The organism is uncultured Maricaulis sp. (assembly GCF_947259345.1).
GTDB lineage: Bacteria > Pseudomonadota > Alphaproteobacteria > Caulobacterales > Maricaulaceae > Maricaulis.
The window spans coordinates 1-55776 of the sequence record NZ_CAMYLS010000015.1 but is presented as its reverse complement, the minus strand read 5'-3'; the positions used below and the strand labels follow the sequence as shown (position 1 = coordinate 55776).

General features: G+C 63.1%; 55 protein-coding genes and 1 riboswitch (1 of these 56 only partly in view). Of the genes, 27 read left to right on the top strand and 28 right to left on the bottom strand.

Annotated elements, in window-relative coordinates; genetic code table 11:
• On the top strand, positions 1 to 344 hold the 3' portion of the coding sequence (locus Q0X62_RS07610; RefSeq protein ID WP_297733570.1) for a F0F1 ATP synthase subunit B'. 226 nt of this gene lie to the left of the window's left edge; only the last 344 of its 570 coding nucleotides appear in the window; its start codon lies beyond the left edge, outside the window; its stop codon occupies positions 342 to 344.
• A 3-nt stretch (positions 345 to 347) separates the two neighbouring features.
• On the top strand, positions 348 to 896 hold the full coding sequence (locus Q0X62_RS07605) for a F0F1 ATP synthase subunit B (RefSeq protein ID WP_297733568.1): 549 nt from the start codon (positions 348 to 350) through the stop codon (positions 894 to 896).
• A gap of 90 nt (positions 897 to 986) precedes the next feature.
• Here Q0X62_RS07605 and Q0X62_RS07600 read toward each other — a convergent pair whose 3' ends face one another.
• Positions 987 to 1493, bottom strand: coding sequence for a DNA starvation/stationary phase protection protein (locus Q0X62_RS07600; RefSeq protein WP_297733565.1), 507 nt, complete (start codon positions 1491 to 1493; stop codon positions 987 to 989).
• A gap of 213 nt (positions 1494 to 1706) precedes the next feature.
• On the opposite strand from Q0X62_RS07600, the gene gdhA reads away from it, so the two are divergent.
• Positions 1707 to 3053 carry an NADP-specific glutamate dehydrogenase gene (gene gdhA / locus Q0X62_RS07595; protein WP_297733562.1) on the top strand — a complete coding sequence of 449 codons (1347 nt, stop codon included), beginning with the start codon at positions 1707 to 1709 and terminating at the stop codon, positions 3051 to 3053.
• 19 nt (positions 3054 to 3072) lie between these two features.
• Here gdhA and Q0X62_RS07590 read toward each other — a convergent pair whose 3' ends face one another.
• From Q0X62_RS07590 to gcvT, 5 genes are all read right to left on the bottom strand, one after another.
• The gene (locus Q0X62_RS07590) at positions 3073 to 3378 is read right to left on the bottom strand and encodes a hypothetical protein (protein ID WP_297733559.1); all 306 of its coding nucleotides are present in this window, start codon (positions 3376 to 3378) and stop codon (positions 3073 to 3075) included.
• Between the two features lie 328 nt (positions 3379 to 3706).
• Positions 3707 to 5296: an aminomethyl-transferring glycine dehydrogenase subunit GcvPB gene (gcvPB, locus tag Q0X62_RS07585; protein ID WP_366946120.1), complete on the bottom strand. Its 1590-nt coding sequence runs from the start codon at positions 5294 to 5296 to the stop codon at positions 3707 to 3709.
• A 1-nt stretch (position 5297) separates the two neighbouring features.
• Positions 5298 to 6641, bottom strand: a complete 1344-nt coding sequence (gcvPA, locus tag Q0X62_RS07580; protein WP_297733553.1) for an aminomethyl-transferring glycine dehydrogenase subunit GcvPA — start codon at positions 6639 to 6641, stop codon at positions 5298 to 5300.
• Between the two features lie 13 nt (positions 6642 to 6654).
• The gene (gcvH, locus tag Q0X62_RS07575) at positions 6655 to 7020 is read right to left on the bottom strand and encodes a glycine cleavage system protein GcvH (protein ID WP_297733550.1); all 366 of its coding nucleotides are present in this window, start codon (positions 7018 to 7020) and stop codon (positions 6655 to 6657) included.
• 36 nt (positions 7021 to 7056) lie between these two features.
• Positions 7057 to 8154 carry a glycine cleavage system aminomethyltransferase GcvT gene (gene gcvT / locus Q0X62_RS07570; RefSeq protein ID WP_297733547.1) on the bottom strand — a complete coding sequence of 366 codons (1098 nt, stop codon included), beginning with the start codon at positions 8152 to 8154 and terminating at the stop codon, positions 7057 to 7059.
• Positions 8155 to 8334: 180 nt separating this feature from the next.
• A riboswitch (glycine riboswitch) is annotated at positions 8335 to 8424 on the bottom strand.
• 256 nt (positions 8425 to 8680) lie between these two features.
• Here gcvT and Q0X62_RS07565 point away from each other — a divergent pair.
• On the top strand, positions 8681 to 10195 hold the full coding sequence (locus Q0X62_RS07565) for a serine hydrolase domain-containing protein (protein ID WP_297733544.1): 1515 nt from the start codon (positions 8681 to 8683) through the stop codon (positions 10193 to 10195).
• Between the two features lie 114 nt (positions 10196 to 10309).
• Here Q0X62_RS07565 and Q0X62_RS07560 read toward each other — a convergent pair whose 3' ends face one another.
• Positions 10310 to 10696, bottom strand: a complete 387-nt coding sequence (locus Q0X62_RS07560) for a hypothetical protein (protein ID WP_297733541.1) — start codon at positions 10694 to 10696, stop codon at positions 10310 to 10312.
• Between the two features lie 265 nt (positions 10697 to 10961).
• Here Q0X62_RS07560 and Q0X62_RS07555 point away from each other — a divergent pair, with 265 nt between their 5' ends.
• A complete protein-coding gene (locus Q0X62_RS07555; RefSeq protein ID WP_297733538.1) occupies positions 10962 to 11342 on the top strand; it encodes a DUF559 domain-containing protein in 381 nt (126 codons plus the stop codon).
• 70 nt (positions 11343 to 11412) lie between these two features.
• On the opposite strand, the gene argS is transcribed toward Q0X62_RS07555, so the two are convergent.
• Positions 11413 to 13179 (bottom strand): arginine--tRNA ligase, encoded by a 1767-nt coding sequence (argS, locus tag Q0X62_RS07550; protein ID WP_297733535.1) that lies wholly within the window; start codon positions 13177 to 13179, stop codon positions 11413 to 11415.
• 4 nt (positions 13180 to 13183) lie between these two features.
• A complete protein-coding gene (locus tag Q0X62_RS07545) occupies positions 13184 to 13762 on the bottom strand; it encodes a hypothetical protein (RefSeq protein WP_297733532.1) in 579 nt (192 codons plus the stop codon).
• A gap of 119 nt (positions 13763 to 13881) precedes the next feature.
• Between Q0X62_RS07545 and ispH the strand changes: the two genes are divergently transcribed.
• From ispH to rnhA, 3 genes are read left to right on the top strand one after another with little or no spacing between them, the layout of a single operon-like run.
• A complete protein-coding gene (gene ispH, locus Q0X62_RS07540) occupies positions 13882 to 14832 on the top strand; it encodes a 4-hydroxy-3-methylbut-2-enyl diphosphate reductase (RefSeq protein ID WP_297733527.1) in 951 nt (316 codons plus the stop codon).
• Between the two features lie 9 nt (positions 14833 to 14841).
• On the top strand, positions 14842 to 15261 hold the full coding sequence (locus Q0X62_RS07535) for a DUF1801 domain-containing protein (protein ID WP_297733524.1): 420 nt from the start codon (positions 14842 to 14844) through the stop codon (positions 15259 to 15261).
• Positions 15258 to 15701, top strand: coding sequence for a ribonuclease HI (gene rnhA, locus Q0X62_RS07530; protein ID WP_297733521.1), 444 nt, complete (start codon positions 15258 to 15260; stop codon positions 15699 to 15701). Before Q0X62_RS07535 ends, rnhA begins: the two co-directional genes overlap by 4 nt.
• A gap of 113 nt (positions 15702 to 15814) precedes the next feature.
• On the opposite strand, the gene Q0X62_RS07525 is transcribed toward rnhA, so the two are convergent.
• From Q0X62_RS07525 to Q0X62_RS07510, 4 genes are all read right to left on the bottom strand, one after another.
• On the bottom strand, positions 15815 to 16162 hold the full coding sequence (locus Q0X62_RS07525) for an energy transducer TonB (RefSeq protein WP_297733518.1): 348 nt from the start codon (positions 16160 to 16162) through the stop codon (positions 15815 to 15817).
• Between the two features lie 136 nt (positions 16163 to 16298).
• Positions 16299 to 16763: an NfeD family protein gene (locus Q0X62_RS07520; RefSeq protein WP_297733515.1), complete on the bottom strand. Its 465-nt coding sequence runs from the start codon at positions 16761 to 16763 to the stop codon at positions 16299 to 16301.
• 25 nt (positions 16764 to 16788) lie between these two features.
• The gene (locus Q0X62_RS07515) at positions 16789 to 17727 is read right to left on the bottom strand and encodes an SPFH domain-containing protein (protein WP_297733512.1); all 939 of its coding nucleotides are present in this window, start codon (positions 17725 to 17727) and stop codon (positions 16789 to 16791) included.
• Between the two features lie 47 nt (positions 17728 to 17774).
• Entirely contained in the window at positions 17775 to 18272 is a 498-nt protein-coding gene (locus Q0X62_RS07510) for a peroxiredoxin (RefSeq protein ID WP_297733509.1), read from the bottom strand.
• Positions 18273 to 18370: 98 nt separating this feature from the next.
• Between Q0X62_RS07510 and Q0X62_RS07505 the strand changes: the two genes are divergently transcribed.
• Both Q0X62_RS07505 and Q0X62_RS07500 read left to right on the top strand, forming a co-directional pair.
• Positions 18371 to 18958: a YqgE/AlgH family protein gene (locus tag Q0X62_RS07505; protein ID WP_366946125.1), complete on the top strand. Its 588-nt coding sequence runs from the start codon at positions 18371 to 18373 to the stop codon at positions 18956 to 18958.
• Positions 18959 to 18980: 22 nt separating this feature from the next.
• On the top strand, positions 18981 to 19403 hold the full coding sequence (locus Q0X62_RS07500) for a PaaI family thioesterase (RefSeq protein ID WP_297733503.1): 423 nt from the start codon (positions 18981 to 18983) through the stop codon (positions 19401 to 19403).
• Here Q0X62_RS07500 and Q0X62_RS07495 read toward each other — a convergent pair.
• The 10 genes from Q0X62_RS07495 to coxB all read right to left on the bottom strand — a co-directional run bounded on the left by Q0X62_RS07495 (position 19384) and on the right by coxB (position 27480).
• Positions 19384 to 20520, bottom strand: coding sequence for an EAL domain-containing protein (locus tag Q0X62_RS07495; RefSeq protein WP_297733501.1), 1137 nt, complete (start codon positions 20518 to 20520; stop codon positions 19384 to 19386). The genes Q0X62_RS07500 and Q0X62_RS07495 overlap by 20 nt on opposite strands.
• Positions 20517 to 21095, bottom strand: coding sequence for a GNAT family protein (locus Q0X62_RS07490; protein ID WP_297733498.1), 579 nt, complete (start codon positions 21093 to 21095; stop codon positions 20517 to 20519). The genes Q0X62_RS07495 and Q0X62_RS07490 overlap by 4 nt, the downstream gene beginning before the upstream one ends.
• A gap of 26 nt (positions 21096 to 21121) precedes the next feature.
• On the bottom strand, positions 21122 to 21835 hold the full coding sequence (locus tag Q0X62_RS07485; protein ID WP_297733496.1) for an SURF1 family protein: 714 nt from the start codon (positions 21833 to 21835) through the stop codon (positions 21122 to 21124).
• Between the two features lie 44 nt (positions 21836 to 21879).
• Entirely contained in the window at positions 21880 to 22173 is a 294-nt protein-coding gene (locus Q0X62_RS07480; protein WP_297733493.1) for a DUF983 domain-containing protein, read from the bottom strand.
• 74 nt (positions 22174 to 22247) lie between these two features.
• On the bottom strand, positions 22248 to 23102 hold the full coding sequence (locus Q0X62_RS07475; RefSeq protein ID WP_297733490.1) for a cytochrome c oxidase subunit 3: 855 nt from the start codon (positions 23100 to 23102) through the stop codon (positions 22248 to 22250).
• 70 nt (positions 23103 to 23172) lie between these two features.
• Positions 23173 to 23730 (bottom strand): cytochrome c oxidase assembly protein, encoded by a 558-nt coding sequence (locus tag Q0X62_RS07470; RefSeq protein WP_366946124.1) that lies wholly within the window; start codon positions 23728 to 23730, stop codon positions 23173 to 23175.
• A 5-nt stretch (positions 23731 to 23735) separates the two neighbouring features.
• Complete coding sequence (locus Q0X62_RS07465) at positions 23736 to 23981, bottom strand: hypothetical protein (RefSeq protein ID WP_297733485.1); 246 nt, start codon at positions 23979 to 23981, stop codon at positions 23736 to 23738.
• Positions 23981 to 24970 carry a heme o synthase gene (locus Q0X62_RS07460; RefSeq protein ID WP_366946119.1) on the bottom strand — a complete coding sequence of 330 codons (990 nt, stop codon included), beginning with the start codon at positions 24968 to 24970 and terminating at the stop codon, positions 23981 to 23983. Before Q0X62_RS07460 ends, Q0X62_RS07465 begins: the two co-directional genes overlap by 1 nt.
• Positions 24971 to 24979: 9 nt before the next feature.
• Positions 24980 to 26614, bottom strand: coding sequence for a cytochrome c oxidase subunit I (ctaD, locus tag Q0X62_RS07455; protein WP_297733482.1), 1635 nt, complete (start codon positions 26612 to 26614; stop codon positions 24980 to 24982).
• A gap of 14 nt (positions 26615 to 26628) precedes the next feature.
• Positions 26629 to 27480 (bottom strand): cytochrome c oxidase subunit II, encoded by an 852-nt coding sequence (gene coxB, locus Q0X62_RS07450; RefSeq protein WP_297733480.1) that lies wholly within the window; start codon positions 27478 to 27480, stop codon positions 26629 to 26631.
• A 287-nt stretch (positions 27481 to 27767) separates the two neighbouring features.
• Between coxB and Q0X62_RS07445 the strand changes: the two genes are divergently transcribed.
• The 5 genes from Q0X62_RS07445 to Q0X62_RS07425 all read left to right on the top strand — a co-directional run bounded on the left by Q0X62_RS07445 (position 27768) and on the right by Q0X62_RS07425 (position 35530).
• A complete protein-coding gene (locus Q0X62_RS07445) occupies positions 27768 to 28283 on the top strand; it encodes a hypothetical protein (RefSeq protein ID WP_297733478.1) in 516 nt (171 codons plus the stop codon).
• A 113-nt stretch (positions 28284 to 28396) separates the two neighbouring features.
• A complete protein-coding gene (gene tldD, locus Q0X62_RS07440; protein WP_297733476.1) occupies positions 28397 to 29812 on the top strand; it encodes a metalloprotease TldD in 1416 nt (471 codons plus the stop codon).
• A 133-nt stretch (positions 29813 to 29945) separates the two neighbouring features.
• Positions 29946 to 31985, top strand: coding sequence for a TonB-dependent siderophore receptor (locus Q0X62_RS07435; RefSeq protein ID WP_297733474.1), 2040 nt, complete (start codon positions 29946 to 29948; stop codon positions 31983 to 31985).
• A 270-nt stretch (positions 31986 to 32255) separates the two neighbouring features.
• A complete protein-coding gene (locus Q0X62_RS07430) occupies positions 32256 to 34358 on the top strand; it encodes a TonB-dependent siderophore receptor (RefSeq protein ID WP_297733472.1) in 2103 nt (700 codons plus the stop codon).
• Between the two features lie 212 nt (positions 34359 to 34570).
• Positions 34571 to 35530 carry an aspartyl protease family protein gene (locus Q0X62_RS07425; RefSeq protein ID WP_297733469.1) on the top strand — a complete coding sequence of 320 codons (960 nt, stop codon included), beginning with the start codon at positions 34571 to 34573 and terminating at the stop codon, positions 35528 to 35530.
• A 79-nt stretch (positions 35531 to 35609) separates the two neighbouring features.
• On the opposite strand, the gene Q0X62_RS07420 is transcribed toward Q0X62_RS07425, so the two are convergent.
• Positions 35610 to 37325, bottom strand: coding sequence for a peptide MFS transporter (locus Q0X62_RS07420; RefSeq protein ID WP_366946123.1), 1716 nt, complete (start codon positions 37323 to 37325; stop codon positions 35610 to 35612).
• Positions 37326 to 37588: 263 nt separating this feature from the next.
• Positions 37589 to 38962, bottom strand: coding sequence for a glutamate--cysteine ligase (locus Q0X62_RS07415; RefSeq protein WP_297733463.1), 1374 nt, complete (start codon positions 38960 to 38962; stop codon positions 37589 to 37591).
• A 181-nt stretch (positions 38963 to 39143) separates the two neighbouring features.
• On the opposite strand from Q0X62_RS07415, the gene Q0X62_RS07410 reads away from it, so the two are divergent.
• Positions 39144 to 39635 carry a MarR family winged helix-turn-helix transcriptional regulator gene (locus Q0X62_RS07410; protein WP_297733460.1) on the top strand — a complete coding sequence of 164 codons (492 nt, stop codon included), beginning with the start codon at positions 39144 to 39146 and terminating at the stop codon, positions 39633 to 39635.
• Positions 39632 to 41305, top strand: a complete 1674-nt coding sequence (locus tag Q0X62_RS07405) for a serine hydrolase (RefSeq protein WP_297733457.1) — start codon at positions 39632 to 39634, stop codon at positions 41303 to 41305. The genes Q0X62_RS07410 and Q0X62_RS07405 overlap by 4 nt, the downstream gene beginning before the upstream one ends.
• 7 nt (positions 41306 to 41312) lie before the next feature.
• Here the strand turns inward: Q0X62_RS07405 and Q0X62_RS07400 are convergent, their stop codons facing one another.
• Positions 41313 to 42080 carry a 16S rRNA (uracil(1498)-N(3))-methyltransferase gene (locus Q0X62_RS07400; RefSeq protein ID WP_297733454.1) on the bottom strand — a complete coding sequence of 256 codons (768 nt, stop codon included), beginning with the start codon at positions 42078 to 42080 and terminating at the stop codon, positions 41313 to 41315.
• 99 nt (positions 42081 to 42179) lie between these two features.
• Between Q0X62_RS07400 and ubiA the strand changes: the two genes are divergently transcribed.
• The 5 genes from ubiA to Q0X62_RS07375 all read left to right on the top strand — a co-directional run bounded on the left by ubiA (position 42180) and on the right by Q0X62_RS07375 (position 48967).
• Complete coding sequence (gene ubiA / locus Q0X62_RS07395) at positions 42180 to 43106, top strand: 4-hydroxybenzoate octaprenyltransferase (protein ID WP_297733452.1); 927 nt, start codon at positions 42180 to 42182, stop codon at positions 43104 to 43106.
• Between the two features lie 83 nt (positions 43107 to 43189).
• Positions 43190 to 44596, top strand: a complete 1407-nt coding sequence (locus tag Q0X62_RS07390; RefSeq protein ID WP_297733449.1) for a pitrilysin family protein — start codon at positions 43190 to 43192, stop codon at positions 44594 to 44596.
• Complete coding sequence (locus Q0X62_RS07385; RefSeq protein WP_297733447.1) at positions 44596 to 46011, top strand: pitrilysin family protein; 1416 nt, start codon at positions 44596 to 44598, stop codon at positions 46009 to 46011. Before Q0X62_RS07390 ends, Q0X62_RS07385 begins: the two co-directional genes overlap by 1 nt.
• A gap of 89 nt (positions 46012 to 46100) precedes the next feature.
• On the top strand, positions 46101 to 47531 hold the full coding sequence (locus Q0X62_RS07380; protein ID WP_297733444.1) for a pitrilysin family protein: 1431 nt from the start codon (positions 46101 to 46103) through the stop codon (positions 47529 to 47531).
• Between the two features lie 26 nt (positions 47532 to 47557).
• The gene (locus Q0X62_RS07375; RefSeq protein ID WP_297733442.1) at positions 47558 to 48967 is read left to right on the top strand and encodes a pitrilysin family protein; all 1410 of its coding nucleotides are present in this window, start codon (positions 47558 to 47560) and stop codon (positions 48965 to 48967) included.
• 61 nt (positions 48968 to 49028) lie between these two features.
• Here the strand turns inward: Q0X62_RS07375 and Q0X62_RS07370 are convergent, their stop codons facing one another.
• Complete coding sequence (locus Q0X62_RS07370) at positions 49029 to 49397, bottom strand: VOC family protein (RefSeq protein WP_297733439.1); 369 nt, start codon at positions 49395 to 49397, stop codon at positions 49029 to 49031.
• Positions 49398 to 49471: 74 nt separating this feature from the next.
• Between Q0X62_RS07370 and Q0X62_RS07365 the strand changes: the two genes are divergently transcribed.
• The 4 genes from Q0X62_RS07365 to Q0X62_RS07350 all read left to right on the top strand — a co-directional run bounded on the left by Q0X62_RS07365 (position 49472) and on the right by Q0X62_RS07350 (position 52945).
• A complete protein-coding gene (locus Q0X62_RS07365) occupies positions 49472 to 50131 on the top strand; it encodes a methyltransferase (protein WP_297733436.1) in 660 nt (219 codons plus the stop codon).
• A 37-nt stretch (positions 50132 to 50168) separates the two neighbouring features.
• A complete protein-coding gene (locus Q0X62_RS07360) occupies positions 50169 to 50600 on the top strand; it encodes a MarR family transcriptional regulator (RefSeq protein ID WP_297733434.1) in 432 nt (143 codons plus the stop codon).
• Between the two features lie 107 nt (positions 50601 to 50707).
• The gene (locus Q0X62_RS07355; protein ID WP_297733431.1) at positions 50708 to 51484 is read left to right on the top strand and encodes an enoyl-CoA hydratase-related protein; all 777 of its coding nucleotides are present in this window, start codon (positions 50708 to 50710) and stop codon (positions 51482 to 51484) included.
• A 39-nt stretch (positions 51485 to 51523) separates the two neighbouring features.
• Positions 51524 to 52945 carry a serine hydrolase gene (locus Q0X62_RS07350; protein WP_297733428.1) on the top strand — a complete coding sequence of 474 codons (1422 nt, stop codon included), beginning with the start codon at positions 51524 to 51526 and terminating at the stop codon, positions 52943 to 52945.
• Between the two features lie 17 nt (positions 52946 to 52962).
• Here Q0X62_RS07350 and Q0X62_RS07345 read toward each other — a convergent pair whose 3' ends face one another.
• Positions 52963 to 53400, bottom strand: coding sequence for a BLUF domain-containing protein (locus Q0X62_RS07345; protein WP_297733425.1), 438 nt, complete (start codon positions 53398 to 53400; stop codon positions 52963 to 52965).
• 204 nt (positions 53401 to 53604) lie between these two features.
• Here Q0X62_RS07345 and Q0X62_RS07340 point away from each other — a divergent pair, with 204 nt between their 5' ends.
• Positions 53605 to 55113: a UbiD family decarboxylase gene (locus Q0X62_RS07340; RefSeq protein ID WP_297733422.1), complete on the top strand. Its 1509-nt coding sequence runs from the start codon at positions 53605 to 53607 to the stop codon at positions 55111 to 55113.
• The last annotated feature ends 663 nt before the right edge of the window (positions 55114 to 55776 follow it).

Below are 55776 nucleotides of genomic sequence, written 5' to 3'. Positions count from 1 at the left end.
ACGCTGCTGCCCAGGCCAAGGCTGATGCCGAGGCGGCCGGCGAAGCGTATGAGAAGTCGCTCGCTGAAGCCCGCGCCAAGGCGCACGGCATCGCGGCCGATACGCGCAAGGCGCTGGACGCCGAGATCGCCAAGGAAACCGCTGGCGTGGAAGCCGAACTGGCGACCAAGCAGGAGCATGCCGAAGCGGCCATACGCAAGGCCAAGGACAAGGCCTTCGCCGAGGTCCGCGGCATTGCCACCACCGCGACCTCCGCGGCTGTCGCAGCCCTGGCCGGCGTCGAAATCTCCGAGGCTGATGCCGGCAAGACCGTCGACGGCCTGCTCAAGGCGAAGGAGGCCTAGTCCATGATGATCCGTGCAGAAGAAACCGGACACGGCGAAGGTGGTGTGATGGAGTGGCTGGCCGCCCAACCGGGTGACCCGTCCTTCTACGCTTTCCTGGCGCTGCTCGTCTTTTTCGCCCTGCTCCTGCGCATGGGTGTTCACAGGACGATCGCCAAGACCCTGGATGACCGGGCTGATGCCATCTCCTCGGAGCTGGAAGATGCCAAGCGCCTGCGCGAGGAAGCCGCGGAAATGCTGGCCTCCTATCAGCGCAAGCAGCGCGAGGCGGAAGCCGAAGCCGAAGCCATCATCACCCAGGCCAAGTCCGAGGCGAAATCGCTGAAGGCCGAAGCCCGCAAGGAAATGACGGAGCGTCTGGAACGCCGCACCGCCATGGCCGAGCAGCGCATCGCCCAGGCTGAGGCCCAGGCTGCTGCGGAGGTCAAAGCGGCCGCTGCCGAACTCGCAGCCCAGGCGGCCGAGGAAATCCTCAAGACCCAGCTGAAGAAAACCGACCTCAACAAGATCGTCGATGCTGACATCAAGAGTGTTGGCAGCCAGCTGAACTAGGCCTTTCGGTCGAAGCAAATGCGAAAAGGCCCGCGGTATGCGCCGCGGGCCTTTTTATTGCCGGTGACTTGAGCCGCGTAACGTCCCGGATCAACCATCAACGGCGATCGCGTTGAGCATCCAGGCCGCTTCTTCGTGAACGCCAATGCGAGCGGTCAGCAAATCAGCCGAATAGACGTCCTGCGCCTGGTCAGCGCGCGCAACAACTTCGCGCATCTGATCGGCTACGGCGAGGTGGTCCCGCGCCAATTGCTTGACCATTTCGCCGGTATTGGGAAAGTCATTCACGTCTTCGACGACACTCTGATCGATATACCCCTCCAGCCCCATCGGCGCCGCCGCACCCAGAGCACGAATGCGTTCTGCGAGATCGTCAACCGCGGCAGCGAGGTCCTGATACTGATCATCAGTGAGCTTGTGTACGCTGTAGAAAAGCGGGCCCGTGACATTCCAATGGAAGCCATGGGTCTTGTGATAAAGGACGTAGGTGCTGCTGAGGGCCTTGGCGATTCCCTTGGCAACCGCTGTCCGGTCCTCCGCGCTGACACTGCTGGACACGGGGATCGTCTCGGAACGCGCTTTCAATGCGCTGGACATGAAAACCTCCTTGAGTGCTGCGATAATCCCCAAATAGTAATCACCTCACGAATTTCAACAGCGGGTACCGAACGTTTTTACAAGACAAGCAAAGATCCGAAACATGCCCATTACCTTTGCTGCCGACTTTTGATCGCCTTATTGGAAAAAATTTTGTAGTCCGATCGCAGCACTCTCATTGTCGACAGAATATTTGTGATTAGTTCTATCGGCATGACAAAGAACACACCTATCGACCTGAACTCTTTTCTCGAGGCCGCCGAAAGGGGCCATCACGAGGACGGCGAGTATCTGCAAGCATTGCGGGAGATCGCTGTCGACGTCTGGCCGGTCATCGAACAATCACCGCGCTATCGAGACTGGCGGGTCATCGAGCGGCTGATGGCGCCGGATCGCATCATCAGCTTCAAGGTGAACTGGACCCGGGATGACGGCTCGATCGCGCTCAATCGCGGTTGGCGCGTGCAGCACAGCGATGTGCTTGGCCCCTACAAGGGCGGCCTGCGTTTCCATGGTGATGTCCATGAGTCCGAGCTCAAATTCCTGGCACTGGAACAGACATTCAAGAACGCGCTGACACCGCTCACGCTCGGCGGCGCCAAAGGCGGTGCCGATTTTGATCCGCGTGGCTGCAGCGAGCAGGAAATCATGCGTTTCTGCCAGGCTTTCATGACGCGCCTGGCTCCGCATATCGGTGCCCGCACCGACATACCCGCGGGCGACATCAATGTTGGCACGCGGGAGATCGGCTATCTGTTCGGCCAGTATCGACGCATGAGCAATGCCTTTGAAGGCGCATTGACCGGCAAGGGAACGGGCTGGGGTGGATCGCCGGTGCGCGAAGCGGCCACCGGCCATGGCCTTGTCCATTTTGCGGCGCTCGCAGCCAGGGCCGTCGGCAAGGAGATGGAGGGTCACAGCGTGATTGTCTCGGGAAGTGGCAATGTCGCCAGCCATGCCGCCGAATGCCTGATTGCCCAGGGCGCCAAAGTCAAAACACTGTCCGGTCGCGCCGGTACGCTGATCTGGAAGGACGGTGCAGACCACGCGGCCATACTAAGCCTTCGCGAAGCCCGCGCGGCGGGCGAGCGTGATCTGTCGAGGCTCGCAGGCGAGGTTGGCGCCAGCTGGCATGACGGCTTGTCGGCCTTCGAGGTCGATGGCGATATCGCCATGCCCTGCGCAACCCAGAACGAGCTCGACGAGGCCGACGCCCGCCGATTGGCGGAGACGGGTTGCTGGATGGTGGCGGAGGGCTCCAACATGGCTTCCACCGCCCAGGCCCAGAAATTCCTGCGCGAGGCCGAGGGTCTGGTCTATGCACCGTCCAAGGCCGCCAATGCCGGCGGCGTCGCGGTCTCTGGGTTCGAAATGGCGCGCAATGCCCGCTTCTCCGCGCTCAACCCGTCCGCGCTTGACGACGAATTGCGCAATGTCATGAGCCATATCTTCGAGCAATGCTGCGAGGCGGCACCGCGCGAGGGCGACTATGCGGCCGGTGCCAATATTGCCGCTTTCCACCGGCTGGCAGAGGCGATGATCGCTCAGGGCGTGGGCTAGTTGTACCGCGCCGGCCCGACTATTCGGCCGGATCCGTATCCTTTTCGCCGAAGGCCCAGCGCACGCGCTTCCAGAGCCAGGGCACTTTGCGCAGCAGGTCGGTGATCTTGCTGTGCAGCGTCTTGGACGCGCCGGCCACAAGGACCAGGCCAAAGAGGCCGACAAAGGCGCCGATCGGTACGAGTGGAAAAGGTGTCAGGATGGCAATCGGGACCGAGAGCACCATCAGGACAAGGCCGATGGCGATACAAAAGCCACGGATGATCAGCACGACAAAGGCGCCGATCGGGTGGCTCTTGGCCCAACCATTCAGGCTCTCATTCATCGCTGCAACCATCTCCAACCCCGTTCGTCGGGGCGCATCTCCGATATGGGACGCGCGGACGAACAGACAACCATAAACGCGTAAACATCACCCCAATGCGAGACAAAAGCGCCGAAATTCGGGCGGCCGCTGTCACTCGCCTTCGGCATGTTGTATCTGCGCACCGGTTTCACGAACCGGCATTGCAGGAAAGGGGGTTCCGCACACCCGGTTCGCTGCTGCACTGCCGCAGGCGGGCCACGACCGTGAAAGTGGGAATAATTTATCCGGCGATCTAGCCGCCTGTCATCCGGGATCACCGCCGCGGCGATCCCGGATCAAGGCAGGCCTATTCTGCGGCTTCGACCGTATCGGTCGGCGCAGTCCAGCGCAGGACCGGCTGGCGCGCAGCCCGCGTCTCGTCCAGGCGCTTGGTCGGCGCGTGCACCGGGGCCGCCAGGAAGCGGTCGGTGTCACCCTCCTTGGCCGCGGTGGCGAGCGCTTCAAGCACGTCAATGAAGCGGTCGAGGCCACTCATCGATTCGGTCTCGGTCGGCTCGATCAGCATGGCGCCATGGACGACCAGCGGGAAATACATGGTCATCGGGTGATAACCCTCATCGATCATCGCCTTGGCGAAATCGAGCGTGGTCACCCCTGTGTCCTTTAGGAAGCGGTCGTCAAACAGCGCCTCGTGCATGCAAGTGCCTTCGAAGGCGGCCGTCATGACATGGCTGAGGCGGGCCTGGATGTAATTGGCGTTGAGCACCGCATCCTCGGCGACCTGTTTCAGCCCATCCGAGCCATGGCTCATCATGTAGGTGAGCGCGCGGGTGAACATGCCCATCTGGCCATGGAAGGCCGCCATGCGACCAAAGGGATCGCCCTCAGCATCGTCCATGTGCTCGACCAGCTCCCAGCCGCCCTTGCCGTTCTCGACGACATAGGGGACCGGCGCATAGGGCGCGAGCGCCTCGGAGAGCACAGTCGGGCCGGAACCCGGGCCACCGCCGCCATGCGGGGTGGAGAAGGTCTTGTGCAGATTGATATGCATCGCATCAACGCCAAGATCGCCCGGGCGGACCCGGCCGACAATGGCGTTGAAATTGGCGCCGTCGCAGTAGAAATAGCCGCCTGCTTCGTGGATCAGGTCGGCAATTTCCCGAATATCCCGCTCGAACAGGCCGCAGGTATTGGGATTGGTCAGCATGATGCCGGCGACATCATCACCGAGCTTGGCCTTGAAGGCCTCCATGTCGACACGGCCGGTCTTGTCGGCCGGGATCTCGTCCACGGTGAAGCCGCACTGGACCGCGGTGGCCGGATTGGTGCCATGGGCGCTTTCGGGCACCAGGACACGGCGGCGATTGCTTTCGCCATCCGCGTCCAGACGGGCGCGGATCGCCATCATGCCGCAGAATTCACCATGGGCACCGGCTTTCGGCGACAGGGCGACGGCGGGCATGTTGGTCAGCGTCATCAGCCAATGCGAGAGCTCACCCATCAGCTGATAGGCGCCTTGCACGGTCGAGGCCGGCTGCAGCGGGTGCACATCGGCGAAGCCGGGCATACGCGCGACTTTCTCATTGAGACGCGGATTATGCTTCATCGTGCACGAGCCGAGCGGGTAGAGGCCCAGATCGATGGCGTAATTCTTCCGGCTGAGGCGCACATAATGACGCATCGTCTCCGGCTCGGCGAGGCCGGGCAGGCCGATCTCGCCCTTGCGCTCCTGGCCGCCCAGGCGGGTCTTGAGACCCTTGGGTTCTGGCAGGTCGACACCGCAGCGATCCATGGCGCCGCGCTCGAAGATGAGCGCCTCGGCCTGGTCGAGACCGCGGCTGCCGGAGATGGTGTCGGCATAGCCACCGGTTGCCAGATTATCGGGGGCGATATTCCCGGCCATGCGGGTGGGACGTCCTTGTGTGTTCATGCCCATCTTACAGCACTCCAGCCAGAGCCTTCGCGAAGACAGCGATGTCTTCCGGCGTGTTGGTTTCGGTCGCGGCGACGATGAGATAATTCTCGAACCGACCCGGATAGAGGCGGCTGGCGGGGACACCGCCCAGCACGCCGACATGAGCCAGCTCATTCACTACCTGGTCCGCATTCTTCGGCAGCAACAGGGTGAACTCGTTGAAGAAGCTGTCATTGACCACTTCCACGCCCGGGATGGAGCCCAGCGCATCGGCCAGCTCACAGGCGGTCTCGTGATTGAGACGGGCCAGCGTGGTCAGACCCTTTTCGCCCAAGAGCGTCATGTGGATGGTCCAGGCCAGCGAGCACAGGCCGGCATTGGTGCAGATATTCGACGTCGCCTTGTCACGGCGGATATGCTGCTCGCGGGTCGACAGGGTCAGCACATAACCACGGCGGCCATCGGCATCGATGGTCTCGCCAGCCAGACGGCCCGGCATCTGGCGGATGAAACGACGATCATTCTTGCAGGCAAAGAGGCCGACATAGGGCCCGCCGAAATTCAGACCGACGCCGATCGACTGGCCCTCACCCACAGCGATGTCCGCACCCATATTCCCCGGCGCCTCGACCAGGCCCAGCGACACGGCTTCGGTGAAAACAGCGATGACCAGCGCGCCCTTTTCATGGGCGATGCGGGAGACTTCGCGCAGATCGTGCAGGCGACCGAAAATGTCCGGCGTCTGGATGACGACGCAGGCGGTCGTGTCGTCGATCTCGGCAATCACGGCATCCAGATCGGCCGGCGCCGCATCGGTCACAGAGATGGAGACGTCGGAATACTTGGCCAGGGTCTGCGAGGCCTCGACATAATGCGGGTGGACCGAGCCGGCCATGACAGCCTTGTTCCGGCGCGTGACGCGGGCGGCCATCATGACCGCTTCGGCGCAGGCCGTGGAGCCGTCATACATGGAGGCATTGGCCACATCCATGCCGGTGAGAAGCGCGACCTGGGTCTGGAATTCAAACAGGGTCTGCAAGGTCCCCTGGGAGATTTCCGGCTGGTAGGGCGTATAGGCGGTCAGGAATTCGGAACGCTGGATCAGGTGATCCACGGTCGAGGGAATATGGTGCTTGTAGGCACCTGCCCCCACAAAGAAGGGCGCCTGGCTGGCGGCGATATTGCGCGACGCCATGGCCGACAGGGCCCGTTCGACCTGCAATTCGCCCTGCTTGGTCGGCAGGTCGATCAGACCATCCAGACGCGCCGCTTCCGGCACATCGGTGAACAGGTCGTCGATGGAGGCCACGCCGATCGCATCGAGCATGGCCTTCCGGTCGGTATCTGTGTGGGGGAGGTATCGCATAGGGTCTTCCCTTTTATGCGGTGTGTGCGGTGTAGGCGGCTTCGTCCATCAGGCCGTCGAGCTGGGAGGCGTCGGCGAGCTTGATCTTGACGAACCAGCCCTCGCCGGTGGCGTCTTCATTGACCTTGGCCGGCTCGCCTTCGAGCGCGTCATTGATAGCGGTGATCTCGCCATCGACCGGGGCATAGACTTCCGAGGCAGCCTTCACCGACTCAACAACGGCGAACTCGTCGCCCTTGCTCAGCGACTTGCCGACTTCCGGCAATTCGACAAAGACGACATCGCCCAGCTGGCCGGCTGCGTAGGCAGTGATGCCGACAGTGGCGATATCGCCGTCAACGGTGATCCATTCATGGTCTTCAGTGTAACGCGTGGTCATGGGTTAAATCTCCTGCCCCAGAAAGATGGTCGGGCCTCAGCCCCGATAGAAATTCGCCGGTACGAACGGCAATTTGGTGATGGTGGCGGCGCGCGCCTTGCCGCGCACGAGAATGTCGACTTCGGTGCCCGGCTGCATGAAGTCCCGGTCCACATAGCCCATGGCGACCGGACCGTTCACGGTCGGGCCGAAGCCGCCGGAGGTCACGACACCGATGATATTGCCGGACTTGTCAGCGATCTCGGCGCCTTCGCGGGCCGGCGCGCCGGACAGCGTCAGGCCGACCCGCTTCTGGCAGGTCTTCTCTTCGATCTGCTTGGCGATCACGTCAGCGCCCGGGAAATCCCCACGCTCCCGGCGTGTCTTGGCCAGGGCCCAGATCAGGGAGGCTTCGACCGCCGTGCGGTTCTCGTCCATGTCGTGCCCATAGAGGCAGAGGCCGGCTTCCAGGCGCAGGCTGTCGCGGGCGCCAAGGCCGATGGCCTCGACTTCGTCCTGGGCCAGAAGCAGGCGCGCAATGCGGTCGGCCTCGGCCGCGGGGATGGAAATCTCGAACCCGTCCTCGCCGGTATAGCCCGAGCGCGACATCATCACCTCGACGCCGTCCAGCGTGAACACGCCGCACTGCATGAAGACCATCTTGCAGGCCTCCGGGCAGAGCCGCGCCATGACATCCTTCGCCGCCGGACCCTGCAGCGCGAGAAGCGCGCGCTCGGGAATGCGGGTCAGTGTGCCCTTGCCGGCCGTGGCCGCTTCGATATGGGCGAAGTCGGCATCCTTGGTGGCGGCATTGACGACCAGGTAAATGCCATTGCCATCCGGGCGCGAGACCATCAGGTCGTCGCGGATACCGCCGCGCTCATTGGGCAGGAGGGTGTATTTCTGTTCGCCGGCGCTGATCTCGGTCAGGTCGCAGGTCAAAAGGGCTTCCAGCGCCGCCTCGTCACCGACATAGCGCGCCTGGCCCATATGGGAGACGTCGAACAGGCCGACCTTGTCGCGGCAATGCCTGTGCTCGCCCATGATGCCGAGCGGGTATTGCACCGGCATGTCATAGTCGGCGAAGGGCACCATCTTGCCGCCAAGCTCGACATGGAGGGCGTGGAGCGGTGTCTTGTGAAGCGTTTCGGTCATGTCGGGTCCTTGCAAAGGTGCGATCCTGCACGCCCGGCAAGGCCTGCAAGCTGATCGCCCCCGCTGTCCCGAATACCTGAGAGATTCCGTGCGCGCCGCTAATGCCCCCCGATCGGGACCGGCCGCACTTGCTCCGTCGGTGGGGCAAGGGACTGATCCCTCACCCGCTTTCCAGCGTTCGTCTCTCCCGCGGTCCCTTGGCCTGAGCGTTTCCGGGGCGGTTGCGCCTTCGGCGCCGGCATATTCGCCGGTCTCTCCCGCGGGGAGTTTGGTCCCGCTCCGCCCGCTTTCATGCGGGTTTTGCGATTGCCGCGGACTCTATGATTCCGGGCCCGAGAGTCAATCGCGGGCGGCGGTAAAATCGTGAGGAATTACTCGCCCTGACAGGACAGGGGAAGACCGGAAACGGATAAAGCGAACACTGCTTCCCCAGACAAGGTACGGAGACTGCAGCCCGCTGAGTCCCGATTGCATCCAAATCGCGTCCCGCTCACATCACAGCAGCGTACAAACCCGGGATAGTTTCATGTCTTTCAAGATTTTTGCGGCCAGTCTTCTGGCGGCCACCTCACTCATTTCTTCTTCGGCATTCGCCCAGATCGTGACGATCAACGAGGACACAGAGCGGCGCATCACGGACTATATCGCCACGGCAGAGGCGGTTGGCTCGGCCGGCGGCCTCTTGGTCACGATCGGTGATGAAACCCTCATTTCAACCGGGTACGGACTGGCCAATCGCGGCGCGCAATATCCCGCAACGCCGGAAAGCGTGTTCGACATGGGCTCGCTGACCAAACAGTTCACCGCAGCGGCCATACTGGTACTCGAGGAGCGCGGCCAGCTGAGCGTCAATGATACACTGGATCGGTATTTTGCCGATCTGCCTGCAGACAAGACCGGTATTACCATCCACCAGCTGCTGACGCACACGTCCGGCCTGTCGGACCATACCGGCGGTTATGAAGGCAGCGATCACAGCCCCTACAAGTCACGCGAAGATTTCTTTGCCGCGCTGTTTGCCAGTCCGCTGAGCCGTGAGCCGGGCACGTCGCTGGAATACAGCAATGCCGGATACACAGTTCTCGCCGCGATCATCGAGGACGTCAGCGGCACGGATTATGAACACTTCCTGATCGAGGCAGTTCTGGACCCGGCCGGGATGGACCAGACCGGTTATCGCCAGCGCGACTGGGCTGATGAAGACCTGGCGCACATGTATTTCCATGGCTTCCTGGACCCTGAACGGGCCGATATCGGCAGCTTCATCGACCGGTGGCGCGAAGAGGAAGTCTCTTGGCACATGTTGGGCAATGGCGGCCTCTACACAACGCTTGTCGACATGGGCAAATGGCACCGCGCGCTGCAGGACGGCACTATTCTATCCGCGGAATCCACCGCACAGATGCAGGCACCGCATGTCCCTTGGGAAGCAGGCGATCCGGATCATTATGGCTATGGCTGGATCGTGGAAACTGGATCCGAGGGAATGCCCGTCAATCATGCCGGCTCGAACGGGCTCTTCAATGCCACGATCCGCCGCTATCCGGCAGACGACATTCTGATCATGCACTGGACCAATGAAAGCCGCCCCGCCGCGGATCGCATGGGCCCGGTGGTGCGTCGCATGCTGGTAGACCCGGCCTACGAGGCCAACCCGGTTCACGCCTCGCCCTATACGCTGATCAACCAGTTCAGCCAGAGCCAGCCAGTTGAGCGGGTCGCCGATCTGCCCGCGCACCTGGAAATGATTTCCGGGCGCGAGCTCAGCGACCGCCGCATTCTCAACCGGGTCGGCTTTTATCTGCTGGGTGAAGAACGCGGTGACTGGGCCGTCGCCCTGTTCGAGTTGAACACCACGCTCTTCCCGGGCGATGGCAATCTGTATGACAGCCTCGGTGAAGGGCAATTCGCGCTGGGCAATACCGAGGCCGCGCTCTCAGCTTTCCGCACATCGCTGACGCTGGCGCCGGACGACGGCGGATGCGGCTGGTGCGAGAATGCCCGGACCCGTATCGCCGAACTGGAAACTGGTGCGCAATAGCACCGGCGCCTACATCCGCTACGTCGCTTTCAACCTGCAAGGAGGGGGCAGAGCTCAAGCTGTCTGCTCCTTGCCAGGGCGATTGCGCCTTCGGGGCGATTGACCGGCGCCCGGTTACTCGCCCTGATAGGACATGGGCAGACAGATACCGAGACCGGACTGAAGCGCCGGCTGGATCGCCGCCTGTTCCTCGGGATCCAGGGTCGCAACTTCGGTCGCTGCGGCATCACGCGCGGCCTCCCAGTCATCAACCATGGCCTCGCCCTGGATCGCGCCCTGAGAGCCCAGCGCGATGACCCGATAGGCGGCGGGCGACAGGCCCGCGCTCAACGCACCATCAAGGCAGCTGCAAAAGGCCTCGTGATCGGATGGCTCACCACCCGACCGGCGCATTTGCTGGACCTGACAGGATTGCTGCATCCAGGCAGAAAACTGCTCCGGATCATCGGGGAATTCGGTCGCGGCAAGGCTGGCAAGACTGGCGATCAGGCTGACAATCATCAGGGTATCTCCTCATTGAACAGGCGCCAGCCTAGCGCATTTACCGGCCTCTGCCCTCCCCTGTTCGGGGGGAGACAGTTCCGCCTGAGGACTCCCCCTCATCCGGCCCTGCGGGCCACCTTCTCCTAAGGGAGAAGGAAGGGAGTGAGCCAAATCACGCCACACAGACATGGTCCCGTATTAGATTGAGCGCATTCACCTTCCCTCTCCCTAGGGGAGAGGGTGGCCAAAGGCCGGGTGAGGGGGAAGCCCCGGAGCAAGCAGGATGACGCACACCGTCCTCAAGAACCGGCATCTCGCGCGGTCCATGCGCAAGGCGCAAACACCCGCAGAGGCGCGCCTCTGGTCGCGACTACGCAATCGCAACCTCCTCGGCGTGAAGTTTCGGCGGCAGGTGCCAATTGGTCCCTACATCGCCGATTTCGCTTCGCGCGAAGCCCGCGTGATCGTTGAAGCCGATGGCGGCCAGCACGGTGAGACCGAATCCCAAGACGCGGAGCGTACGGCTTTCCTGGAGCATCGCGGCTATCAGGTTCTCCGCTTCTGGAACCACGCCATCCTGGCCGATATTGACAGTGTAATGGAGGTGATCGGCGAGACGGTCCACTACGCGGTTCATCCGAAAAATCCGGACGCGCGGCGGTAGAATGGGCCGCGCGCCCCCTCATCCAGCCCTTCGGGCCACCCTCTCCCCGAGGGAGAAGGAAGGGTATGACCTACATCCGTTCCGGTGCTTCCAGGCCCAGCAGGTCGAGACAGAGTTCCAGCTGTTTCAGCGTCGCTTCCGCCAGCGCCAGGCGGGAGGCTTTCACCGCGTCGTCTTCCGCCACGAGGACCGGGCAGGCCGCGTAGAATTTCGAGAAGGCCTGGGCCAGGGTGAAGGCGTGGTCGCAGATGGCGTTGGGGGCGCGGTTCTCGATGGCCTGGTCGAGGGCGGCGCCGAACGCGTCGAGCGCCAGCAGGAGATCGCGCTCTTCCTGGGCGTCTATGGCGATCTTGCCCGGCGTCACGCCCGCCTCTTCGGCCCGGCGCATCAGCGATTTCACGCGCACCGCGGCATAGAGAAGATAAGGACCGGTCTTGCCTTCGAAACTGGTGAAACGGTCCAGATCGAAGACGTAATTCGTGGTGCGGTAATTTTGCAGATCAGCGAATTTGATCGCGGCCAGCCCGACCATGCGGGCGACGCGGCCATGCTCTTCGGCGCCGACATCCGCGGCGAGCCCCGCCTCCTTGAGGCGTTCATCGGCGCGCTCGATGGCACTGGAGATCAGGTCGGCAAGGCGGAACGTCCCGCCATCACGGGTGCGAAGACGCTTGCCATCCTTGCCGTTGACCGTGCCGAACTTCACATGCTCCAGCGCGCCCTCAGCGGCGAGGCCGGCCTTCTCGGCGGCGCGGAAGACCTGTTCGAAATGGTCCGACTGGGCCAGGTCGACGACATAGAGGGTGAGGTCCGGGCCGACCGACTGCTTGCGATCGAGAATGGTGGCGAGGTCAGTCGTGCCGTAGAGGGAGGCACCGCCCGACGTGACCAGGATAAGCGGGGCCAGTTCCTTCTTGTCGCCGTCACGGGCCACCCGCACGACCCAGGCACCTTCGCTCTGTTCGGCCACACCGCGCGTCTTGAAATCCTCGACCAGGCCGGGAATGAGCGGATCGACATCGCTCTCGCCCTTCCACAGGTCGAAATGCACGCCCAGCGCACCAAAATCACGCTTCAGCGCGGCGACCGACACTTCAATGAAATGGCGCAACAGGGCGCGATAGCCGGCCCGACCGGCTTGCAGCTCGGCGGTCGCCGTGCGCGAGACTTCCAGACGCGCCGCATCCGCCTTGGCCTTGGCCGAGGCCTGCGGGTAGAGCCGTGCGAGATCCTCGATATTGACCGGCGGCTCGGACGGGTAGTCGCCCTTATGGTCGGCGTCGAAATAGACCAGGTCAGGCTGTTCTTCGCGCAGCTCGGTGATGAGATGGCCCATTTGCAGGCCCCAATCGCCAAGGTGGATGTCGGACACCACCTTGTCACCGCGGAAGCGGAACAAGCGCTGCAGGCTGTCGCCCAGCACGGAGGAGCGCAAATGGCCGACATGCATCGGCTTGGCAACATTCGGGCCGCCAAAATCGATCATCACGGTTTTTGGCTGTTCGGTAACCGGCGCGCCGGCGCGCTCGTCAGCAGCGATCTCCGCCGCGCGCTCACCATAGAGATGATCGGCCGGACGCAGATTGATGAAACCCGGGCCGGCGATCTCGGCCGCGCCGATCTGCGGCAGACCGTGCAGAAAGTCGACCAGCTTGCCCGCGATCTCGCGCGGATTCGACTTCGCCTGCTTGGCCGCCGGCATGGCGCCATTGCACTGGAAGGGGAAGACTTCCGGATTCTGTTTGGACGGGGTCACACGGCCCAGCTCACGCGGAAGCCCAAGGGAAGCAAACGCGTCGCCCAGCACGGCGCTGAGCTGATCGGCGATAGAAGGCATGTGTCTAGTCCTGGCCGGCCGCCACGCGGAAACGCTGTCCGGAGCGGTTGAAGGCGATCTGTTCCGGGGTCAGCTCGAAGCCGACGAGGATTTCGAAATTGACGCCCGACGTGCCTTCATCGGCGCGCGGGATGGAGATGGCATCGATGGTCTCGGTCAGGAAGACGCGATCCTGGTCGGCATCAAAGCGGACACGGACCGGGAAGATTTCCTTCTCGATGACCGCCATGTCGCGGCGGGTCACCGCGACGAAGAATTCATAGGTCCGCTCACGGCCCTGGGCCGCGGGACCGCGGCCAAAGCCGAAATCGATTTCCAGATTGGCCAGGATCGGGCGATCGCCGTAATAGCTGCACAGGGAGCGAACCGCGAGCACTTCGCCGGTGAAACCGACATTCTCATAGACGACGTCACTGCCGTGGAATTCGACAATGCGGTGCGCGTCATACAGGGACAGGGCAGACGGGCACGGGCCGATATTCGGCTCGGGATCAGAGAAGACGCGACCCACAGACTGACAGGACGACAGCAGGCCGGCCAAGGCAGCCATTGCGGCAAGAGAACGCACGGATTTGAACGACATTATGTACTACCTGTCCTGGAAACAGACCCGGTCGCTGGCTTGGGACCGGGCTCTTTGTTACCACGGTCATACGATGGAGATGCCGCTTCCGCAACGCCATCGCTGAAGGAGACACAAGCGTGACTGCGACACCCCGCCCCCCGCTGACCATATTGCGCGCCGCACCGCGCGGTTTCTGTGCCGGCGTCGACCGCGCGATCCAGATCGTCGAGCGGGCGATCGAGCGCTTTGGCGCGCCGGTCTATGTGCGCCACGAGATCGTTCATAACCGGCATGTCGTCGAACGACTGGAAGCCCTAGGCGCGGTGTTCGTCGAGGAGCTCGATGAGTGTCCGAATGACCGCCCGGTTGTCTTCTCCGCCCATGGCGTGCCCAAGACGGTACCGGCCGAGGCCGAACGCCGCGAGATGATCTATGTCGATGCGACCTGCCCGCTGGTTTCGAAAGTCCATGTCGAGGCCCAACGCCATTTCGCCAATGGCGATGAGATCGTTCTGATCGGCCATGCGGGCCATCCCGAAGTGGTCGGCACAATGGGGCAATTGCCTGACGGGGCGATCAGCCTGGTCGAAACCGTCGAGGATGCAGACCGATTCACGCCGCGCGATCCGCAGCACATTGCCTTTGTCACCCAGACCACGCTTTCGGTGGACGACACCTCGGCCATTGTCGATCGTCTGCAGGCCCGCTTTCCCGATATGAAGGCCCCGCACAAGGAAGACATTTGCTACGCCACCACCAATCGCCAGGCGGCGGTCAAGGCAATGGCCCCGCGCAGCGACCTGGTCTTCGTGATCGGCTCGCCGAACTCGTCCAACTCGGTGCGCCTGGTCGAAGTCGCCCAGCGCTCCGGCGCCGGCGATGCCCGGCTTGTGTCCTGTGCCGCTGATGTCGACTGGTCGACCATCGGGTCGATCCGCACGGTGGGCATCACCGCCGGCGCCTCGGCTCCGGAAGATCTCGTCGAAGGGCTCATCAATGCCTTCCGCGAGCGCTATGATGTGCAGCTGGAAGATATCCGCGTCACCGATGAGGATGTCGTTTTCAAACTGCCCCGCGCTGTCGCCTGAGGACATTCAATGGCCGAAAACAAGACCCAACCCACCGCGATCAAACCCGCCGAGTATGTTGAAGCCGTCGAGCATCCCGTGCGGCGTGAGGATGCCCGCACCCTGCTCGCCCTGATGGAACGCATCACCGGCTGGAAGCCGCAAATGTGGGGTCCGGCAATCATCGGTTTCGGGACCTATCACTACAAATATGAGAGCGGCCGCGAGGGCGACTTCATGCGCACGGGCTTTTCCCCGCGCAAGGCCAACATGGTCGTCTACATCATGCCCGGTTACAGCGATTACTCCGCTCATCTCGCCCGCCTCGGCAAGCACAAGCTTGGCAAATCCTGTCTTTACATCAACAAGCTGGCCGATGTGGACATGGCGGTCCTGGAAGAGATCATCCGCGCCGGCCTCGACGACATGGCGAAGAAATACCCATTGTGAGCACGATCACCATCCATACCGACGGCGCCTGTTCCGGCAATCCGGGACCGGGCGGCTGGGGCGCCATCCTGGAATGGAATGGCCACCGCAAGGAACTCAAGGGCGGCGAGGCCGACACGACCAATAACCGCATGGAGATGATGGCCGCCATCCAGGCGCTCGAGGCGCTGAAAAAGGCCGACCGCTCGGTTATCCTGATCACGGACAGCGTCTATCTGCGCGACGGCATCACCAAATGGATCCATGGCTGGAAAAAGCGCGGCTGGAAGACCGCCGACAAAAAGCCGGTGAAGAATGTCGATCTGTGGCAACGCCTGGACGACCTCACCCGCGCGCACACGATCGACTGGCGCTGGGTGAAGGGCCATGCCGGTGACCCGGGCAATGAGCGGGCCGACGAGCTGGCGCGCGAAGGGCTGGCCGAGGCGCGCGGAAGCTAGTTGCCCGCGACGTGCGTCAGGTATCTGGAACAAAGAAAAGGCCGCGGTGTCACCACCGCGGCCTTTCGGGACAATCAGCTGAAAGGGTAGGAACCAGCTGACCGGTCCGACAATCAGTCGTTCAGGCGGAATTCCAGCTCACGGGAATGGCCGTCCGTCTGGGCCGCGGCCGGCGCATAACGCCAGGCTTCGATGGCTGCCAGGGCGGCGCGGTCGAAGACCCCTTCCGGCGTGGCTTCGACGACTTCAGCATTGACCACTCGGCCATCGGCGTCGATCGAGTAGGACACGCGTACCGTGCCCTCAATGCCGCGACGCTCGGCCCCACGCGGATATTCCGGCGCGACCAGCTCAACAGATTCACGGGTCGTGGTGTTGTTGGCAGCAGCCGGCGCGGTCAGGGCAATCGGGGCGGCGATGGCAGAGATGCAGACAAGGGCGGAAAGGATTTGCTTTTTCATGGCGCTCACTCGGCGTTGTTGATGGCAAAGACGAGCGAGGGTGTAAGCCTGTGAAATTTCTGCCAGCTTGCTGGAATCGCTAAAAGTCGAGCGAATCCGATCATATCGTATGATCAGATCCGCCCTTTTACTTCACTCACGAAACAACTGTGAGCATGACACCGTTCACCGCGCTGACCGTCACCGTTGATCCAGCGACCGGATCGGTCCCGTCCGGCGTCTCGGCCGCCCACTCGCCATCACCATATTTGACCCGGCCGCGGCCGGCGACAAAATCGCTGACAACAGTGACCCGCTGACCGATCATCCGCGAGGAGCGGTCATTCAGGCCGAAGACCGAACCGGCCTTCATGGCCGGACGGACCCAGCGGTCTCCGACCCATAACAAGCCCAGCGACAGGATGGCGAAGACGGCCCACTGGACCGGCCAGCTCACACCCAGCATCTCCATCGCGACAAAGCCGGTCAGGAAAGCCGCCGCGGCAGGCCAGAGCAGATAGGTCGTGCCGGTGAGCAATTCGGCGATCAGGATCACGCCGGCAATCGCCCACCAGGCCCAGAGATTCATGCGGTCAAAGACCGACATCCACAAATCCATCATGACATCTCCTTCTTGACCCTGCGGCCTAGCTCTTGCGGGTGGCCTCGGAAACGGCGTCATGCGCCGCCTTGCCTAGTTCGCCAACGCCCGTGATGGTGGACAGAATATTGGAGAATTCGGCCGGGATGATCACCGTACGCTGTTGCTCACTGGTGGCCAGCTTGCCGAAGGCCTCGATGTATTTCTGGCCTAGGAAGTAGTTGATCGCGGACACATCGCCCTTGGCGATGGCGTCGGACACCATCTGGGTTGCGCGAGCTTCGGCCTCGGCTTCACGTTCGCGGGCCTCGGCATCCAGGAAGGCACTTTCCTTGCGTCCCTCGGCCTCGCGGATCGCCGCTTCCTTCTCGCCCTCGGCACGCAGGATGGCGGACTGCTTGGCGCCTTCCGCTTCCAGGATTTCGGCGCGCTTGAGACGCTCGGCCTTCATCTGCCGGGCCATGGCCTCGGTGATATCGACCGGCGGTGACAGGTCGCGGATCTCGATCCGGGTCACTTTCACGCCCCAGGGATTGGTGGCGGCATCGATCACGCCCAGCAGGCGGGCATTGATCTCGTCCCGTTTGGACAGGGTTTCGTCCAGGTCCATCGCACCGATCACCGTCCGCACATTGGTCAGCGAGAGGTTGATGATGGCGAAGTCGAGATTGTCGACTTCATAGGCTGCGCGCGGCGCATCCAGCACCTGGATGAACACGACCGCGTCAACGGACACCGTCGCATTATCCTTGGTGATGACATCCTGGTTCGGCACGTCGAGCACGCGCTCGCGCATATTCATCTTGTAGCCGACCACGTCCACGAAAGGCGTCAGGAAGTGTAGTCCGGGTTTCAGGGTTCGCGTGAAACGTCCGAAGCGCTCGACCGTGAATTCCCGCCCCTGGGGCACTGTCTTGACCACCGAGGCGATGAGAAACAGCGCCAGCAGCAAGAATACACCAATACCGATCAATCCGAAGTCCATGCGAACCCCTCCTTCTTGTTATTGAAAGCCCCCTCAATCGAGGACGGTCAGGCAGAAACACCGTCGAGCTGACCCAGGATATGGTCGGCAGACGACACCTTGAATTCACCGGGGGCCTCGACATTCAGTTCGGCGACCTCGCCATCCTTCACGAGGATGGAAAAGCGCTGGGCCCGCACGCCCATGCCGAAACCCGTGCCGTCCATCTCCAGGCCGACCGCCTTGGCGAACTCGCCATTGCCATCTGCCAGCATGACGACCTCGTCACCGGCATTCTGGGACTTGGCCCAGGCATCCATGACGAAGACATCATTGACCGAGAGGCAGGCAATCGTGTCGACGCCCTTGGCCTTGATTTCAGCCGACTTTTCGATGAAGCCCGGCAGGTGTTTGGCCGAACAGGTCGGCGTGAAGGCACCGGGCACTGCGAACAGGGCGACGGTCTTGCCAGCGAACACGTCAGCCGTGCTCAGCTTGTTCGGTCCGTCCGCCGTCATGGTCATGAAAGTGGCTTCGGGAAGACGTTCTCCGACCGAGATGGTCATGGCATTTCTCCTGTTGATCAGTATGAGCGGTATTCCGCACGGCAAGATAGCGGGAACCCGGCTGGACGCATCCCCCTTTTGGGTGGAACATGTCAGCCATGGAACCGGCACGCCCGACAGATGTGGACGAGACCTTCCTCGGCGGCAAGCTTTTGATCGCTACGCCGAGCATTGGCGATCCGCGCTTTGACCGCACCGTCATACTCATGTGTGATCACAGCCCTGAACACGCGATGGGGATCATTCTCAACAAGCCCGCCGACGACCTGCGCCTGCCCGAGCTTTTCGATCAGCTGGGCGTGGTCGGTTCACACCCGGCGCCGGACAAGCCGGTGCTGATGGGTGGACCGGTTGACCAGGATCGAGGCTTTGTCCTGCACACGCGCGATTATTCCAGTGACGACGCCACCCTGCCTGTCTGCGCGCGAATCGGCCTGACCGCGACCAAGGATGTGCTTGAAGCGATGGCATCAGCAGCGCCGCCCCGTCGAAGCTTGCTGGCCCTGGGCTATGCCGGTTGGGGGGCTGGCCAGCTGGAAAACGAGCTGGCTGCCAATGCCTGGCTGGTGACCGAGCTGGACGAGGACCTTGTCTTCGAGACGCATGACGCGGAAAAATGGCCGCGCGCGCTGGACCTTCTCGGTGTCAGCCCCGAACATCTTTCCGCCCTGTCGGGCCACGCCTGACCGCCCTCAATACGGATTTTCCATGGCTCCCCATATTGTCGAGAACGGCGAGTTCGCCGGCTGGCGCATCTGGCCCGACGACCCGTTCGAACAGAGTGCCGGCCCGTTTTTCATGCGCGTCGGACCGGATGGACCGGAAATGGCCTTTCGCGCCGAGCGCCACCATCTCAACGGCATGGGCGCCGTGCATGGCGGCTGCCTGATGAGTTTTGCCGATTTCGCCCTGTTCGGGATCGCCCATGAGGAGCTCAAGCCCTCCGGCTATGGCGTCACGGTCGCGTTCACATCCGAATTTATTTCGGGTGCGAAGGAAGGGGTCCTGATGGAGGCGCGGGGTGAAGTCCTGCGGGCCGGCGGCTCACTTATTTTCGTGCGCGGCCTGATCACGGGCGATGGCGCGCCGGTGCTCAATTTTTCCGGGACGATCAAGCGCCTGCGGGCTTGAATCGCCCGTCCAGTCCGGCAAGCAAGGCCTGCTCGGCGACATCCGGCGCCAGCGCCCCCGCATAGCGATAGCCTTGCGCATACTGGCACCCCATGGCGGCGAGCCGCTCGGCGGCGGCCGCACTCTCCACACCTTCAGCCACGACTTTCATGCCAAAATGCGTGGCCAGCTGGATCACGGACTTCACCACGGTCCCGGCGCTTTCATCGCCCATCATGGCGCGCACGAAATAGCGATCAATCTTGACCACGTCGAAGGGCAACATGTCGAGGCGGGCCAGGGAGGAATAGCCGGTACCAAAATCATCGAGTGCCAGCGACACGCCGCCCTCGGCAAGGCGCCGCATCGCCGCAGCCGCCATGTCGGGGTCCTGCATGATCTCGGTCTCTGCGATTTCGAGCTTGAAGGCGCCCGCTGGAAGCTTCGCGGCTGTGACGGTCTCCAGGAGATCCGTGACAAATGCCGGATCCACCAATTCGCTGACCGTCGCATTGGCGGAGATGAAGATGTCGGCAGCCGCACCATGGGCGACGCGCCAGGAGGACAGGTCTGCCGCAGCATGGCCGCGCACCGTGGTGCTGATCCGGTTGAGCAGATCGAGCTCACCTGCCATATCGAGGAAATCATCGGGCGACAGAATGCCGACTCCGGGCCGGTCCCAGCGTGCCAGCGCCTCGAAACCCGCGAGGCGGCCGGTATCGAGCGCAATAATGGGCTGATACCAGGCCATGACTTCGCCTGAAGCAACGCCCTTGGCCAGGGCGTGCTCCTCACCGATTCGCCCGGCGAGGTCACGCGTCGCACCGGCTGGCGTCATCAGCCCCTCGATCCGCCCGTCATCGCCGCGTTTTCCCAGCAACCGCACATAGGCCAGACGATCACCGGCGCCGATCAGTCGAATACGCAAATCCAGCGTGTCGCCCTCGACAGCCGCAGCCAGCCGCGACTGGTCGGCCGGTCCGAGGCGATCGAGGAAGCCCTGCCAGTCCATCTCGGCCCGTTCGAAGCCGAACGCCGCCGCATCCCCGGTCAGGCGGACCTGACCGGCAACAAGGTCACAGGCAAAGGCGAGCGCGCCGGCCGCCCGGACCCCGGCTTCATATCCGGTTTCCGTCATTTGCGAGGATCGGTGGACAGGATGGCGAAACGATCATGATCGCGCCACTCACCCGCGATGTTGAGGAAAGCGCGCGAACGCCCCTCCTTCACGAACCCAACCTGTTCCAGCAGCGTGCGCGAGGCGGCATTATTCGGTTGGCAGGCGGCCTCGACACGGTGCAGACGCAGCTCATCGAAGGCGAAGGCCAGCACCCGGCGCACGGCAGCCCGCGTGTGTCCCTTGCGAACATAGGGCGAGCCGATCCAGTAGCCGACATCGGCCGATTGCAGGACGCCACGGCGCACATTGTTCAGATTGCAGGCGCCCAGCAGAACGTCATCGCGCGCGCGAACGACAAAGAATGGGTAGCCCAGGCCGGCATCACGATCCGCCTGGTAGCGATCAATGCGGCGGCGAAAGGCGCCCTTGGACAATTCATCGCTCGTCCAGGCCGGTTCCCAGGGCTCGGTATGGGCACGAGAGGCGCTGCGCAGCTTGGCCCAGTCTTCGTAATCGGAAAGCGTCGGGGCCCGCAGGCGAATGCCCTGGCCAGTCAGGGTCTCGTCCCAGGAAGTTTCGCGCCAAACTGCCAAATTCCATCTCCGTATCCGGGCGGATACTAGTCCGCCTTCTGGTTCTTGTCGCCATCGCGCGATGGCTTGTTAAAGCGCAGCCGTCCCCGGCTGACATGCAGGGCGAGATACACCCCGATCAGAGCCAGCGCCAGACCATACCAGGTCAGGGCATAGCCCAGATGCTTGGCCGGCGGCGTCCGGCTCAGTGAGGCCGGCATGCCGGTATCGGCGCGTGCCCAGACCGGCAGCAGGCTGTCCGGTTCAATCCCGAAGGTCGCCGCCATGGCTGCACGATCATGGCTATACCACTGATTGGTATCCGGATCGTTTCCGGGTGTGAAAAGACCCGGCTCCGGTGGCATCTCGAGCCGCCAGACCTGCACGGAAGACTGGGTTTCGGTCCGCAAGTCCTCGAAGGCCACTTCCACCATCAGATAGCGCGCCGGGTCATCCGCACGGCAGCGTGGTGCCGGCATCAGCGCCAGACGCATCCAGCCGGCCGTCTCGCGCATGGCGTAGAGGCGCAGTGTCGGGCCGCCCAACGGGACCGGCCCGGTGACCGGCGGCGAGAAGGCGCCATCTTCCGGCTCACACAGGGCCGTGCGAAAGCTGACCGCCTCGCCGCGCGCCTCATAGGCCGCGATCTGGTCGGCCTTCCAGGACATGCGCTGCATCTGCCAGCTGCCCAGCGTCACCAGCAAGGCAAGGCTGGCCAAGGTGAATACGGTGAGCAGCGGGAGCGGCTGGAAGCGGGGCATGGCGGACAGGGTCCATCACCAAAAAGGGGCGAGGCTGTCAGGCCTCAATCGTCCAGCCGCGCCTCCTGGGCGTCATGCTGGAATTGCAGGGCGAAGAGCAGGCCCTTGATCGGCCGCAGGGCGGCAATGCAGGCGATGGGCACGAAGGGCAATTGGAAGATTGCGTGCACCCACCAAGGTGGGCTGAAGGCCGCCTCGACCAGCAGGAAGAGGACCATGGCCAGAAAGCCGACAATGAAGAGGACGAAGACCGAAGCGCCGTCGCCGACATCCGCGCTTTCAAAGTCGGCGCCGCAGACATCACAGCGTGGCGCGATCTTCAGCAGCCCGTCAAACATGGCCCCCTCCCCGCATTTCGGGCAGCGCCCCTGGACGCCGGTCGAAAACGGGGAGGGTTTTGTCATGGGAAGGGTCAGCCTTGATAGACGACGTAGACGAAGGCGAAGAGGAAGAGCCAGACCACGTCAACGAAGTGCCAGTACCAGGCGGCCGCTTCGAGACCGAAATGCTTCTTCGCGCTCATTTGACCGGCCAGGAGGCGGAAGAGGCAGACAGCGAGGAAGATGGTGCCGATCACCACGTGAGCGCCGTGGAAGCCCGTCGCCATGTAGAAGGTCGACCCGTAGAGATTGCCGCCATCGGCCATGGAGAAGGCGAAGTGGGCTTCCGAATACTCGTAGACCTGCAGGGCAGTGAAGCACATGCCCAGCGCGACCGTGAAGATCAGACCGGTGATCGCCCCCTTGCGGTCATCATGCTGGAGCGCGTGGTGCGCCCAGGTCACCGTGGTGCCCGAGAGCAGCAGGATGAGCGTATTCATCAGCGGGATGTGCCAGGGGTTGAAGGTCTCGACCCCGGCCGGCGGCCAGGTGGCGAGCGCCGGGTCCATCCGAACCTCATGGAAGATGGCGTATTCGAAGAAGGACCAGAACCAGGCCACGAAGAACATGACTTCCGAGGCGATGAACAGGATCATGCCATAGCGCATGCCGATATCGACAACGGCCGTGTGGTCGCCGCGCTTTGATTCCTTGATCATGTCACCCCACCAGCCGATCATCGTCCAGATGACGATGAGGAAGCCGAGGGCGAGGCCGCCCCAGGAGCCATCTGCATACATGAAGGCCAGCGGATGCTCGGCCGAGACCAGGCCGGCCATGTTGCCGACGGCACCGATGGCCAGAAGGAAGGCGCCCACCGAGCCCACAAACGGCCACGGGCTCGGGTCAACCAGGTGGTAGTCGTGCTTAGCGGCATGCCCAGCCATCGCGAATCTCCTGCGATCTCAAATCAGCGAAGTGTGCTTCTGATACGCGGCACACTCGAAAGGTTCAATGCTAAGGCGCGGCGTCGGACGAAGCCGACCCCCCGTCTTCGGACTCAAAAAACGTATAGGACAAGGTGATCGACGCGACATCATCCATGCGCCGTTCCTCGTCGATCAGCGGATCGACAAAGAAGAGAACAGGCATCTCGATGCTCTCACCCGGTTGCAGCGTCTGCTCGGTAAAGCAGAAGCATTCCAGTTTGGAAAAATAGGTCGCTGCCTTGTAGGGCGCGACATTATAGGTCGCCACACCGGTCACCGGCTGGCTCGAATTATTGGTCGCCGTGTAATAGGCGAGCGCCGTTTCGCCGACCCGCACGGTGATCGAGCGCTGCACCGGCTCGAAACTCCAGGGCAGGTTGCGATTGGTATTGGCGTCGAAATACACCGTAACTTCGCGATCCAGGATGGCCCCGGCTTCGCCGACCGCAACCTGGGTCGTACCGCCATATCCGGTCACGCGGCAGAAAAGGTCGTAAAGCGGAACAGCCGCATAGGCGGCACCGACCATGACAGCGGCGGCCAGAGCCGAGAATGCGGCGACGCGGGCATTCTTGTTGAGCGGCATACGAATCATGCGCCGGCTCCCGCGGCGATATTCTGGCTCAGGCGTACCACGGTGATCGCGAAGACAGCGACCATGAAGCCAACAAGAGACAAGGCGATCACCACATTGCGGCGGCTCCGGGCCTTTTCCTGCTCCGGTGTCAGACGCACGGTCTCCGTCGACTGCGTATAGTCCGGCTGTTTGGACTCGATGACCTCCTCGATCATCTCGCCAACGGACTTCTTGGACTTGCCAGTTTCGTTCTCGGTCATCATCCCACTCCCGGAATGGCGACATAGGCACCAAATGCGTGCTCAATAATCAATGCGGCAAAAAGGACCGTCAGATAGCCGATCGAGTAGGCGAAGAGATCGCGCGCTGCCTTGTCACCGGCCCGGACGGCATAAAGCGCGCCCTCTTCCGCCGACCCCGCCTCACCGGCCCGCGAACGGAAGATCCGCCAGGCCAGCAGCAGGAAGAGCGCACCGCCACCCAAAGATGTCGCACCATAGACGGCGCCGCCGAGCCCGGTCAGAACCGGGGCACCGGCAAAGACCACCAACACGATGGAATAGAGCAGGATTTGCAGGCGGGTCGACTTGGCGCCCTTGGCCACCGGCATCATCGGCACATTGGCCGCGGCATAGTCGCCGGACTTGTAGAGCGCCAGCGCCCAGGAGTGAGGCGGCGTCCACAGGAAGATGATCATGAAAAGAATGACCGCATCGAGTGAAATCTCGCCGGTCACCGCGACCCAGCCAATCATCGGCGGGAAGGCCCCGGCGGCGCCACCAATAACGATATTCTGCGGCGTCGAACGCTTGAGGATCATTGTGTAAATGACGGCGTAGAAGAAAATCGAGAAGGCCAGCAGGCCGGCGGCGAGGTAATTGCTCGCCAGTGCCATCAGCAGGACCGACAGGATCGCGGCCACAACGCCGAAGCCATAGGCATTGGCCACCGAGACCACGCCGCGCGGGATCGGACGCTTGCGCGTGCGCTGCATGGTGGCGTCGATATCGGCATCATAGGCCATGTTGAGCGCACCGGCAGCACCGGCACCCACGGCCAGGCACAGGATCGACATCACCGCCAGGAACGGATCGGCATCGACCGGTGCCGCGATGAGACCGGCAAAGGCGGTGAAGACGACCAGCGTCATCACCCGCGGTTTCATCAGGTCAAAATAGTCGCGGGGCGAGGCTGTCGAAACAGCCTCGCCCTCTGCGCGATTGTCGCTTGGGGTCACGATCGTGTCCAAGGTCAAACCTTATTTGATCTTCGGCAGTTCGGAGAACTGGTGGAAGGGCGGCGGCGAGGACAGCGTCCACTCGAGCGTGGTTGCGCCTTCACCCCACGGATTGGCGTCGGCCTTGCGGCGGCGGATCATCGCGTCGATCAGCACCGCAAAGAACAGCACCATACCCACCAGCATGATCACATAGCCCCAGGAGGACACCGCGTTCCAGAACTCGAAGGCATCCGGATAGTCGACATAGCGACGCGGCATGCCATTCAGGCCCAGGAAGTGCTGCGGGAAGAAGATCACATTGGCGCCGATGAAGAAGAAGAAGAACTGGGCGCGGGCGAGGAAGGAATTGTACTTCACGCCGAAAATCTTCTCGAACCAGTAATACCAGCCGGCAAAGATTGCGAAGACGGCACCGAGTGACAGCACATAGTGGAAGTGCGCCACCACGTAATAGGTATCGTGCAGGGCCTGGTCGACGCCGGCATTGGCCAGCACCACGCCGGTCACACCGCCGACGGTGAACAGGAAGATGAAGCCGATCGCCCACATCATCGGGGTCCGGAACTCGATCGAGCCGCCCCACATCGTGGCAATCCAGGAGAAGATCTTGATCCCTGTCGGCACCGCAATGACCATGGTCGCGGCGACGAAATAGGCCTTCAGATCAACCGGCATGCCGACCGTGTACATGTGGTGCGCCCACACGATGAAGCCGATGAAGCCGATCGCCACCATGGCATAGGCCATCCCGAGATAGCCGAAGATCGGCTTGCGCGAGAAGGTCGACACGATATGCGAGACAATGCCGAAACCGGGCAGGATGAGAATGTAGACTTCCGGGTGACCGAAGAACCAGAACAGGTGCTGGTACATGACCGGATCACCGCCACCTTCCGGTGCGAAGAAAGCCGTGCCGAAATTGCGGTCAGTCAGCAGCATGGTCAGCGCACCGGCCAGAACCGGCAGGGAGAGCAGCAGCAGGAAGACCGTCACCAGCACCGACCACACAAAGAGCGGCATCTTGTGGATGGTCATGCCCGGAGCGCGCATGTTGAAGATGGTGGTGATGAAGTTGATGGCGCCCAGGATCGAGGAGACACCGGCGATGTGCAGCGACAGGATCAGGAGATCCATCGCCGGTCCGTTATGCCCGGAGGTCGACAAGGGCGGGTAGAGCACCCAGCCACCGCCAAAGCCCAGGTCGGCACCGGCACCCGGCACGAACATCGACATCAGCGCCAGCGCGAAAGAGGCCGGCAGGAGCCAGAAGGAGATGTTGTTCATCCGCGGGAAGGCCATGTCGGGCGCGCCGATCATGAGCGGGACGAACCAGTTGCCGAAACCACCGATCATCGCCGGCATGACCATGAAGAAGATCATGATCAGCGCGTGCATCGTGGTCACGACATTGTAGTTGTGGGCATTGCCGAACAGCGCGCCCCAACCGGTATCTTCACCGGTAAAGACCTGCAGGCCCGGCTCCATGAGCTCCCAGCGGATCAGGCCGGAAAGACCACCACCGATAATCCCCGCGAAGATCGCGAAGACCAGGTACATCGTACCGATGTCCTTGTGGTTGGTGGACAGCACCCAACGGCGCCAGTCCCACATGCTCGGAGTGTGATCGTCGTGCGTAGCGGCGTCAGCAGACATGGTTCAGCCCATCCCTAGTCGAGTTGCGCCAGGCGCGTTTCCCGCGCGGCGGAATATTCAGCAATGATCGCATCAGCGGCCTCGGAGTACTCGTCCTCGGCCTTGGCCGCGATCCAGGCATCAAAGACATCCTGGGGCACGACATGGACTTCGATCGGCATGAAAGCGTGGCGAAGGCCGCAAAGCTCGGAGCACTGGCCGTAATAGACGCCTTCCTGGGTCGCCTGGAACCAGGCTTCATTGATGCGGCCCGGAATGGCGTCCATCTTGGTGCCAAAGGCCGGCATCGCCCAGTTATGGATGACGTCGGAAGCCGTAACCTGCAGGCGGACCGTCGCATTGACCGGCACCACAAGCGGGTAATCAACCGACAGATTGCGCAGCTGGCCCGGCTCGAGGTCCTCGTCTTCCACCATGTTGGAGAAGTATTCCGCGACTTCGTGATCCGGATACTCGTAGGACCAGTTCCACTGATTGCCGGTCGCCTTCAGCGTGAAATCGATTTCAGCCGGGATCACGTCCTGCTTGTACAGGAGCGGGAAGGACGGGATCGCGATCCCGATCAGGATCAGAACCGGCACCGCCGTCCACACCACTTCAAGCAGCGTGTTGTGGCTGAACTTGGAGGGCGTCGGATTGGCCTTCCGGTTGTAGCGGATCATCACATAGATCAGCAGCCCCATCACGAAGAGCGTGATCACGGTGATGATGACCAGCAGGATATTATGGAAGGACACGATGTCTTCCATGATCGGTGTCACGGCGGGCTGAAGGCCCAGCGCTCCGTCGGTCGGCTGGCCGGGCGTGGCAAACGCGCCGGCGGCGAAGGTCGTCCAAGTGAGCGCAAGTGCGGTCAGGAATCGCATGGCTTCCCCATACAAGTCAGGCATTAAGGCGGGAATCCCCCACCGATGGCGGCGGAATATAGAGCCCGTCTCCGGCCCTGTCAGGCCATCAACGGCATTTTTTCTCGTGTCATACACACTGGGCGCCGCATTACAGGAGATTGCCCGCCTGGAAAAGGCCGCATGCCCAGCTCGCGAAGTTATGATCGGCGCTTTTGTCATCATGGGGATATCATGGAGCGGTTCATAGCAACGGAAAGGAGCGACCGATGCGTCTATTCGTCTCACTCGCTGCCCTTGTAGTTTGTATGAGTACTGCACCGGCAACAGCCCAATTCCAGGTGCTCGGCCGTTCGGCCGCCGCAACCTGTTTCGAACATGCCGTGGCAGCCCGCCACGATGTCAGAGCCATCCAGGACTGCGACATGGCGCTGCGCGACAACCGCGTAACCCGCCGAGACCGCGCCGCCACACTGGTCAATCGGGGCATTTTGCGGATCCACCAGAATCGCCAGGATGAAGCCCTCGAAGACTTCGAGCGGGCCGAATCCCTGCATGATTTCGCCCCCAGCGCACTGGCGGTGAATCGGGCCTGCGCCCTGATCGGACTGGGCCGCTACGCCGAAGCTGTCGCACAGGCGGATCTGGCCATTCGGGCCCAGGACAGTCGCGAGGCGGATGCCTGGTTCAATCGCGGCCTGGCGCTTGAAGCCATGGATGAACTCGCCGCGGCCTATGATTCCTATCGTCAGGCGCGCCGGTTGCGGCCCGGCTGGGACCTGCCACAGGATGAGTTGTCGCGCTTCCGCATCACTTCGCGTTAAGCAGCAATGCCGCCGGCGACGGGCGGTGACTGCGTAGCGCGACCCGCCTTGTGTTCACGCCCGGGGTCGGCTCGACTATGTATGATGTCGAGAAGCCCCCGGGAGTGCGCATCATGTCCGATGATCCGATCAGCCAGTTCGATTTTGATGCCGACAGTGTGCAGCCGATTCTGCACGACGCGCTGCACGGGGCCGATGATGGCGAACTTTTCCTGGAAACCGAGGTTTCCGAATCGCTGGTCTTTGATGACGGGCGTCTGAAAGCGGCCAATCTTGATTCGGCGCGCGGTTTCGGCCTGCGTTGTGTTGCGGGCGAGGCCTTCGGCTATGCCCACTCCTCCGATCCGACCCTGGAAGCCGTCCGCCGCGCCGCGGAAGCCGCCTCGGCCGTAAAGCGCGGCCATGCCGGCGTGCTGGCACCGCCGCCGGCCGGGACGAATCGCAAACTCTATGACGCCATCGACCCGGTGGCCCGGCCCGGTTTCGAGGCCAAGGCCGCCCTGCTGCAGGAGATCGATGCCTATTGCCGCACGAAGGATGCCAGCGTGGTCCAGGTCTCCGCCTCGATCGCCGGTGCCAAACGCGCGGTCTCGATCCTGCGCGCCGGCGGGGATCTGAAAACCGATATCCGCCCGCTGGTCCGACTCAATGTCTCGGTCACCGTGGAACGCGGCGGTCGCCGCGAGACCGGCTCGGCCGGCGCTGGTGGCCGAGCCGAGTTTGATCGCTGGATCACCCCGGACGCCTGGAAGCCGCTGGCCGACGAAGCCCTGCGTATCGCCCGGGTCAATCTCGATGCGGTCGATGCGCCGGCCGGTGTGTTCGACGTTGTGCTCGGACCGGGCTGGCCCGCTGTCCTGCTGCACGAAGCCGTCGGACATGGCCTGGAGGGCGATTTCAACCGCAAGGGCTCGTCTGCCTTTGCCGGGCGCATGGGCGAGCAGGTTGCCGCCAAGGGCGTGACCGTGGTCGATGACGGCACCATGCCGGAACGGCGCGGTTCGCTGACCATTGATGATGAAGGCACGCCAACCGAACGCTCCGTGCTGATCGAGGATGGTATCCTGACCGGCTATATGCAGGACCGCATGAATGCCCGCCTGATGGGCCAGAAGCCGACCGGCAATGGCCGCCGTCAATCCTATGCCCACCCGCCCCTGCCGCGCATGACCAATACCTACATGCTGGCCGGTGAGCACAAGCGCGATGAAATGGTCGAGAGCCTGAAGGACGGCATCTATGCCGTGAATTTCGGCGGCGGCCAGGTCGATATCACCTCGGGCAAATTCGTCTTCCAATGCACCGAGGCCTATCGCGTGCAGGACGGCAAAGTCGTCGCCCCGGTCAAGGGGGCCACCCTGATCGGTGACGGCCCGACCGCCCTCACCCAGATCACCATGATCGGCGATGATTTCGAGATGGATCCGGGAGTCGGCATGTGCGGCAAGGCCGGACAGGGCGTCCCCGTCGGCGTCGGCCAGCCCAGCCTGAAAATCTCCGGCCTCACGGTCGGTGGGTCGGGCAGCTGATCCTTACCGCCTTTTCATCGACATCACCCTGAAGTGAGTCCCGGCCAGCCCATCGTGTCTGGCCGCCGCTCCGCGTGCTCGCCTAGGACTGACCACTCTCGGGTTGGGGAATGCGAGACAGAGCGGGGACACCATGTTTCATTTTCAACGCGCGGCCATCGCCGCCGCACTCCTGGGTATGGCCGCACCGGCCTGGAGCCAGGAGACCGGCAGCGAGCCGTCGGCCAATTCCTTCGACCGGGCCTGGTTCGAGGCCTACGCCCCGGTCACGGCGCTCGACATGGTCCAGCGCATCCCCAGCTTCACGCTCGAAGAAGGCGCAGCGGTGCGCGGCCTCGGCGGGTCCTATGGCAATGTCCTGATCAATGGACAGTACCCGAGCACCAAGACCAACCGCCTGGCCGATATTTTGGGCCGGATCGCGGCAGATGATGTCGCACGTCTCGACGTCCTGCGCGCCTCGACCGACACCATCGATCTGCGCGGCCGAAGCCGGGTGGTCAATATCGTGCTTCGCGAGGGCGGCGCGGGCAGCACGAGTTATGACGCCCTGATCGAGCGGCGCAGCGACGGGCGGGCCTCACCGCAGATCAATCTCACCCATGCCCGGTTCAGCGGCGCGCGCAGTTTCTCGATCAATGGCGGTCTCCATTTCGACCACAATCCCTGGCGCGGGACTGAGCGCGTCCTGACCCCGGACGGTCAACTGATCGAGCGCCGCGATTTCACCGACAAGTGGAATTTCTTCGAAGGCGCGGCCACCGGCAATTTCGAACAGCGCCTCGACCGGATGCTGATCCGCGCCAGTCTGCATACGAGCTATTTCGAGTTCCGGCGTCCGGGCCACTGGCGGGTTCACCGGCCAGACGCCAATGGCACGCTCACCTTCCGCCACGGCGATTCCAGCTTCACCGAGCGCACCAACCGGATCGTCGAGTTCAACAGTGATCTCGAACGCGAGCATGGAGACAACCTGTCGAGCGAAGTGACCGTGCTGTGGCGCCAGCGCATTTTCGAGGACACCTCGACCACCACGCCGGGCGAGCCGGGCGTTCAGGCCAGCCTGTCGGACCTCAACCGGCAGGAGCGCGAACAGATCCTGCGCTATGCGGCGCACTGGTCCGGCTTCCGGAACCATGCCCTGCGCGCCGGAATCGAAGCCTCGCGCAATACGCGCGACCAGGCTTTTGCCCTGTGCCTTCAGACCCCCACGGGCTGCACACCGGTCAGCCTGCCCGGATCCAATGCCGAGGTCAGCGAGGATCGGGTCGACCTCTTCATTGCGGACAGCTGGTCAATCTCCGACCGGCTCAATGCCGAACTTCGCCTGGCGCGGGAAGGCTCGACCCTGACGGTCGCAGGACCGTCATCGCGCAGCCAGGACTTCGCCTTCATCAAGCCCTCCGCGCGCCTCACCTGGCAGGTCAATCCGCAGACCAGTTGGCGCCTGGGCCTGGAGCGCCAGGTCGGACAACTCAACTTCGCCGACTTCATCAGCGTGGTCGATATCAATATGGGATCGACCAATGGCGGCAATCCCGACCTCGCTCCGGAGCATTTCTGGCGGGTCGAGCTGGGCTATGAAACGGCCTGGCAGAACGGGGCCAGCCTGGCCGCCACTGCCAGTCATGACCGGATCACCGATGTCATCGACCGGGTGCCCGTCTTCGGTGGCCAGCTGGACGCGCCGGGCAATATCGGGGACGGCACACGTTGGCGCATCTCGGTGGATGCGACCCTGCCGCTCGACGCGGCCGGGCTGTCGCACGGGCGACTTGATCTGAGCGGATGGTACGAGACCTCACGGATCACCGACCCGCTCACAGGCATCGAGCGCGAAATTTCGGGCCAGCAACCCCACACCTATCGCATCGCCCTGCGACAGGACCTGCCCGAACGCGACCTGGCCTGGTCGCTCAGCGTAACGCGCAATGGTGATCCCGTGGAGTATCGCCTGAACGAGACCCGCGAGACCGAGAACATCACGGAGTGGTCCGGCTATATCGAAAGCCGTCATCTGCCCTTCGGGACATTGCGCCTGGGCATCGACCATGCTTTCGACCGGGCCCGTGACCGCCTGATCACGCGCGGGCGGCCCGATATCACCGAATATGAATATCGGCGCTCCCGCCAGGGCGGTCGGATTTATCTGCAATTGCGCGGAACATTCTGAGCCCGAGCGGTCCCGGCGCCGGGAGTCCGGCGCCGCCATTTCATACCTGACCGAAATTTCATGAAGGGATTCTGTCCGAGACGCGTGGAGCCATGTTCGCCTGCCCCGGCAGGCGAATAGCGCGACGCACTCGCAATCTCGACCCAGCCGCATAACGGCGCTGTGAGCAAGGTTACGGAAGGTTACATGGTGCCGCCCGGAGCCCCCCCGTAAAGCAACGTCACGGGGTGTTGGGCAGGCACAAAGCGTAGGGACATTATGCGAGGGATTTTGAAAAGCAGCGTTGCCGGTTTGGCTCTCGGCGCGCTCATGGGCACGCCGGCACTGGCCTGGCAGAGCGGCCCGTCCGCGACCAGCACGCCACAAGTGCGCACCCAATCGGGCGTCGCCACCTATCAACCGGGTTTCTTCACCGACTACGCGCCGGTCACGGCGCTGGACATGGTATCGCGGGTTCCGGGCTTCGGCCTGTCGAACGGCGATACCAGTCGGCGCGGACTGGGCGACAGTTTCGGCAATCTGCTGATCAATGGGCGCCGCCCATCGAACAAGTCACTCTCGCTGCAGACTGTGCTTCAACGCATTCCGGCCGATGACGTCGCCCATGTCGAGCTGATCCAGGAAGCGCTGCCGCAATACGACATGCGCGGCCATTCGCGCCTGGTGAATGTGGTGTTGCGCGAAGGGGCTGGCCGGTCCGGTTCCTGGGATGCGCGCGTGCAGATCTCCGACAGTGGACGGCTGGGTCCGCGCCTGATCGCCTCCTATACGACGCCGGTCGGCCCGACCGAGATGACATTTGGTCTTGATACCGGGATGAGCGGCAATCGTGTGGAGCGCCATACGGCAGACCATGACGCAAGTGATGTCGAGCTCCGGCGCGGGCATGACAATGACCAACGCCAGTATGAGGAGTTCGCGCCGAGCTGGTCGATGAACTGGGACATTGATGATGAATCTCGTCTGCGCGTTGATGCGCGCGCCAATATCTGGACCTGGCACCGCGTGCGCTTCGCCGAATTCCAGACTGTATCGGGCACGACCCTGACGCCGGCCTGGTTTGAACACAACGAGACGGAAAACCATGGCAGTCTCTATTCAGGCACGTTGTCATACCAGCGTGACCTGAGTGAACAATTGACGTCGGAAACCCTCCTCCTCGCCACCCGCGAGCGTTACGAGGATGGTCCGGAGGCCTATGAAACCTATGACCCGCTCAGTGGTTTCACCGGCGCCCAGATCGTCGACGCCTCGGGCGAAATCGAAGAAACCGCCTTCCGCCAGACCCTGTCATGGGACCCCGATGAACAGCATTCGCTTGAGGTCGGTGGCGAGCATGCCGTCAACGCGCGGGACACGGACTTTGCGATCGCGATCGATGACGGCACGACGGTGACAATGCTGGACCTGCCAGTCGCCTCGACCCGCGTCGAGGAAGCGCGCAGCGAACTCTTCGCCAACCATGTCTGGCAAATCAATGACCGGTTCAGTCTGGAAAGCGGGCTGCGCTACGAATTCTCCGAGATCACCCAGACCGGCGATGCGGAGCAGACGCGCTCCTTCACCTACCCGAAACCGAGCGTGACGCTGAATTACCGCTCCGACGACCGCAATCGCTTCCGCCTCAGCGGACGCCGGGATGTGGACCAGCTGGACTTCGGCAAATTCGCCTCTTCGGTGGATGTCCAGGACGGCAATTCCACTCTGGGCAATCCGGACTATGTGCCCCAGCGTACCTGGACACTGGAAGGCGAGTGGGAGCGACGCTTCGGTGATGAAGGCTCCTTCTCCTTGCAGATCGGCTATGACTGGGTCGAGGATCTGGATGGCTGGATATCGATCACGACGCCGACCGGCGTCTTCGATGCCCCCGGCAATATCGGCGATGGCACCAATCTGCGGGTCACCGGCAATATGACCACCCCGCTGGACTCCCTCGGCCTCAACAATGCCGTCCTCGATGTCTTCCTCGAATGGTACAATACCAATGTCGAAGACCCACTGACCGGCGAGGACCGGCACTGGTCGGGTTATCGCGAATGGGAGCTGCGACTGGATTTCCGCCAGACCTTCCCGCAAAGCCAGATGGCCTGGGGTTGGGATTATTTCTGGCTCTCGAATGGCGAAGTCTTCCGGGCGCGCGAGTACCAGGAACACGACAACACCGACGGCGATCTGGATATCTACGTCGAGACGACCCGCTTTTTTGGCGTGACCCTGCGCGCCCAGGTGGATGGCGTCTTCAATGATGGCGATGACCGTCGGCGTGTCTTCTATGACGGCTCCCGCGCCAATGGCATCATCGACTCGATCGACTATCAAAACTGGTCGATGGGCCGGACCTTCCAGATCAGTGCGCGCAGCACATTCTGATGACACGGCGCCGACAGCCTCGCTGTCGGCGCCGATCACATTGAAGAGAGCGCCGCATCAATCCGGTAGCGGCGCGAAACAGCTGCCGCTAATCTGAACCCTGTCCGGGCCAGCGAGTCCGGACCCGGAATTTATCCTGTGCCGGTGTGGGGGCTGCTGGCGCAAACGAGCTGCAGCGGTGATCCCATCGCAAGGCAGGCACAGGAGGCTATATGCGCGTACGCGATGCTGACACCAGGTCTCACCGGCTACCCCGGGCGCTGCTTGCCGGCACCGTCCTGGCCCTGTCCACGCTCGGCCTGAGCGCGGTCGCACAGGCCCAGACCACGGTCAACCTGGCCCGGGCGCCCAGTGGCCACCTGCTGATTCCCGTCTCGCTCAATGAAAGCGAGCCACAGACTTTCATTCTCGACACCGGCGCCAGCAATACGGCCATCGCCCAGCCTGTTGCCGAAGGCATCGGCTTCGTGTCGCAATGGGAGCGCTATGATCTCGTCCAGTCGCTCAATGCGCGCTTTGACGCCGAGCGCTATCCGATCGAGCGGCTCTACCTGCCCGGCCTTGATCCGGTCGCCGTCAACAGCGTGATTATTCCCGTGCCCTCGGAACACCCCCTGCCCGTCGCCGGCCTGCTCGGCGCCGATGCGATCAGCGCGGACCGCTATGAGATCAATGTCGACACGCTTCAGCTCATTCTCGAGACCGGCAATGCCCTCCATCCGGACGGTCAGATCGAACGCCGGGGCCTGTTGATCGGCGAAGCCCAGCTGCGCCGTCGCTCGTCGCCTATCCATGTCATCATCGATACCGGCAGTTCGCACACGCTGATCAATCGCCAGCTGCGCCGTCATCTTTTCGATGCCGGAGTCCAGTTCAACATCAATGTGGCGGTCACCGGGATTGAGGATGAAGAGCCTGAAGAGGCACGTCCCGTCCTCCTCCGCCAGCTTCAGATCGGGGGGCTTTGCGTCGACCAGTCGCCGGCCTTGCAATCCGACCTCGATGTCTTCGACGCGCTGGGCTGGGCGGATGAACCCGCCATGGTGATCGGCATGGACACATTGCGCCATGCCCGCATCCGCGTCGACCGGACCAGCGGCGTCTTCGAGATATCCGGCACCACCGAAGACACACAATGCAATGGCGACCGCGTCCAGATGCCCGGCCTCTGAATCCCGCCACTGCAGCGCAAAGAAAAAGGCCGCGGAACCCGGGTTCCGCGGCCTTTCTCATGCGTGTTTCGAGCGCGACTTACGGCGCGTCCGACGTCCGGTCCATGGACGGGCCGCCGCCTTCGGTCGCGGTCGGATGCGGAGTCATCTGGTCGTCAGCTCCGGCCATCAGCCATTTGATTGCGGGCGAGATCAGCAACATCAGCACCGCAATACCCATCGCGACCAGGCCGACATAGGAATAGACCTCGGCATAACCGGCCTTCGCACCGGCGACATCCGTGAGCTGCCCACCGAGGGTCTCGGCACCTGTCGAGGACGCAATCACCCCGGCAAGGAAGTTGGACAGGCCCGAATAGAGGAACCAGGCCCCCATCGTCATACCGACCACACGGGCCGGTGCCAGCTTGGTGACGGCTGACAGACCGACCGGCGAGAGCATCAGCTCACCCATGGTGTGGATCCAGTAGATTGCGAAGATGAAGATGACCGGTGTCAGCGCCGAGGCGCCCACCGAGTTGATCCCCAACACCAGGACGAAGAAGCCGAGTCCGGCCATGAAGACGCCGAGGGCGAACTTCACAGGCGTGGACGGGTTCAGCTTGCGCTTGGCCAGGGCGATCCAGAGCCAGGCCAGAAGCGGCGCGAAGATAACGATGAAGCCGGAATTCAGCCCCTGGAACACCGTGCCCGGAATATTGATGCCGAAAATGGTGGTATCAACAAGACGGAAGGTGAACAGGTTGAGCGAGGACCCGGCCTGCTCGAACAGGGCCCAGAACGGGATCTGTGCGAGCACGAAATAGATCGCCGCGAACATCTGCCGCCGCTCCAGCCCCTTCATCGTGAACAGGGCCATGCCCGAGAGGACCAGGAACATGATCACGCCGAGCGGGCCGAGAATGCCACCCATATATTGCGGGTTCATCACGGCCAGCATGGCGATCGCGATGATGGCCAAGCCTGACAGATAGCAGGCATACTCGACATTGATCGGACCGAAGATCTTCTGCTTGAGCTTCTCCGGGTTGGGCGGATCCGCGCGTCCCTCCAGCCAGGGCTGGAAGATCAGGAAGGTCGCCAGACCGGCCAGCATGCCGATACCGGCGAGGCCGAAGCCCCAGGCCCAGCCATAGACAATCCCGATCCAGGCAATGGTCGCGGACGACAGCAGCGAGCCCAGATTGATCCCCATGTAGAAAATGGTGAAACCGGAATCACGGCGCGTATCGCCGAGGCCGTAGAGCGAGCCGACAATGGTCGAGATATTGGCTTTCAGGAAGCCGACACCGGCGATGATCAGCGCCAGAGCGAGATAGAGGATATTGACGTAGAGTTCCTGCTGCTCGACGCGGGACATGCTTTCGTCATACGGGAACTCGGCCGGCAGGCCGACAGCGTCGGGCTGCTCGACCAGGATGCTCGCACCGCCTTCGGAGAAGGAAATCGGCGAGGATCCGGTGTCCGAGACCAGGATCTGATTGGCAGTCGCGCTGCGGCCATCCAGCTCGATCACATACTCGCTGCCTTCATAGGTCAGGATCTGCTGCGACCCGGACCCTTCAAAGGCCATGAGCCCGTGCCCCAGCACCAGCAGGATGGCGCCAAAGGTGACGGCTTTTCGCTGCCCCAGATAGCGGTCAGCCAGGGTGCCGCCGATAATCGTCATCACATAAACGAGCGCCGTGTAGGCCCCGTAGATGATGCCCGACTGTGCTTCCGAGAACAGGAAGTGTTGAGTCAGGTAGATGATGAGCAGGGCGCGCATCCCGTAATAGGAAAAGCGCTCCCACATTTCTGTCAGGAACAGGATGGCCAGCCCCTTCGGATGTCCGAAGAAGGAGGTGTCCTTGTTTTCTTGATTGGGTGCATTACCCGGCGTTGCGGTCGTGTCCGTCACGCGTCTCTCCCCAGTACCCGCCCCACGCGGGCTTTAAATAGGCGCGCAATTGACCACGCGCACGGGGAAGGCTCAAGCCTTCAGGGCGGCCTGATGCATGGGGGCGCTACACATTCAGGTGTGCAGCGTTCATCCGGGGACGGAGTTTCCGCCGCGCACTAGTAGGCGCATTCGGTGAAGACCGGCTCGATGGAACCACCCCATTCGCCGTTATAGCGCGCGATCAGGTCTTCAGCCCGGGTCACACCAGTACGGGCGATCTCGTCGAGATCATCCAGGAAAAGCGTCTCGCTCTCGCCGTGACCATTCAGCTTCGCGCGGGCACGCAGGCCGGACCGGGCAATGGCCAGGGCTTCGCGGGCAATGTCCTGCAGTGTGCCATTGCGGAAGGGCGTGTGCAGACCGGTTTTCGCCGCGCCGACACGCAGAGCATCACGCTCTTCGCTGGACCAGTCCTTGACCAGATCCCAGGCCGCATCCAGCGACGCGCCATCATAGAGCAGCCCGACCCAGAAGGCCGGCAGGGCACACAGCGTGTTCCACGGACCGCTATCGGCGCCGCGCATTTCCAGGAAGGTCTTCAGGCGCACTTCTGGGAAGACGGTGGAGAGATGGTCTTCCCAATCGCTGATCACCGGCTTTTCGCCGGGCAGGATGTCAAGCTTGCCATCGAGGAAGTCGCGGAAGGACTTGCCGGTGGCGTCCTTGTACTCGCCGTCACGCTTGACGAAATACATCGGCACATCGAGCGCCCAGTCGCGATATTGCTCATAGCCGAAGCCCTCATCGAAGACAAAGGGCAGCATGCCGGTGCGGTTATTGTCGGTGTCGGTCCAGACATGGGCCCGGTAGGACAGGAAGCCGTGCAGCCCGCCATCCTTGAACGGCGAATTGGCGAACAGCGCCGTGGCCAAAGGCTGCAGGGCCAGCGAGACGCGGAATTTCTTCGCCATGTCGGCTTCGGTCGAGAAGTCGAGATTGGTCTGCACGGTGCAGGAGCGGAACATCATTTGATGCCCCATCGTGCCGACCTTGGGCATATAGGCCTTCATCAGCCCGTAGCGGGCCTTCGGCATCATCGGCGTTTCTTCCAGCGACCATTTCGGCGAGAAGCCGAGACCCAGGAAGCCGGCACCGATCTCGTCAGCGACTTCGCGCACTTCCTTCAGATGCGCGTTCACCTCGGCACAGGTCTGGTGGATGGTTTCCAGCGGCGCACCGGACAATTCGAACTGCCCGCCGGGCTCCAGCGTGATCGAGGCGCCATCGCGCTTGAGGGCAATCAGCTCGCCGCCCTCACGCACGGGCTGCCAGCCAAAGCGTTCGAGGCCCGACAGCATCTTCTCGACGCTCGGCCCTTCAGCGCGGAAGGCCAGGGGCGTGTGATCGCCCAGAGCGAAGCCGAATTTTTCGTGCTCGGTGCCGATGCGGAAGGCCGCGTCCGGCTTTTCGCCAGCGGCGAAATAGGCCGTCAGCTGGTCCAGGCTTTCAATGGGTGCGCCTTCGCCGCCCGAATTATACGTGCCGCTCATATCAAGCGCCCCCGCCGTTCAAAATGTCCGCAACAGATATGGGGGCACTGCGCCCGGAACAAGAGCAAGGCGCTGAGATTCACAGCGTTGTGACGGCGCGGGCCCGTCCGCCGACCCGTTTCGAGAGCCCGATTGACATTACGAAAAAAATTGCGCAAATGATTGCTCAAAGGAGTTTTCCATGCCTCAACCCCGCTCTCCCCAATTTGGTGCTATTCTTTTTCGTGCCAGCGAACGCGTCGGCCAGCAAGGTCAGGACGCCTTTTCCGCACTCGGAATTCCGCTGGATGCGCGCAAGGTATCGATCGTACTGGCACTGCACCGCCACGGCCCCCTGTCCTCCTCGGAGCTCGCTGACAGGATCGGACACTCCCGTCAGCTGATAGAAGCGCGGCTCAAGCCGGTCGTGGCGGACGGATTTCTGGTCTCGCGGCGCGATCCGCGTGATTCCCGCAAGCGCATCTATGATTTTGCCCCCGCGGCCGCACCGATTGTCGATGAGATCGTTGGCGTCATGGCAGACTTCGAACGAGTCTATGAGGCGCTTTGGGAAGAACTCGGGATCGATCTTGAACAGGCATTGTTGAAATTCGAGGCCGCTCTCGCCGAACGCGCCCTTCTGGAACGGCTGACCGACCGCTTTCCGCACCACCGGCGGGAGGCGAGCGCATGAGCCGCCATTCCAACAGCCCCCGCAATCTCGCCGCCGGCGCCGCGTTCGTCCTGGCCCTGATCGTGCCAAACGCCTTCGCCTGCACACAGCTTGCCGACAGCCTCGATCGCGCCGACGCCTTCATGGAAAACACGTATGGTGGCACCAATGCGGGCGCGGCGATCATGGTGATGGATGGAGACACCACCTCGCTATCCGCCTACGGCATGGCCGATATCGAGTGGCAGCAGCCGAACACGACTGACACGTCCTTCCGGATCGGCTCCATCAGCAAGCCCCTGACGGCCCTGGCTGTCCTGCAATTGGCAGAGGAGGGTCGGCTCGACCTCGGTCAACCCGTAGGCCACTACCTGCCGGACCTGCCGGATCAGCTCGGCGCGCCCAGCGTCCGCGACCTGCTGAGCCACATGTCTGGCCTGCCTGACCATTTCGCCCTGCCCTCCATCCCCCAGATCATGCGCAACCCAATTGCGCCTGACGCCATTGTCGCACTGATGGCGGACGCCGAACTGCAGTTCGAGCCCGGTCAGCGATGGGCTTATTCGAACTTCAACTATGTCCTGCTGGCCCAGCTTGTCGCCGCGCGCGATCCGCAAGGGCGCCCCTATGAAACCGTGCTGAACGAGCGAATTTTCGATCCGGCGGGCATGGACGATGCGCACTACGACCGACAGGCCGCCATCATACCGCGTCGGGCAGCGGGCTATGACCATGACGGCGATACCACCGTCAACACAATCACCGCCGAGACCAGCCTCGCTCATGGTGCGGGTTCGCTGATGGCGTCGGCCGAGGACATGCTGGCCTTCACCCAGGCCCTGCGCGACAACCGCCTCGCGCGTCCGGACACGCTCGCGAGCGCCTGGCAAAGCCGCACGACGCCAGACAACGAGGAAACCGGCTATGGGCTTGGTTTCAATGTCGGAGAGTTTCTCGGCGAACGCGCCATCTGGCACACCGGTTCGATCAATGGCTTCCAATCAGTCTGGATGTATCTGCCGGACTCCGGGCGCGCCGTGGCCATCCTCTCGAACGGCTATTACCTACCCAATGTCACCACCTCGGCCTGCCGCATCCTGGCAGATCTCGCCGGTCAGCCGGTCCCGGACTTTGCCGAACAGGCGCTGGACGAGGCCTATTGGCGGCCCTTCGAGGGGCGCTACCGGCTGGAGGATGGCAGCCTCCTGCAACTGCATGTGCAAGACGGCATCCGCTACAATCTCGACAATGGCCGCTGGCGAGAACTGGCCTGGGCGGGGGGACGGCTGCTGTACTGGCCCGACAGCCTCGCCCATCTGCAATTCACCGCATCGCCCGAGGCTGACGGGAGCGTGTTGACGTATGTCGGTCCGTTATTGGACAGCCGGGTCGCCCAACGTGACGTCGGGGCTCTGGAAGGCATACAGGTCTCGACGCCGCTGAACCCGGAGGAAAGCCGCAGCCTGGTCGGGCGCTGGGAAATGGCATCAGGTGACATTTTCACCATCCGGGCGAAGGATGACGGGCTGACCCTGCAATTGCCCGGGCAGCCACCGGCGGCGATCCATCGCTCCGGGCCTCGCACCTACTTCCAGCGCAGCGCTCCGATCTCGCTGATTCTGTCGGAAACTGGCGATCGCGTGCGGATCAATCTCTACGGATCGGAATTCGATCTGGTCCGGGCGGATTGATCCCGCCTCAGCGCCAGTCCCCGCAGGCCGATTGCCAGATGGTCAGCGCCGCAATCGCCGCCGTCTCGGCGCGCAGGATTCGCGGGCCCAGCGTGACCGGAATGACGTGATCGAGGGCGCGGAGGCGCTCCCGTTCCGCCGGTGAGAAGCCGCCTTCCGGGCCGATCAGGATCGCGGCGGGCCGGGACGGGTCGAACGGGGTGAGCGCTGCCGCCATGGGGCGCCCCCGGCCCCGCGCTCCGCCCCAGGCTTCGCCCGCTTCATCGCCGCTTTCATCGCAGAAGATGATCACCCGGTCGGCCGGCCAGGCGTCCAGGACCCGGTCGAGCTTTTCGATGTCACGGATTTCAGGCAGGTCGAGGCGTTCAGTTTGCTCGGCAGCTTCCTTGGCGATGGCCTGAAAGCGCTCATACTTGATCCGGTCGGACTGGGTGCGCGCCGTAGTCACCGGGCAGATCGCGGCCACGCCGAGCTCGGTCGCCTTTTCGACGATGAGATCGGTTTTCTGGCGCTTGACCGGGGCGAAGAGCAGCCAGAGATCGGGCACGCCGAGCTGTGGCCGGGTCTGCGCGCCGACGGTCAGGGCCGCGGCCTTCTTCGAGGCGTGGCTGATCTGCGCCGACCATTCACCATCGCGGCCATTGAAAACGCGCACCGGGTCGCCCTCACCGCGGCGCATGACATTGAGCAGATAATGCGCATCCTCCCGCGACAGCGGCACGGCAGCACCTGCAGACAGGGGGGCATCGATGAAGAGGCGGGGATCGGTGGACATGCCTTTCGCTTTGGCCGCGCCGCCCCGCGACGTCAAGTCCCGCAGCCCGCGACGCACTCGCGCCTTGAATTGGCCGTCAGGCTTTGCCACACACCCTTGATGCAACTGAATTTCGATCGTCGGGTCGCCGACAGCCTGCCAACATCCTGGGTCGACCGAGCGCCGCTCGCCCTGCGCCCCTATCTGCGTCTGGCCCGCTATGACCGGCCCATCGGTTTCTGGCTGCTGGCCCTGCCCTGCTGGATGGGGCTGATGGCGGCGCGGATCGGGACCGGCCTGTCCGTGCACGATCTGTGGCTGGCCGTGCTGTTCGCCATCGGGGCGGTCGCCATGCGCGGGGCCGGCTGTACCTATAACGACATCATCGACCGCGAGCTCGATGCCCGCGTCGCGCGCACCGCCGACCGGCCGTTGGCGGCCGGAACAGTGACGGTCAAGGAGGCCTGGCTTTTCCTCACCGGACAAGCCCTGGTCGGCCTGGTCGTGCTGCTGCAATTGCCGCTATTCGCCATCGCGGTCGGCCTGGCCTCGCTACTGCTGGTCGCCGCCTACCCCTTCATGAAGCGCATCACCTGGTGGCCCCAGGCCTGGCTCGGCCTGACCTTCAATTGGGGCCTTCCGGTCGCCTATGTCGCCGCCACCGGCCGGATCGACGCCGTGTTGATCGCGCTCTATGCCGCCTGCGTCCTGTGGACGCTGGGCTATGACACGATCTACGCGCACCAGGACAGCGAGGATGACGCCCTGGTCGGGGTCAAGTCGACAGCCCGCCTGTTCGGTGAGAGCTCGCAATACTGGGTTGCCGGCTTTTACGGCGCGAATGCAATCCTGGTCGCCCTGGCGATCTGGTTGAGCCAGGCCTCGCCCTGGATCGTCATCCCCTTCACGCTCTACACCGCGCATCTGTTCAACCAGGTTCGCCGCCTCGATATCGACAATGGGGAGCGTTGCCTCACCCTGTTCAAATCGAACCGGGTCAGCGGCCTGCTGCTTGTCGCGACGCTGATGACCGGCGCCCTGATTTGACCCCGGCGCGCGGCGCTGGCTTGATAGGTCGGCACGCACGCCGCGCCGAGTGTCAGATCGCACTACCAGTCAGGATGGGTCTCATGCGTCTTGTTTTCCGGGCTTTTGCCGGGCTCGCCCTGAGCCTGTGTGCCGGACTGGCCAGTGCCCAATCGACGCCTGCCCTGCAAGGCGAACTGCACATTCCGGTGCGCTATGAGACGCTCGAGAATGGCCTGCGGGTCGTGCTGGCGGAGGATCATACCGTGCCGACCGCCACGGTCGCCGTCTATTACGGGGTCGGCTATCGCAATGAGCCGCGCGGCCGCACCGGCTTTGCCCATCTGTTCGAGCACGTCTTCTTCGCCGGATCGGAGAACCTGCCGGAATCGGTCTTCTACTACTTCATCTCGGGCATGGGCGGCATCGCCAATGGCTCGACACGGCTGGATTTCACCAATTATTTCGGCGTGGTTCCGGCCAATGCCCTGGACGCCTTCCTGTGGGCCGAGGCCGATCGCATGGCGGCGCCAACGATCAATGCGCAAATCTTCCAGCGCGAGCGCGACGTCGTCCGCAATGAGATATTCGTCAATGTCCAGAACCAGGCCTATGGCGACTGGACCTGGATCGACCTGCCCATGGTGGCCAATGAGAATTGGCACAATGCCCATAATTTCTATGGCGATCTGAGCGATCTCGACGCAGCCACGGTCGAGGAGGCGCGCGCTTTCTTCGAGCAGTACTACACGCCGCGCAACGCGGTCCTGGTTGTTGCCGGCAGTTTCGATACCGACGACACGCTGGCTACGATCCAACAGTATTTCGGCGATATTCCTACCGGACCCGAACTGCCGGAAATCGACGTCTCCGAACCGCCCCAGACAGAAGAAAAAAGGGCGGAGATGACCGATCCTCTGGCCACCGAGCCGGGGCTGGCCATCGCCTATCACATGCCCGAACGCGGCACGCCGGACTATTTCGCCATGATCCTGATCGACCAGATCCTGGTGCGCGGCGGCGATGCCCGCCTCCGCCAACGCCTGGTCGACGAGCTCGGCTACGGCACCCAGATTTCCGGCGGAATCAATCTACTGGGCAATGTGTTCAATTATGACGGTCCGATGCTGTGGACCGCCAGCATCATCCATGATGATGCGGTGGGGTCGGATCAGGTCCGAACCGATTTTGATCAGGTGATCGACACTCTGCGCACCACCCGGGTGAGCCGTCAGGAGCTCGCTGCAGCGCGCAGCAAGTTTCTCACCGAATTCTATTCCAGCCTCGACTACTCCACCCGCTTCGGCGTAGTCGATCTCTTGGCAAGCTTTGCGCTGTTCGACGACGATCCAAGCCGTATCAACCGGATCGAGGACGGCTTTGAGCAGGTGACCCCGGAGCTGATCCAGCGCACCGCACAGACCTGGCTGAGGCCGCAGAACCGGACCGTCCTGGAGTTGCGTCCTGGCGGCGTTGACGCGGCGACACCGGCAACCGAAGAGGCCGATTGATGGTGCGCGTCCTCCTCCTCGCCGCCTTCGTCGCGCTGCTGTCCGCATTGGCCAGCTTGGCGGCCGTGGCCGATGAGCCGGGCCGCGGCCCGCGACCACCTGCGCCCGGTGAGCCCATTCCCTTTGAACTCCCCGCCAGCCAGACCCTGACCCTGGAGAATGGTCTGACCGTCACCTTCGTGCCCTGGGGCATGACACCGACGATGGATGTGATCGTCTCGGTACGGGCGGGCAATATCGATGATGGTGAGCAGACCTGGATCGCCGACCTGACGGCCGCCATGATGGAGGAGGGCTTCGCGGGCCTGGACCGGGCCGAGATCGGGGCCCGTTTCGGGGCGATGGGCGGCTCGCTCAATACGACCGTCACCCAGTCCAGTACGCTGATGGGCAGCTATGTCCTGGCCGAGCATGGCGAAGCGGCGCTGCATCTGATCGCCGACGCTGTGCGCCGGCCCGACTTCCCGGCCGAGGCGCTCGAGCGCATCCGCTCCGGCATGTCACGCGACATTGAAAGACGCCGCACGGAACCGGGAACCCAAGCCTTTGTCACGGCCTTCCATTCCCTTTTCCCGGAAGGTCATCCTTATCATTTCGGTCTGCCGCGGCCGGGCCAGATCGACCGCTATTCGGTCGAGGATGTTCGCGATTTTCACGCCCGCCATTTCAGCGCCGGGCGAACCCATCTCTACATCGCCGGCCGTTTTGATGTGCAGGAGATGGAGGCCGCTGTGCGCGACGCCTTCGGTGACTGGCCGCGCGGTGCCCCGGATGCCGCCCCGCAAGCGGTGCCGGCACGTGGCCCGGTCGTCCACCTCGTGAACCGCCCTGGCGCGCCACAAAGCACGGTTCACCTTGTCTACCCGGTCGGCAGCGTGATCTCGAAGGATGCCACTGCGATCTCGATCATGGATGCGGCACTGGGCGGCGCCATCGCCTCGCGTATGCGCGAGGCCGGCTGGTCCTACTCGCCGACCAGCTTCGTGCAATGGACCCGTGGCGGCGGCATGTGGACCTATACCGATGATATCGACACACCGCGCACCCTGCTCGCCCTGACCGCGGTCTTCGACACCATCGGGTCGCTGCGCCAGTACGACTGGGACATGGAGAGCACGCGCCGCTGGCTCGCGAGCCGTTTCGTGATGTCGGCGGGATCATCCTACGGCCTGCTGGAACATCTCGGCTTGAGGGACAGTTTCGGTCTCGATCACGATTATCTGGACCAGCGTGTCCAGACCCTGATGGGCACCAGCGATCGCGAAGTGAGCGCCATCGCCCGGGCCTATCTGCGCGATGACCGCTTCACCCTCGTTATCGTCGGCGATCTGGACCGGATCGAGGATGATATCCGCGGCATGCCCAGCCTGCGCCTGGCCGATATTGTCCGCCACGAGGCCGCCCCGACGGATTAAATCTTCGTCATGACAGTTTGACCCGCTCGAGCGGGAGGGCTTTGATACAGTCTTCCAACACGGCTATTGCAGTCACGAGCGGGGATATCATGAAAGTTTACAGAGGCTTGGCGACCGGATTCGGCGCACTCCTCCTGGCGGCCTGCCAGCCGGCGAGCGCGCCGGATGACACGGCATCAACCGATACGGCACCGGCAAACATGGCCGAGACCAGCCTCTCGACCGATTTCACCGTCGATGTCAGCTATCACGAGCTCGACAATGGGCTGCGTGTTGTCCTGTCCGAGGATGACAGCGTGCCGACCGCGACCGTGGCTGTCTATTACGGCGTCGGTTTCCGCAATGAGCCGCGCGGCCGTACCGGTTTTGCGCATCTGTTCGAACACCTGATGTTCGCCGGGTCGGAAAATCTGCCACATGGCGCCTTCGACACGCTGATCTACGGGTCCGGGGGCGTGAATAATGGCTCCACCCGCTATGACTTCACCAATTACTATGAGGTCGTGCCCTCCAATGCCCTGACAGCGGTGCTGTGGGCCGAGGCTGACCGCATGCGGGCGCCCAATTTGGACGAAGCCCAGCTCGACAATCAGCGCGAGGTCGTGCGCAATGAGGTCTTCGTCAATGTGATCAACCAGCCCTATGGCGGCTGGATCTGGATCGACCTGCCGATGGCGGCCAATGAAAACTGGCACAATTCGCACAATTTCTACGGCGATCTGACCGATCTCGACGCCGCCAGCCTGGAAGACGCCCAGGCCTTCTTCGACCAGTTCTACGCCCCCAATAACGCCGTCATCGTGGTCGCCGGCGCCATTGATCGCGACGAGACGCTGGCGACGATCGAGCAGTATTTCTCCGCCATTCCCGCCGGGGACGCCCTGCCCGAGATCGACACGTCGGAACCGCGCCAGGAAGAAGAGAAATTCGCCGTTCGCGAAGATGAGCTGGCCAATCAGCCCGCCCTCGCCGTCGGCTATCACATGCCCGAGCGCGGCACGCCGGAATACTACGCCATGATCCTGATCGACCAATTGCTGGTCCAGGGCGATGACAGCCGCCTCAACCAGTCCCTGGTCAATGAGGAAGGCTTCGCCTCCGGCGTCTTCGGCGGCATCAACCTGCTCGGCAATGCCTTCAACTATAACGGCCCGATGCTGTGGACGGTCGGCATGATCCACGACAGCGAGTTCACCGTCTCCGACGTCATGACGTCGCTGGATGCCACGATTGAAGGCGTGCGCACGGATCTGGTCAGTGAGGCGGATCTGGAACGCGCCCGCACCAAGCTGTTGTCGGATTTCTACGGTACGGTGGACACCGCCACCCGCTTCGGCCTGGTCGACCTTCTGGCCTCCTTCGCGATGTTTGATGACGACCCCAGCCGGATCAATCGCATCACTGAAGGCTTTGAACAGGTGACGCCCGAATTGATCCGCGCCACCGCGCAGGACTATCTGCGCCCGACCAATCGCACCGTGCTCGAAGTCCGCCTCGCGGACGAAGACGGCACTGAGTGACCAGGACCCCGGAAGGAATGAGACAGATGACCATTCGACTTTTCCAGGCGGCCCTGTCGGCTGCCAGCCTCGCCCTCCTGCCAAGCCTCGCCCAGGCCCAGCAACCCAGCGAGCAACCGCCCATCGGTGAACCGGTTCCTTTTGAACTGCCGGAAACCCGTAATTTTACGCTCGATAACGGGCTGGAGGTGACCTTCATCCCCTTCGGCCTGGCGCCGACGGTGAACCTTTCCCTGCAAGTCCGCGCCGCCAATCTCGATGATGGCGCCCAGACCTTTCTCGCCGACCTGACCGGCGCGATGATGGAGGAAGGCGCGGGCGGACGCTCGGCTCAAGAGGTCGCTACCGAGATTGCCGCCATGGGTGGCGCGCTCAATGTCGGTGTCGGTCGCCATACGACCAATATCGGCACGGGCGTGCTCAGCCAGTACGGTCCCGACGCAGTCGCCCTCCTGGCCGATCTCGCCCTGCGTCCGAATTTCGACGAGGCCGAGTTCGAGCGGGTGCGCGCCAATCTGGTGCGTGATGTGGATGTTCAGCGCGCCCAGCCGGGCTCCATCGCGACCGAAGCCTATCGCCGCATCCTGTTCGGTCCGGACCATCCCTACGGCAATACCCTGCCCCGTGAAGAGCAGTTGCGCGGCTATGAGATGGCCGATGTGCAGGCCTTCTACGACGCTCATTACGGCGCCGGCCGGTCACGCCTCTATGTCGCTGGTCATTTCGACGAAGCCGCCATGGAAAGCGCTATTCGCGAGGCCTTCGGTGACTGGGCGCGCGGCACGGCCGACACGGCGGCCAGCGCCCCGGCCAGCGCCGGTCCGATCGTGCAATTGATCGATCGTCCGGGCGCCCCGCAGACCACCATCCGCCTCGGCTTCCCCATCATGGGGATTGGCGATGAGGACGCGCCGGCCTTCGAGGTCATGAATGCGCTCCTCGGCGGATCCTTCACCTCACGCCTCACCCGCAATCTGCGCGAGGACAAGGGCTATACCTATTCGCCCGGATCCGGTGAAACCTGGACGATGGATGGCGGCTTCTGGACCTTCAATGCCGATGTCACCGCCGCCGACACGGCTGCCGCCCTGCGTGAGACCTTCAACGAGATCACGCGCCTGCAGAACGAGACCCCGCCGGCCGACGAGGCCGGCGGCATGCGAAACTGGCTGGCCGGCATCTTCATCCTGCAGAACGCCTCGACCGGCGGGCTGATCAACCAGCTCGGCCAGCGCGACCTCTATGGTCTGCCGGATGATTATCTCGACCAGTATGTGCCCAATATCCTCGCCGTCAGCGATGAGGATATTTCGGCCATGGCGCGCGAATACCTGCCGCTCGACCAGATGGTTCTGGTCCTTGTCGGTGACCTGTCCGTGATCAGCGAGGACGTCCGCGCCTTGCCGGAAGTCGCCGCGGCCGAGATCCGGGAATAGGCGGAGCCGATTGGGGGACAGGTAGAATTAGCGCCACGCGTTCATTCTACCTGTCCCCATTTCACTCGATATCCTGCGCGAACATGATGCGGTGACCGTCCGGCGTCCTGACGCCAAACTCGCGCATGCCCCAAGGCTGGTCGGTCGGCGGGAAAAGAATGTCGACCCCGGGCCCGGCAATCTCGTCATGGAAGGCCTTCACATCCTCCAGCTCGACATAGGCGAAAAACTGGTGGTCCCCCAGCTTCGCGGGCGGGATGGCATCAACACAATGACCGATCCGCAGATAGCAATTATCGCGGCGCAGGAAGGCCCAGCCCTCCACCTCGATCCAGTGTTCAAAGCCCAGCTTTTCAACCCACCAGCGCGCGGTGGACTCCAGGTCATTGACCGCCAGAACATAGGTGGATCGTGTCACGCGTGTCGTCATGGCTTGCTCCTTTGGCCCGAGCCGCCTAACCGGAGGGTCCGGCATACCGTCCGGCCATTCTGACAGGAAGCATCATGACGGGCACCCCCCGGCTCGACGATCCGCACGCTTTCATCCGGCAGACCTGCGCCCTGATGGCCCCGCCCCTGGTGCCGGAGGTCTCGCTCCATTTGGCCGTCGAGACGGTGGCCATCTGGGAACAGACGGAGGAAGCGCTGGGCGAAATGGGCCTGCCACCGCCCTTCTGGGCCTTTGCCTGGGCCGGCGGACAGGCACTCGCCCGCTATTGCCTCGACAATCCCGACATCGTCGCCGGCAAGCGCGTTTTGGACTTTGCCGCCGGGGGGGCCGTGTCCGGCATCGCTGCCAAGAAGGCCGGTGCCAGCTCGGTCGAGGCCTGCGAGCTGGACGCGTTTGCCATCGCCGCGATCGAGAGCAATGCGGCGGCCAACGGGGTCGCGCTGACGGCCCGGCTGGATGATCTGGTCGGCACGGATGAGGGCTGGGATGCAATCCTCGCCGGCGATGTCTTCTACGAAGCAGAGCCGGCGCGCCTGATCGGGGGCTGGCTGGAGACGCTCAACACGCGCGGTGCGACCGTGCTGATCGGCGATCCCGGCCGTTCCTTTCTGCCCCAGGACAAGCTCGAGCGTCTGGCCGAATACACCGTCCCGGTCACGCGGGACCTCGAGGACCGCGAAGTCCGGCAGGCCAAGGTCTGGCGCTATCTCTGACATTCCCCCCGCCTGAAGAATCAAACCAGTATGAAGCATGGCCCGCGCTCGCGCCGTTGACCGGCGATTATTCCTCCTGCTCGAGATTGCCGCCCGGAAACTCAACCGGGATGCCGATGCTCGCCTGAAATCTGTCGCCGGCGTGACCTCGGCCCAGGCGGCCGTACTTTTCCTGCTGGGGCGCCGCGGCGAACGGCGCATGGGCGATATCGGCGAGACGCTTTCGCTTCATCCGCCGGCTGTCACCGGACTGGTCAACCGCATGGAAGCGCTGGGCCTGGTCACCAAGACCGTCTCCGCCAGTGACAAGCGCTCGGCCGTTGTTTCGCTGACCGAGAAGGGCCGGGCCCTCGGCGATACGGCCGATCACATCCTGCGCGATCTCAATACCGAGCTGGAAGCGCGCCTGGGGGAGGATGACAGCGACATGCTGCACCGCGTCCTGACCCGCCTCGCGGTCGATATCTGACAACAGGGCCGACCCGGCCAGATTGACGTTTACGTCAACTGATTCAGGGTGTTCAGCCGCCCCGCTTTTGCTCTAGGCTCCCGCAAAACATCACAAGGGAGGCTCGCGTGAGCGAACTGGTTTTGGTCGAGACTGCGGATCGTATCCGCACCATCCGTTTCAATCGTCCTGAGAAAAAGAATGCTCTCACCCAGGACATGTACACCGCCGCCGCCATGGCTCTGGAAACAGCCGACGCAGACCCGTCGGTCCGCGTCAGCATCCTGACCGGCGCCGAGGGCGTCTTCACAGCCGGCAATGACATTGTCGACTTCACCCAGCGCCCGCCGGAATTCGGTGAGCACGATACGCCGCCGGTGCGACGTTTCATGATGGCGCTGCTGAAGGCCGAGAAGCCGGTCATCGCCGCCGTGGACGGCCTGGCCATCGGCATCGGTGTCACCCTGCTCCTGCACTGCGACCTCGTGGTCGCCTCCGACCGGGCCGTCTTCAAGACGCCTTTCGTCGATCTCGCCCTCGCGCCGGAATACGCCTCCTCCCAGCTCATGCCGCGTATTTTCGGCCATGCCGTCGCCGCCGAACTCCTCCTGCTGGGCGACACCTGGGATTCCAATCGCGCCCGCGAGACCGGCCTGGTCAATCGCGTCACCGAGCCCGCCAAAATGGAAGAAACCGCACGTTTCATGGCCGCGATCCTGGCCGCCAAGGCGCCGAGCTCGCTGAAGGCTTCCAAGGCGCTGATGCGCACGCCGGCCGAGAGCATCGAGGCCCGCATGGACCGCGAGAACGCCATCTTCGCCTCGCAACTGCAATCGCCGGAATTTGCCGAAGCGGCCGCGGCCTTCCTGGAGCGCCGCGCTCCGGATTTCGACAAATTGGGCTGATCAGGCCAGACTGCACGCGGGGATTTCAGGGGAAACATCATGAAGAAGCGCTACATTCTTGGCGGCACGCTGGCCGTCCTTCTGGCCGCCGGTGTCACGGCCCTCAACCTGTCGCCGATCGGCCGGATCTACCTGCCCTCGGGCACCGGCATCGTGGCCAAGCAGATGTGTTCCCTGACCTGGGTGTCCGGCCTTGAGTCCGATCAGGCTTATGACTTCTATCTCGCCCCCCTCCTGGGCGATGCGGGCAGTCTGATCGGCTATGACATGGATGAGGAGAATCGCGAGGTCACATCCTCCGTGCTCGGCCTGTTCTGGCATCAACGCGCCGTCTGGCGTGACGGACTGGGCTGTACGCTGGTCCATGGCGGCGCGGATTTCGACCCCGATCTGGCCGTTCCGGTAGAACAGGACTTCATCCCGCTCGAGCTCGACGCGACCCACCGCGATCAATGGTTCGACACGGAGGCACTGGACGCCGCCATCGCCGACGCGTTCGATAATGTCGAAGCTGACAGCCGGCAGACACTCGGCGTCGCCGTCCTGCACCAGGGCCGCCTGGTCGCCGAGCATTATGCGCCGGGCGCCAGCCGCGAGACGCGCTTTCACGGCTGGTCGATGACCAAGAGCACAATGACCACACTGGCTGGCGCCCTGGTCGAGGAAGGCCGTCTGGACATCCATGCCGAGGGCGCTGTCCCGGCCCTCGCCGAAATCGACGATATCCGCCTGTCGGAGATCACCATCTCCCACCTCCTGCGCATGGCCGGCGGTCTGGCCATCGCCGAGGACAATAGCGGCACCGACCCGAATTCGGAGATGCTCTTCACCCAGTCCGACATGCCGCGCTATGCGGCGACACGCGAACGCCTGCACGCGCCGGGCGATCACTGGCAGTACATGAGCGGCAACACCATCCTCGCGACCGACACCATGCAGCGCCTGCTGGGTGACACCTTGCGGGAACAGGTCACCGGGCTGCGCGCGCGCATTTTCGAACCGCTGGGCATTTATTCCGCGATCATGGAACCGGGTGAGAACGGCGTCTTCCAGGGTTCGTCCTACATGTATGCCACCGCCCATGACTGGGCCCGCCTGGCCCTGCTCTACATGAATGACGGCATGGTCGATGGCGAACGCCTCCTGCCGGAGGACTGGTATGACATCGTCGCCGAGCCGACCCCGGGTTCGAACGGCGAATACGGGATGGGCTTCTGGCTGCCCAATGAGCGCTCCAGCCTGCCGGCCGACACCATCATGATGAGCGGTTTCCAGGGCCAGTGGGCCTATGTCATGCCGGAACAGGACCTGGTGATTGTGCGCTTCGGCGCGACCATGGGCGTAAACTCACGCTCGGGCGGGCTCGCCCTGGCCGTGCTGGACTCGCTTCAACCGCCGGTAACGGAGCCGGACGCGATTGTCGGGGAGACATCGGAAGACAGCCCGACGCCTGACGAATAGCGGGTCTGGATGATCACCTAGGCGGCGACGCAGAGCGGCGGCGTCTCGGCAATCATGCCCTGCATCAAGGCCTGACGAATGTGCTGGCTGACCGCGAAGGGACCGGCGCGTTTCTCATTGATCGCGCTGGCCAGCGTACAATTGGCTCGCGAGTCGGGGGTATGAGCCACCGCCCAGGTTTCGAACTGGCGGCGCAGGACCGGTACAAATTCCAGTACCTGCAGGTCAAAGATCCGCGGATCGCCTTCGGCGCACTGATGGTAGGCGCAAAGATCTGGACTAGCACCTTCAATGACTTCGAGCAGAAGGCCCGCTTCGACAACCAGTCCCCCGGTCAGCCCGTCATCGACACTGGTTTGAAGGCAGCACGCCAGAAGCGATCCAAGCTCACCGGTCAAGGCGACACGCCCTGTCTCAACCGTCGTACGGGCCGCGAGGACCATTCTGTGCAGCATGCGGGCATCCACTTCCATTGTGCAGGGCTCGCGATTTAGGCCAAAATTTTGAAAATCTTTTCAAGAATTTGAGCCGGATTTGTCTCGAATTCAGTTCAAATTTTTCCGATCCCGGGCAAGTCTCTGGCCCTGCGGCAGAAAGCGGGCTGGACTTTCGCCGGTGAAGTTGCAGTTTCGGGAGCATAACAAAGCAGGACCGCCCGCATGGCCTACAAGTCGCTTCGCGAATTCATCGACCAGCTCGAGGCCGAGGGCGATCTCGTCCGTGTCACCACGCCGGTTTCGACCGAGCTGGAAATGACCGAGATTCACAAGCGCACCCTGCATGCCGGCGGCCCGGCCATCCTGTTTGAAAATGTCATCAATGAACGCGGCGAAAGGAGCGAGATGCCGTGCCTGGTCAATCTGTTCGGCACGGTCAAAAGGGTCGCCCAGGCGGTCACGCTGGGCGGCGAGGCCCGCACCACCGGCGCCGAGCTGCGCGAAGTTGGCGAGCTTCTTGCCTTCCTGCGCCAGCCCGAGCCACCGCGTGGGCTGAAGGAAGCCGCCGAACTCCTGCCGCTCGCCAGGACCGTGATGTCGATGCGGCCCAAGACCGTCAAAAAGGCGCCCTGCCAGGACGTGGTCCTGACCGGCGATGATATCGATCTCGACCGCCTGCCCATCCAGACCTGCTGGCCCGGCGAACCCGCCCCGCTCATCACCTGGCCCCTGGTCGTCACCAAGGGTCCGTCAGACGACAAGCAGGATGATTTCAATCTCGGCATCTACCGCATGCAAAAGCTCGGCAAGGACCGCACGCTGATGCGCTGGCTCAAGCATCGCGGCGGCGCCCAGCATTATCAGCGCTGGAAAGACACCAAGCCCGACCCATTGCCCGCCGCCGTCGTGCTCGGCGCCGATCCCGGCACCATCCTCGCGGCGGTCACGCCGATCCCGGACACGCTGTCGGAATACCAGTTCGCCGGCATATTGCGCAGCAAGAAGGCCGAGCTGGTCGACTGCAAGACGGTCCCGCTCAAAGTGCCGGCCGAAGCCGAGATCATCCTGGAAGGCCATGTCCTGCTCGACGAATACGGCCCGGAAGGCCCCTATGGCGACCACACCGGCTACTATAATTCCGTCGAGCATTTCCCGGTCTTCCAGATCAGCGCCATCACCATGCGCACGGATCCGATCTATCTGACCACCTATACCGGCCGTCCGCCGGACGAGCCGGCGGTGCTGGGCGAGGCCCTCAACGAGGTCTTCATTCCGCTCCTGCAGCAGCAATTCCCGGAAATCCTCGATTTCTGGCTGCCGCCGGAGGGCTGTTCCTACCGCATCGCCGTGATCTCGATGAAGAAGGCCTATGCCGGCCATGCCAAGCGCGTGATGATGGGCGCCTGGTCCTTCCTGCGGCAATTCATGTACACCAAATGGATCATCGTCGTGGACGCGGACATCAATGCGCGCGACTGGAAGGATGTGATGTGGGCCGTCTCGACCCGCATGGACCCGGCCCGCGACATCGTCACGGTTGAAAACACCCCCATCGACTATCTCGACTTCGCCTCCCCGGTCTCCGGCCTCGGCTCCAAGATCGGGCTGGATGCGACCAACAAGACCGGCCACGAGACGACGCGGGAATGGGGCGAAAAGCTCGACATGGACGACAAGACCAAGGCGCGGATCGACGCGATCTGGGGGGAATTGGGGATTGAGTTGGGATGACTTCGGTCCGCGCGTAGCGCCCTAATCCTTGTCATCCCTGACGGACGCCCGGCGCAGGCCGGGCGAAGATCAGGGACCTAGCTGGTCGAACACTTGGGTCCCCGCCTTGCGTCCGGCCTTCGCCGGACATCCAGCGGGGATGACAAGCTCGCAGACCGGGCGTTTATCCCCGCGATTACCACACGCACCCGTCATCCTGACGCAAGTCAGGAACCAGTCTCGCAGGCCCGATTTGGCCAATCTTGGCAACAACTTGTGTCGCAATCTGGGTCCCGGCCTGCGCCGGGATGACGGTGTGTGGGGCGAAAAACTTATCCCCACCCCCTCGGCGCCAGCGCATACTCCCCTTGTTCCCGCGTCACCTGAGGCCCGGATTGGTTATCCGGGGGCGTGGGGAGGACGGAGCTCGTCCGGTTGGGTGGATTTGACCACCATCCGACCCGGCGTGGCCATCGGCAGGACGGCGGCACAAAGCTCGACCGTTTGATCCTGTCGGTTTCGAGACGGGGCCGGTAACGGCCTTGAGTAAATCTCCGTGTGCGAGGTGCCCCCGGCGCCACCTACACAAATTCCATAGCAAGGCACCGGCAAGGCACCTCGCACCCCTCTACGGCCCACACCGCCAGGCGAAATCGTCATGGCGCGAATGGGCGCGTCACCCTT

What these genes read in the sequence shown, in the direction of transcription:
- Q0X62_RS07605 (WP_297733568.1), top strand. Translation starts at nt 348, where the DNA reads ATGATGATCCGTGCAGAAGAAACCGGACACGGCGAAGGTGGTGTGATG.
- Q0X62_RS07600 (WP_297733565.1), bottom strand. Translation starts at nt 1,493, where the DNA reads ATGTCCAGCGCATTGAAAGCGCGTTCCGAGACGATCCCCGTGTCCAGC.
- gdhA (WP_297733562.1), top strand. Translation starts at nt 1,707, where the DNA reads ATGACAAAGAACACACCTATCGACCTGAACTCTTTTCTCGAGGCCGCC.
- Q0X62_RS07590 (WP_297733559.1), bottom strand. Translation starts at nt 3,378, where the DNA reads ATGAATGAGAGCCTGAATGGTTGGGCCAAGAGCCACCCGATCGGCGCC.
- gcvPB (WP_366946120.1), bottom strand. Translation starts at nt 5,296, where the DNA reads ATGGGCATGAACACACAAGGACGTCCCACCCGCATGGCCGGGAATATC.
- gcvPA (WP_297733553.1), bottom strand. Translation starts at nt 6,641, where the DNA reads ATGCGATACCTCCCCCACACAGATACCGACCGGAAGGCCATGCTCGAT.
- gcvH (WP_297733550.1), bottom strand. Translation starts at nt 7,020, where the DNA reads ATGACCACGCGTTACACTGAAGACCATGAATGGATCACCGTTGACGGC.
- gcvT (WP_297733547.1), bottom strand. Translation starts at nt 8,154, where the DNA reads ATGACCGAAACGCTTCACAAGACACCGCTCCACGCCCTCCATGTCGAG.
- Q0X62_RS07565 (WP_297733544.1), top strand. Translation starts at nt 8,681, where the DNA reads ATGTCTTTCAAGATTTTTGCGGCCAGTCTTCTGGCGGCCACCTCACTC.
- Q0X62_RS07560 (WP_297733541.1), bottom strand. Translation starts at nt 10,696, where the DNA reads ATGATTGTCAGCCTGATCGCCAGTCTTGCCAGCCTTGCCGCGACCGAA.
- Q0X62_RS07555 (WP_297733538.1), top strand. Translation starts at nt 10,962, where the DNA reads ATGACGCACACCGTCCTCAAGAACCGGCATCTCGCGCGGTCCATGCGC.
- argS (WP_297733535.1), bottom strand. Translation starts at nt 13,179, where the DNA reads ATGCCTTCTATCGCCGATCAGCTCAGCGCCGTGCTGGGCGACGCGTTT.
- Q0X62_RS07545 (WP_297733532.1), bottom strand. Translation starts at nt 13,762, where the DNA reads ATGTCGTTCAAATCCGTGCGTTCTCTTGCCGCAATGGCTGCCTTGGCC.
- Q0X62_RS07535 (WP_297733524.1), top strand. Translation starts at nt 14,842, where the DNA reads ATGGCCGAAAACAAGACCCAACCCACCGCGATCAAACCCGCCGAGTAT.
- Q0X62_RS07525 (WP_297733518.1), bottom strand. Translation starts at nt 16,162, where the DNA reads ATGAAAAAGCAAATCCTTTCCGCCCTTGTCTGCATCTCTGCCATCGCC.
- Q0X62_RS07520 (WP_297733515.1), bottom strand. Translation starts at nt 16,763, where the DNA reads ATGATGGATTTGTGGATGTCGGTCTTTGACCGCATGAATCTCTGGGCC.
- Q0X62_RS07515 (WP_297733512.1), bottom strand. Translation starts at nt 17,727, where the DNA reads ATGGACTTCGGATTGATCGGTATTGGTGTATTCTTGCTGCTGGCGCTG.
- Q0X62_RS07510 (WP_297733509.1), bottom strand. Translation starts at nt 18,272, where the DNA reads ATGACCATCTCGGTCGGAGAACGTCTTCCCGAAGCCACTTTCATGACC.
- Q0X62_RS07505 (WP_366946125.1), top strand. Translation starts at nt 18,371, where the DNA reads ATGGAACCGGCACGCCCGACAGATGTGGACGAGACCTTCCTCGGCGGC.
- Q0X62_RS07500 (WP_297733503.1), top strand. Translation starts at nt 18,981, where the DNA reads ATGGCTCCCCATATTGTCGAGAACGGCGAGTTCGCCGGCTGGCGCATC.
- Q0X62_RS07495 (WP_297733501.1), bottom strand. Translation starts at nt 20,520, where the DNA reads ATGACGGAAACCGGATATGAAGCCGGGGTCCGGGCGGCCGGCGCGCTC.
- Q0X62_RS07485 (WP_297733496.1), bottom strand. Translation starts at nt 21,835, where the DNA reads ATGCCCCGCTTCCAGCCGCTCCCGCTGCTCACCGTATTCACCTTGGCC.
- Q0X62_RS07480 (WP_297733493.1), bottom strand. Translation starts at nt 22,173, where the DNA reads ATGTTTGACGGGCTGCTGAAGATCGCGCCACGCTGTGATGTCTGCGGC.
- Q0X62_RS07475 (WP_297733490.1), bottom strand. Translation starts at nt 23,102, where the DNA reads ATGGCTGGGCATGCCGCTAAGCACGACTACCACCTGGTTGACCCGAGC.
- Q0X62_RS07470 (WP_366946124.1), bottom strand. Translation starts at nt 23,730, where the DNA reads ATGCCGCTCAACAAGAATGCCCGCGTCGCCGCATTCTCGGCTCTGGCC.
- Q0X62_RS07465 (WP_297733485.1), bottom strand. Translation starts at nt 23,981, where the DNA reads ATGACCGAGAACGAAACTGGCAAGTCCAAGAAGTCCGTTGGCGAGATG.
- ctaD (WP_297733482.1), bottom strand. Translation starts at nt 26,614, where the DNA reads ATGTCTGCTGACGCCGCTACGCACGACGATCACACTCCGAGCATGTGG.
- coxB (WP_297733480.1), bottom strand. Translation starts at nt 27,480, where the DNA reads ATGCGATTCCTGACCGCACTTGCGCTCACTTGGACGACCTTCGCCGCC.
- Q0X62_RS07445 (WP_297733478.1), top strand. Translation starts at nt 27,768, where the DNA reads ATGAGTACTGCACCGGCAACAGCCCAATTCCAGGTGCTCGGCCGTTCG.
- tldD (WP_297733476.1), top strand. Translation starts at nt 28,397, where the DNA reads ATGTCCGATGATCCGATCAGCCAGTTCGATTTTGATGCCGACAGTGTG.
- Q0X62_RS07435 (WP_297733474.1), top strand. Translation starts at nt 29,946, where the DNA reads ATGTTTCATTTTCAACGCGCGGCCATCGCCGCCGCACTCCTGGGTATG.
- Q0X62_RS07425 (WP_297733469.1), top strand. Translation starts at nt 34,571, where the DNA reads ATGCGCGTACGCGATGCTGACACCAGGTCTCACCGGCTACCCCGGGCG.
- Q0X62_RS07420 (WP_366946123.1), bottom strand. Translation starts at nt 37,325, where the DNA reads ATGTGGGAGCGCTTTTCCTATTACGGGATGCGCGCCCTGCTCATCATC.
- Q0X62_RS07415 (WP_297733463.1), bottom strand. Translation starts at nt 38,962, where the DNA reads ATGAGCGGCACGTATAATTCGGGCGGCGAAGGCGCACCCATTGAAAGC.
- Q0X62_RS07410 (WP_297733460.1), top strand. Translation starts at nt 39,144, where the DNA reads ATGCCTCAACCCCGCTCTCCCCAATTTGGTGCTATTCTTTTTCGTGCC.
- Q0X62_RS07405 (WP_297733457.1), top strand. Translation starts at nt 39,632, where the DNA reads ATGAGCCGCCATTCCAACAGCCCCCGCAATCTCGCCGCCGGCGCCGCG.
- Q0X62_RS07400 (WP_297733454.1), bottom strand. Translation starts at nt 42,080, where the DNA reads ATGTCCACCGATCCCCGCCTCTTCATCGATGCCCCCCTGTCTGCAGGT.
- ubiA (WP_297733452.1), top strand. Translation starts at nt 42,180, where the DNA reads ATGCAACTGAATTTCGATCGTCGGGTCGCCGACAGCCTGCCAACATCC.
- Q0X62_RS07390 (WP_297733449.1), top strand. Translation starts at nt 43,190, where the DNA reads ATGCGTCTTGTTTTCCGGGCTTTTGCCGGGCTCGCCCTGAGCCTGTGT.
- Q0X62_RS07385 (WP_297733447.1), top strand. Translation starts at nt 44,596, where the DNA reads ATGGTGCGCGTCCTCCTCCTCGCCGCCTTCGTCGCGCTGCTGTCCGCA.
- Q0X62_RS07380 (WP_297733444.1), top strand. Translation starts at nt 46,101, where the DNA reads ATGAAAGTTTACAGAGGCTTGGCGACCGGATTCGGCGCACTCCTCCTG.
- Q0X62_RS07375 (WP_297733442.1), top strand. Translation starts at nt 47,558, where the DNA reads ATGACCATTCGACTTTTCCAGGCGGCCCTGTCGGCTGCCAGCCTCGCC.
- Q0X62_RS07370 (WP_297733439.1), bottom strand. Translation starts at nt 49,397, where the DNA reads ATGACGACACGCGTGACACGATCCACCTATGTTCTGGCGGTCAATGAC.
- Q0X62_RS07365 (WP_297733436.1), top strand. Translation starts at nt 49,472, where the DNA reads ATGACGGGCACCCCCCGGCTCGACGATCCGCACGCTTTCATCCGGCAG.
- Q0X62_RS07360 (WP_297733434.1), top strand. Translation starts at nt 50,169, where the DNA reads ATGGCCCGCGCTCGCGCCGTTGACCGGCGATTATTCCTCCTGCTCGAG.
- Q0X62_RS07350 (WP_297733428.1), top strand. Translation starts at nt 51,524, where the DNA reads ATGAAGAAGCGCTACATTCTTGGCGGCACGCTGGCCGTCCTTCTGGCC.
- Q0X62_RS07345 (WP_297733425.1), bottom strand. Translation starts at nt 53,400, where the DNA reads ATGCTGCACAGAATGGTCCTCGCGGCCCGTACGACGGTTGAGACAGGG.
- Q0X62_RS07340 (WP_297733422.1), top strand. Translation starts at nt 53,605, where the DNA reads ATGGCCTACAAGTCGCTTCGCGAATTCATCGACCAGCTCGAGGCCGAG.